We start from the raw sequence: 57,671 nt of genomic DNA, 5'->3' as shown, positions 1-57,671 counted from the left end.
ATCGGCGTGGGCCGTGTCGCACGCGGTCGCATCCGCCCCGGCATGCAGGTGGCGGTGCGTTCGGGCCCGGACGGCGCGATCATCAATCGCAAGATCAATCAGGTGCTGTCATTCCACGGTCTCGAGCGCGTGCAGGTCGAAGAAGCGCAAGCCGGCGATATCGTGCTGATCAACGGTATCGAGGAAATCGGCATCGGCGTGACGATCTGCTCGCCGGACAATCCCGAAGCGCTGCCGATGATCACCGTCGACGAACCCACGCTCACGATGAACTTCCTCGTGAACTCGTCGCCGCTCGCGGGCAAGGAAGGCAAGTTCGTGACGAGCCGCCAGATCCGCGACCGTCTCACCAAGGAACTGAATCACAACGTGGCGCTGCGCGTGAAAGACACCGGCGACGAAACCACGTTCGAAGTGTCGGGCCGTGGCGAACTGCATCTGACGATTCTCGTCGAGAACATGCGGCGTGAAGGCTATGAGCTCGCGGTGTCGCGTCCGCGCGTCGTGCTGCAGGAAATCGACGGCGTGAAGTGCGAGCCGTATGAAAACCTGACGGTCGATATCGAAGACCAGCATCAGGGCGGCGTGATGGAAGAGCTCGGCCGCCGCAAGGGCGAAATGCTCGATATGACGTCGGACGGCCGCGGCCGCACGCGTCTCGAGTACAAGATTTCGGCGCGTGGTCTGATCGGTTTCCAGAGCGAGTTCCTGACGCTCACGCGCGGCACGGGTTTGATGAGCCATACGTTCGATTCGTACGCGCCGGTGAAGGAAGGCTCGGTCGGCGAGCGTCGCAACGGCGTGCTGATTTCGCAGGACGACGGCGCCGCCGTGGCGTATGCGCTGTGGAAATTGCAGGATCGCGGCCGCATGTTCGTGTCGCCGGGCGATGCACTCTATGAAGGCATGATCATCGGCATTCACAGCCGTGACAACGACCTCGTCGTGAATCCGATCAAGGGCAAGCAGTTGACCAACGTGCGCGCGTCGGGCACCGACGAAGCCGTGCGTCTCGTGCCGCCAATCCAGCTCTCGCTGGAATACGCGGTCGAGTTCATCGACGACGACGAACTCGTCGAAGTCACGCCGCAATCGATCCGCCTGCGCAAGCGTCATCTGAAGGAGCATGAACGCCGCCGCGCGAGCCGCGAGGCGAACGCCGAGTAAGCGTCGGGCGCGGTTTGCATCGACGGAGCAAAAGCCGCCTTTTGGGCGGCTTTTGCTTTTTTCGACGGCGTGCAAGAGACCCTTGCGTATCTCATGAAAGCCCGCACATGCTTGTTGCGTAAAGGACGACGGTGCCGCGCAGATGCGGCGATCGGTCATATGACGATTGCTTCTGTGCTATGCTTCCGAGATTAGCTGTCGCTTTTTAGGTCCTTCCAAGCAGACTTGATTCGCGCAATCCGCTAAACGGTCAGGCCGTGGCGCGGAAGGTTTCGTAACCCGCACTTCCTCGAGAAACTCGAAGAAAGGTGAGCGTAAAATGATGAAGCAATTCCAGTCGAACTCCTACTTGTTCGGCGGTAATGCTCCGTACGTCGAAGAGTTGTACGAGCAATATCTCGATAATCCCGCGTCAGTGCCCGAGACCTGGCGAGCCTATTTCGACGCGTTGCAGAACGTGCCCGCTTCAGACGGCACGGCTCACAACGACGTGGCCCACGGCCCCATCGTCGAGTCTTTCGCCCAGCGCGCGAAGGCGAATGCCTTCTTGCCGCGTGAAAGCACCGGCGACCTCACCACCGCGCGCAAGCAAGTCTACGTTCAATCGCTGATCGGGGCATATCGTTTCCTCGGCACGCAATGGGCGAACCTCGATCCGCTCAAGCGCCGCGAGCGTCCCGCCATCCCCGAACTCGAACCCGGCTTCTACGACTTCACCGAAGCCGACATGGATCAGGTGTTCAACGCGAACAACCTGTATTTCGGTTTCGAGCAGGCATCGCTGCGCGACATCGTCAAGGCGCTGCGCGATACCTACTGCGGCACGATCGGCGCCGAATTCATGTACATCAGCGATCCGGAGCAAAAGCGCTGGTGGAAGGAGAAGCTCGAGTCGATCCGCTCGACGCCGAACTTCTCGAATGAAAAGAAAAAGCACATCCTCAATCGCCTGACGGCCGCCGAAGGCCTCGAGCGTTTCCTGCACACCAAGTACGTCGGTCAAAAGCGCTTTTCGCTGGAAGGCGGCGAGAGCTTCATCGCGTCGATGGACGAAGTCGTTCGTCACGCGGGCAAGAGCGGCGTGCAGGAAATCGTCATCGGCATGGCGCATCGTGGGCGTCTGAACGTGCTGGTCAATACGCTCGGCAAGATGCCGGCGGACCTCTTCGCCGAATTCGAAGGCAAGCACGTCGATGACCTGCCGGCCGGCGACGTGAAGTACCACAAGGGCTTCTCGTCGGACGTGTCGACCGAAGGCGGCCCGGTTCACCTGTCGCTTGCGTTCAACCCGTCGCACCTGGAAATCGTGAATCCGGTGGTCGAAGGCTCGGCCAAGGCGCGTATGGACCGTCGCGGCGACGAAGAAGGTCTGCAGGTGCTGCCGGTGCAAGTGCACGGCGACGCGGCCTTCGCGGGCCAGGGCGTCGTGATGGAAACGCTGAACCTCGCGCAGACGCGCGGCTACGGTACGCACGGCACGCTGCACATCGTCATCAACAATCAGATCGGCTTCACCACGTCGGACCCGCGCGATGCGCGCTCGACGCTGTACTGCTCGGACGTCGTGAAGATGATCGAGGCGCCGGTACTGCACGTGAACGGCGACGATCCCGAAGCCGTCGTGCTCGCCACGCAGCTCGCGATCGACTTCCGCATGAAGTTCCACAAGGACGTGGTCGTCGACATCATCTGCTTCCGCAAGCTCGGCCACAACGAGCAGGACACGCCGGCGGTCACGCAGCCGCTGATGTACAAGACCATCGCGAAGCATCCGGGCACGCGCGCCGTCTACGCTGAAAAGCTCGTGCAGCAAGGCGTGATCACGGCCGAGGACGCGGACAAGTACGTCAAGGAATATCGTCAGGCGATGGACGAAGGCCATCATACGATCGATCCGGTGCTCTCGAACTACAAGAGCAAGTACGCGGTCGACTGGGTGCCGTTCCTGAACCGCAAGTGGACCGACGCGGCTGACACCGCCGTGCCGCTCGCCGAACTGAAGCGTCTCGCCGAGCGCATCACGACGATCCCCGAGAACTTCAAGGTTCACCCGCTCGTCGAGCGCGTGATCAACGATCGCCGCGCGATGGGTCTCGGCGAAGCCAAGCTCGACTGGGGCATGGGCGAGCATCTCGCGTTCGCGTCGCTGGTCGCATCGGGCTACGCCGTGCGTCTGACGGGCCAGGACTCGGGCCGCGGCACGTTCACGCACCGTCACGCCGTGCTGCACGATCAGAACCGCGAGCGCTGGAACGACGGCACGTACATTCCGCTGCAGAACATCGCGGAAGGCCAGGCCAAGTTCACGGTGATCGATTCCGTGCTGTCCGAAGAAGCGGTGCTCGGTTTCGAGTACGGCTATTCGACGGCCGAGCCGAACACGTTCGTCGCGTGGGAAGCGCAGTTCGGCGACTTCGTGAACGGCGCGCAGGTCGTGATCGACCAGTTCATCTCGTCGGGCGAAGTGAAGTGGGGCCGCGTCTCCGGTCTCACGATGATGCTGCCGCACGGCTACGAAGGTCAGGGTCCGGAACACTCGTCGGCGCGTATCGAGCGCTTCCTGCAACTGTGCGCGGACCACAACATGCAAGTGGTCCAGCCGACGACGCCGGCGCAGGTCTTCCACCTGCTGCGCCGTCAGATGATCCGCCTGTTCCGCAAGCCGCTCATCATCTTCACGCCGAAGTCGCTGCTGCGTCACAAGGAAGCCGTGTCGGATCTGGCGGAACTGTCGAAGGGCTCGTTCCAGCCGGTCATCGGTGAAGTCGAAGAGGGGATCGAGCCGAAGAAGGTCAAGCGTGTGATCGTGTGCTCGGGCCGCGTGTACTACGACCTCGTCGCGCATCGCCGCGAAGCGAAGAGCAACGATGTCGCCATCGTGCGTATCGAGCAGCTGTATCCGTTCGCGCACAAGCAGTTCGACGCGGAACTCAAGAAATACGAGAACGCGACCGAAGTGGTCTGGGTGCAGGACGAGCCGCAGAACCAGGGTGCCTGGTTCTACGTCGAGCACCATCTGCGCGAAGGCATGCGCGAAGGCATGAAGCTGGCCTACAGCGGCCGTCCGGCTTCGGCGTCGCCGGCGGTCGGTTACTACGCGAAGCACTACGAGCAGCAGAAGGCGCTCGTGGAAGGCGCGTTCGGCCGCCTGAAGGGCGCGCAGGTCATCGCGAAGTAAGCAACGCTCGAGAGACCGGGCGCGCACGCCGCAGCCCGGTCCCGACGCTCGAACACACAGACACGCATTAGGACAATACAGAAATGGCTATCGTAGAAGTCAAGGTTCCCCAGCTTTCCGAGTCGGTTTCGGAAGCGACCATGCTGCAATGGAAGAAAAAGCCGGGCGAGGCTGTCGCCCAGGACGAGATCCTCATCGAAATCGAGACCGACAAGGTCGTGCTCGAAGTGCCCGCGCCGTCGGCTGGCGTGCTCGCGCAAGTGATCAAGCATGACGGCGATATAGTCACCGCCGACGAAATCATCGCGAAGATCGACACCGAAGCGAAAGCGGGCGAAGCAGTCGCCGCTGCCGGCGACTCGGAAGTGAAGCCCGCGCCCGTATCTGAACCGGCTACCGCTGCTGCGGCTCCCGTGGCCGCGCAGGCATCGGCGGGCGCGACGGGTGGCGCTGCGTCGCCCTCCGCGACGAAGATCCTGGCCGAGAAGGGCGTGTCGGCGGATCAGGTTTCGGGCTCGGGCCGCGACGGCCGCATCACGAAGGGCGACGCGCTCGCCGCTTCGGCCTCCGCACCGGCCGCCAAGGCTGCCGCACCGGCTCCGGCCGCCGCGCCCGCGCGCGCCGCCAAGCCCTCGCTGCCGCAAGTCTCCGCGCCGGCATCGACCGATCAGTGGCTCAAGGACCGTCCGGAACAGCGCGTGCCGATGTCGCGTCTGCGCGCGCGCATTGCCGAGCGTCTGCTCGAATCGCAGCAAACCAACGCCATCCTGACGACGTTCAACGAAGTCAACATGGCGCCGGTCATGGATCTGCGCAACAAGTACAAGGATCGCTTTGAGAAGGAACACGGCGTGAAGCTCGGCTTCATGTCGTTCTTCGTGAAGGCCGCCGTGCATGCGCTGAAGAAGTTCCCGCTCGTGAACGCATCGATCGACGGTAACGACATCGTCTATCACGGCTACTTCGACATCGGTATCGCGGTCGGTTCGCCGCGCGGTCTGGTGGTGCCGATCCTGCGCAACGCAGATCAAATGAGCCTCGCCGACATCGAGAAGAAGATCGCCGAATTCGGCCAGAAGGCGAAGGACGGCAAGCTGTCGATCGAAGAAATGACGGGCGGCACGTTCTCCATCTCGAACGGCGGCGTGTTCGGCTCCATGCTGTCGACGCCGATCATCAACCCGCCGCAGTCCGCGATTCTCGGCGTGCACGCGACGAAGGAACGCGCGGTCGTCGAGAACGGCCAGATCGTGATCCGTCCGATGAACTACCTCGCGCTGTCGTACGACCACCGCATCATCGACGGCCGCGAAGCCGTGCTGTCACTGGTCGCGATGAAGGACGCGCTGGAAGATCCGGCCCGTCTGCTGCTGGACCTGTAAGAATCAGTGCCTTCGGTGCGCGCGATAGGCTCGCGCGCATCGCTTCGAAGGCGTCTGCGCAAGAGCGCAGTCATAGAAAAGGAAAGTCATGTCCAAGGAATTTGATGTCGTCGTGATCGGCGCGGGCCCTGGCGGCTATATCGCGGCGATTCGCGCAGCGCAGCTCGGCAAGACGGTTGCGTGTATCGAGAAGTGGAAGAACCCGGCCGGCGCGTTGAAGCTCGGCGGCACGTGCCTGAACGTGGGCTGCATTCCGTCGAAGGCGCTGCTCGCGTCGTCGGAAGAATTCGAGAATGCGTCGAAGCATCTGGCCGATCACGGCATCAGCGTGTCGGATGTGAAGCTCGATGTGTCGAAGATGCTCGCTCGCAAGGACGGCATCGTCGAGAAGATGACGAAGGGCATCGAGTTCCTGTTCCGCAAGAACAAGATCACGTGGCTCAAGGGCCACGGCAAGTTCACCGGCAAGAACGACGCCGGCGTGCAGATAGAAGTGTCGGGCGAAGGCGAAACCGAAACTGTCACGGCGAAGAACGTGATCATCGCGACGGGTTCGAAGGCGCGTCATCTGCCGAACATTCCGGTCGATAACAAGATCGTCGCCGACAACGAAGGCGCGCTGTCGTTCGACGCCGTGCCGAAGAAGCTCGCGGTCATCGGCGCGGGCGTGATCGGGCTGGAGCTCGGTTCGGTGTGGCGGCGTCTCGGCGCGGACGTGACCGTGCTCGAAGCGCTGCCGCAATTCCTGGGCGCGGCGGACGAATCGCTTGCCAAGGAAGCCGCGAAGCAGTTCAAGAAGCAGGGCCTCGACATTCACCTCGGCGTGAAGATCGGCGAAGTGAAGACGACCGGTAACGGCGTATCGATCGCTTACACGGATAACGCGGGCAACGCGCAGACGCTGGAAGCGGATCGCCTGATCGTGTCGATCGGCCGCGTGCCGAACACGGATAACCTCGGTCTGGAAGCAATCGGCCTGAAGGCGAACGAGCGCGGTTTCATCGACGTCGACGATCATTGCGCGACGAGCGTGCCGAACGTGTACGCCATTGGCGACGTCGTGCGCGGCCCGATGCTCGCGCACAAGGCGGAAGACGAAGGCGTGGCGGTGGCGGAAATCATCGACGGCCAGAAGCCGCACATCGACTACAACTGCGTGCCGTGGGTCATCTACACGGAACCGGAAATCGCGTGGGTCGGCAAGACCGAACAGCAGCTCAAGGCCGAAGGCCGCGAGATCAAGACCGGCCAGTTCCCGATGATGGCCAATGGCCGCGCATTGGGCATCGGCCGTGCGGAAGGCTTCGTCAAGATGATCGCCGACGCGAAGACCGACGAGATTCTCGGTGTGCACGTGATCGCCGCGGACGCATCGGATCTGATCGCGGAAGCCGTTGTCGCGATGGAATTCAAGGCGGCGTCGGAAGACATCGGCCGCATTTGCCATCCGCATCCGTCGCTGTCGGAAGTGATGCGTGAAGCGGCGCTCGCCGTCGACAAGCGCGCGTTGAATATGTAACTCGGCTCGGCTTCGGGCAGTCAGGCATCGCACACGAAGGCGAGCGGATCAAACCGCTCGCCTTCGTCACTTCAAACGGCAGAAGATGAACGTCACCGAATACTACGAAAAAGAACTGCGCACGCGAGGTTATCAATCGGACGAGGCGCAGCTCGCGGCGGTCGCGCGTCTGCAGCGCTGCTACGAGGAGTGGGTCGCGTACAAGGCCCGGCGCTCCAACGCGATCAAGAAGTTTCTCGTGCATCCGGACTTGCCGCGCGGTGTCTACATGTGGGGCGGCGTCGGGCGCGGCAAGAGCTTTCTGATGGACAGCTTCTATGCCGTCGTGCCGGTGCAGCGCAAGACGCGCCTGCATTTTCACGAGTTCATGCGCGAGGTGCATCGCGAGCTGGAAGACCTGAAAGGGCAGGCCGATCCGCTCGACGAACTCGCGAAACGCATCGCGAAACGCTTCCGGCTGATCTGCTTCGACGAATTCCACGTCTCGGATATCGCCGACGCGATGATTCTCTATCGCCTGCTCGACCGCCTCTTCAAGAACGGCGTGCAGTTCGTGATGACGTCCAATTACCAGCCCGACACGCTGTATCCGGAAGGGCTGCATCGCGATCGTCTGCTGCCCGCGATCGAGCTCATCAAGGAGCATCTCGACGTGCGCAACGTCGATGCGGGCACCGACTATCGCAAGCGCACGCTGTCCCAGGTGAAGGCGTATCACACGCCGCTCGGCGCGGCGGCGAGCGAGGCGTTGCGCGCCGACTACGCGAAGCTCGCGGCCGTGCCCGATGAAAGCCCGATCCTGCATATCGAAAAGCGCGAGATCAAGGCGTTGCGCAAGGCGGACGGCGTCGTGTGGTTCGACTTCGCGACGCTCTGCGGCGGGCCGCGCTCGCAGAACGACTATCTCGAACTGTCGAACCGGTTTCATGCGGTGATCCTGTCGGACGTGCCGCAGATGACGCCGCGCATGGCGTCCGAAGCGCGCCGCTTCACGTGGCTCATCGACGTGTTCTACGACCACAAGGTGAAGCTCTTGATGTCGGCGGCCGTGCCTGCGGAAGAGTTGTATGTCGAAGGACCGATGGCCAACGAGTTCGCCCGCACGGTGTCGCGCATCATCGAGATGCAGTCGAAGGAGTATCTGGAGGCGCCGCGGCGCGTCGCGGATATTTCGCTCACCTAATACGAGTATCAAAAATCTGCGGTTGGCCAATCGGCATAAGGCTTTGGGGACTATTTCAAGATTCGGATCACTCCGATTTGCCGGCTTTCGGGTACTCGGTATCGTCGATATCGGTTATCAGTCAGCAAATTGGAGAAATTACCGTGAAGCCCTACCGCGACATGTCCGACGAAGAATGGCAGATGGTCGCACCGCTGCTTCCCGAACTGCGTCCTCGTTCAGAGCTGCGAGGCCGGCCGCTCGCCAATACCCGCGCCGTGCTCAACGGCGTGCTCTGGGTGATGTACAGCGGCGCGTCGTGGTCCACGCTGCCGCGCAAATATCCGTCGTATCAGACGTGCCATCGGCGTTTCAAGACGTGGCACGAGTCGGGCGTCCTGCTGCACGTGATGACGCAGCTCTTCGGCCCGTCCGGAGAATCGCTCTATGCGTTGATGACATCGCGCATGCGCGTGCCGCCGGAGTTCAAGCTCGAGAGCGTCGCCATGCCCGAAGGCGCGCAAGCGGACGAGGCGCATCAGCGTCACGCCGCATGATCTCGTCGAAGGCAGGCGCGAAATAAGCAAAGCCGGTCGAAGACATCCATCTTCGACCGGCTTTGACTTTATCGATACCTATTGCTGGCGCAGCCAGGTCTGCGAACGCCCCAGCAGCGACACGCCGATATACCCGCGCACGACGAGTTTCTGCCCGCCGTCCTCCATCTTCATCTTGCACTTGTAGAGCTTGCCGTTCTCGGGATCGAGAATCTGGCCGCCGTCCCATGCATCGCCGTTTTGCCGCATGCCGGTGATGATCGTCATCCCTTTGACCGGTTGATCCCGGCGCTCGTCGGTGCAGGCCGTGCAGCGGCGCTCGGGATGATCGAATTCGCCGATGCCGCGCACGACCTTGCCCGACAACTGGCCGCCGCCGTCGTCGACGATCTGGATGATCGCTTTCGGCTTGCCGGTCTGATCGTCGATGGTCTGCCAGGTGCCGACGGGCGTCGCCGCCTGCGCGAACACGCTCGCGGCAAAGGTGGCGCAGAGCGCGCCGAGCATCACGCGCGCGCCGCGCGAACCGATGAGTCGGGTCATGTTGTCTCCTTGTTGTGATCGCCCGAGCATACGAGAAAGCGACCGTTCGCGTCTGCGAGGAAACGTTCTAGCGGCGCGCGTTCACGACTCAGACGCCGCGCTTCAGACCCGCTTCGAGCGTGGCGAACGTGCGCTCGTCGGTGCGATCGAAATGCAGCGGCGTGACGGAGACGCGGCCGGACGCGACCACCGCCGTTTCGCTATCGGGCGAATTCGGGCGCGGGCCGCGCTGAAACCGCAGCCAGTGATAGTCGATGCCGCGCGGATCGACGAGCGGCAGCACATCGATGCCTTCCACGAGGCCGATGCCTTGCCGCGTCACGGTGAGCGGACCGGCGGCGGACGCGTCGCAATCGGGAAAATTGACGTTCAGGCACGTGGGCGCGTCGTGGGAGATCGCGAGCAACTGGCGGATCACGCCCGGCGCGAGCGCGCGCGCCGTATCCCAGCGCACGTTCTCGCGATCGGTGAAGGTCTGGCTGAGCGCGATCGACGGCAGGCCGAGCAGCAGGCCCGTCATCGCGGCGCCGACGGTGCCGGAGAACATGGTCTCGACGCCGAGATTAGCGCCGCGGTTGATGCCGGAAAGCACGAGCGTGGGCGGCGCGTCTTTCATGATATGGCGCGCGCCCATGACGACGCAGTCGCCGGGCGTGCCCTGCACGCCGTAGCGCCGCTCGCCCTGGCGCGACACGCGCAACGGCGAATGCAGGCTGATGGAGTGCGACGTGCCGCTCTGATCGTGTTCCGGCGCGATGACCCAGACTTCGTGCGCGAGTTCGGCGGCTACGGCTTCGAGCACGGCGAGGCCGGGCGCGTCGATGCCGTCGTCGTTGGTGATGAGCACACGCTGCACGATGGGTGAGAGGGCGGACATCGCGAATCACTCCTTGGTCGATGATGAAAAGTATCGACCGATTATTACAGAGTTCGCGTAGTCGGGCGTCCGCGGCCCGGTTCTTCCTGGCGCCTTACTTGACGCCGAGGCCGCGCAGCACGGCGTTGCCGTCCTCGGTCAGACGTACTTTCGGCGCGCCCATGTCCGGCGACACGATCTCGACATAGCCGTATTCCTGCAACGAAGCGACATCGGGCGTCGCGGCCATCGCGTCGATGGGCGCGTGCAGCAGCAACAGCAGCGTGGCGATTTCGTGATGGCTCAGAAGCCTTTTGATGGCTCGCACGGGTGCGGAAGCCGGACGGCGGAGGTTCATGAACGATGTCCTCAAGTTTGCATGACGATGTGCGGCGCTCCCGGCGTGCTGCCTGCGCGGCGGACCTTGATGTCGATGGAGTGCGGGCAGGTTATCGGCCGACTCTTAGGCGAAACTTAAAACCACGCGGCGCGCGGTGCGGCACGTTGTTACATCCGATGTCATGAAGTCGGCGGGCGTTTCATTGGCGCGCCGATCAGAAGCGATAGTCAGGATTTTTCGGGTCGAACGTCAGATCGTCGAAGGGTTTGATTTCGATGCGCTCGAACACGACGCTTTCGAAAATATTGCCGTCGTTGTCGTACGACTCCAGCGTGCGGAAAACCGGCCGCTCGAGATCGAGCCCGAGCACTTCCTTTTTCGCGTAGAACTCGGGCTGTCCTTCGGGCGTTTCATACGTGAGCGCGACGACGCGCAATCCGTCGACGGTCTTCACTTCGATATTCGCCGGCTTTGTGATGCCCGCTTCGGCGAATCTGCGCCCTTCGTCGATGAAGCGCTGCGTGACCGCTTCGATGCCGAGCTCGCGGATCGAATGATTCGATTGCGCGCGGGCGAGGGCGCCGTCCACCGACGTCCACATCGGCACGACGCCCAGAAAGCCGCCGAGATGACCGTAGAGCTCGTCGGGACGTTTGGAATCGTCGTAGATGATTTCCTGGCCAGCATGCGCGCCATCGGGCAGCCATTTCGCGTAGACGCGCAGCGGCTCGCGCGTGACGCGCACGAGCATGTGATCCGCGCGCTTGGGCCACTTTCCCTTGATGCGCTCGCGCCGGCGCATCGTGAACTCGCAGGATTGATACTCCTGCAAGCCTTCCTGCAGGTAACGCGGCAGCGTGCGCGCGTCGAGCGAGCGAAAGAGGGCGATGAGCTGCGCGTCGCCGAGTCTCGCGAGCGCGCCGCTTTCGGCCGAGCGCGAGAGCCATTGCGCCTGCTGCTCGACGCTCATTTCGCCGACGCGCGCGGCGTCTTCGGTTGCATCCGCGCGCGCAACTAAAGACGCGAGCGCGAGCACGAGACACAACAGGCCCGCGCAAGCGAGCCGCAAGTCCGAAGCCCGGCGGCATGGCGCACGCGGCATGAGCATCTCCGAAAAGTCAGTCCTGCGATTGTCGTGCTTTCGATTCGGCTTCGCGCAGTTCGCGCCTGAGCACCTTGCCGATCGTCGTGAGCGGCAGCGTGTCGCGGAACTCGACGTAGGAAGGCACCTTGTAGCCGGTCAGGTGTAAACGGGCGAACTTCACGAGTTCTTCCACCGTGAGCGTATCGTCGCGACGCACGACGAATGCCTTCACGCGCTCGCCCGTCACCGGATCGGGCACGCCGACGGCCGCCACCGCGCGCACTTTCGGATGCGCGGCGAGCACTTCCTCGATCTCGTTCGGATACACGTTGAAGCCCGACACGATCATCATGTCCTTCTTGCGGTCGATGAGCCGGATGATGCCGCGCGCATCCATCACGCCGATGTCGCCGGTCGCGAGCCAGCCGTCGGCGTCGATGGCTTTCGCCGTGTCCTCGGGGCGGTTCCAGTAGGCTTTCATCACTTGCGGGCCTTGCACGCAGAGCTCGCCCGGTTCGTCGACGTTCGCCCAAGCGCCGTCCTCGCGGCGCATGCGCACGAGTGTCGACGGCACCGGCACGCCGATGCTTCCGTCGAAGTCGCTCGCGCCGTGGGCATCGAGCGGCGTCGCGGCGACGAGCGGCGAGCATTCGGTGAGGCCGTAGCCTTCCACGAGCGTCTGGCCCGTCATCGCCCGGAAGCGTTCGGCGATCACGCGCTGGGTCGCCATGCCGCCGGCCATCGCGAGCTTGAGCGCGGAGAAGTCGCGCCGGCGGAAATCGTCGTTGTCCATGAGCGCGCTGTAGAGCGTGTTGAGCGCGGTGATCGCCGTGAAATTCTCGTGACGCAGGGCGCGCATGAGTGCGCCGATATCGCGCGGATTGACGATCAGCACGTTGCGCGCGCCGATCGCGAGAAAGGCGAGCGCGTTCACGGTCAGCGAATAGATGTGATACAGCGGCAGCGGCGTGACGATGATTTCCTCGCCGTCGACGAGCTGTCCGCCCGCCCACGCGAGCGCCTGCAAGAGATTGGCGATGACGTTGCGATGCGTGAGCATCGCGCCTTTCGCGACGCCCGTGGTGCCGCCCGTGTATTGAATGAACGCGATGTCGCCGTGACCGACTCTCACCGGCTCGAACTTCTGCCGCGCGCCGCGTGCGAGCGCTTGCGACAGGCGGACCGCATCGGGCAGCGCGTAAGCGGGCACCTCCTTTTTCACATGACGCAGGAACAGATCGATCGCGCGGCCTTTCACATTGAGGCCGCCGCCGAGCAGATCGCCGAGCCCGCTCACGATAACGTTCCTCACACGCGTGCCCGGCTGCGCGTCCTGCACGGTCTTCGCGAACTTCTCGAATACGACCACCGTCTGCGCGCCGCTGTCCTTGAGTTGATGGCTCAACTCGCGCACCGTGTAGAGCGGATTCACGTTGACGACGATCGCACCTGCGAGCAGCGTGCCGAAAAGCGTGACGGGATAGACCAGCGTGTTGGGCATCATCAGCGCGACGCGATCGCCGGGCTTCACGCCGATACTTTGCAGATACGCAGCGAACGCATGCGCCTTCTCGCCGAGCGTGGCGAACGTCAGCTCGGAGCCGAGACTCACGAACGCGACGCGATCCCGAAACCGCTCGACGCACTCATCGAAGAAATGCGCCAGCGAGCGATAGCGCGAAGGATCGATCTCGCGCGCGACATCGCGCGGATACGACGCGTACCAGATGCCGTCCGTCGCGTGCGGCTTCCAGGCTGCGCGCGGCGCTGTCTGTCCCGGGCTCATGTGGTGTCTCCGTTGGCGCGTTTCGTTTTTCGTCGAAAGGCGCGCCTTATTTTTCGCTTCTGCCGCTTACCGCTCCAGTATCGCGACGACGCCCTGGCCGCCCGCCGCGCAAATCGAGATCAGTCCGCGCAACGGCTTGCCGTCGCTGCGATCGGGCGCCTTCGCGAGCATCTTCGCCAGCGTGCCGACGATACGCCCGCCCGTCGCCGCGAACGGATGTCCGGTCGCAAGCGAGCTGCCGTTCACGTTCAGGTGCGCGCGATCGATCGAGCCGAGCGGTCCGTTCAGGCCCAGCGCGATGCGGCAATATTCGTCGTCCTCCCACGCGGCGAGCGTGCAGAGCACTTGCGCGGCGAACGCTTCGTGGATTTCGTAGAAATCGAAGTCCTGCAACGCGAGCCCGGCGCGCGCGAGCATCGACGGAACCGCGTAGGCGGGCGCCATCAGCAGGCCCTCGCGCTTGTCGAAGAAGTCGACGGCGGCGGTCGCGGAAAACGTGAGGAACGCCTGCACCGGCAGTCCGCGCTCGGCCGCCCATTGCTCGGACGCGAGCAGCACCGCCGATGCGCCATCGGTGAGCGGCGTCGAGTTGCCCGCGGTGAGCGTGCCGGCATCGCGATCGAACACGGGTTTGAGCTGCGCGAGCTGATCGAGCGTCAAATCCGGACGCAGATTGTTGTCGCGCGCGAGCCCTTTGTACGGCGTCATCAGATCGTTGAAGAAACCGCGCCCATAGGCGGCCGCGAGCTTGCGATGACTTTCTTGCGCGAGTGCATCCTGCGATTCGCGCGAGATCTTCCAGCGCTTGGCCATCAGTTCGCAGTGCTCGCCCATCGAGAGGCCCGTGCGCGGCTCCGCGTTGCGCGGCAGGAGCGGCCGGAAGAACATGCCGGGCCGCAGCTTCGCGAGCGCGCCGACGCGTTGGCCCGCCGAGCGTCCGCGATTCGCTTCGAGCAGGATCTTGCGCATGCGCTCGTTCACGGCGATGGGCGCATCCGACGCCGTGTCGACGCCGCCCGCGATGCCCACGTCGATCTGCCCGAGCGCGATCTTGTTGGCAACGAGAATCGCCGTTTCGAGGCCGGTGCCGCAGGCCTGCTGCACGTCGTAGGCGGGCGTTTCCTTCGCGAGCGTGGTCGAGAGCGCCGCTTCGCGCGTCAGATTGAAATCGCGCGAATGCTTGACGACCGCGCCCGCCGCCACTTCGCCGAGACGCATGCCGTGCAAATCGAAGCGATCGACGAGACCTTGCAGCGTGAAGCTCAGCATGTCCTGATTCGACGCGCTCGCGTACGCCGTGTTCGAGCGCGCGAACGGAATCCGGTTGCTGCCGATAATGGCGACCCGCCGAACCTCGCTCATGGCAGCTCCCATTCGAAATGACCACGCAGATGCGGCCGGTCGCCCGCGAGATCGCGCACTTCGAAATCGCGCGCGGTGGGCGAGGACGCGGCGCTCCAGAGCGTCGCGTCGCCGGGCAGATAAAGCGGCGATTTGAAATCGCCGTGCGCATGTCCGGATGCGAGCGGCTTGATCGGATGCAGCGCCGCGAGCGTGCGCGCGAGCGTCCACATGCCATGCGCGATCGCGCGCGGAAAGCCGAACGCTTTCGCACTCAGCATGTGCAGGTGAATCGGATTGAAGTCGCCCGACGCCTTTGCGTAATCGCGGCCCAGCTGCGGCGGAAGCTGCCAGCGCGCTTCGCGTGCGAGCAGCGGCACGCGCGCATCCGAGGCATCGGCCATGTCTATCGAAGGTGCGGCGCTTTCGCTGCGCACGCCGCGCTTCAGATAGACGCTGTCGCCGTCCCACACGGCCTCGCCGCGCCGGTAGATGCGCGTATGCAGCGTGAACGCCTGGCCCTTCCGATGCGGCACGAGCGGACCGCACTCGACTTCGATGCGCAAGCCCTGGCCCGCCGCGAGGGGACGCCGCAGCCGCACGCTGTTCGACAGATGCACGACGCCGAGCGCGGACCACGGAAACGACGGATCGGTGAGTATCATCAGATGCAAGGGGAACGCGAGCACGTGGGGGAACGTGAGCGGCACGCCATGCTCGGGGATGAATCCGCACACGCGCGCATAGCGCCCGACCTGCTCCGCGTCGAGCCTGACGTCGGGGCGCACGAGCCTGAGCGCGGGCAACTCCGGCGAGCGAGCGCGCCGAAAGAGCGCGGGCAGCGCGCGTCCGTAGAGCTGGGCGGGCGGCGGCAAGGTATCGATGACGACGGTGCGGGCGCGCGGCATGGTCGGTGCGTGCATGCGCTCGCTCCTTACGCGCCGATCAGGCTCTGGCCGCACACGCGCACGACGTTGCCCGTGATGCCCGCGCTGCCAGGACTCGCGAGCCACGCGACGGTCTCGGCGACATCGACGGGCAAGCCGCCTTGTCCCATCGAATTGAGCCGTCTGCCGGCTTCGCGCACGCCGAACGGCATGCGCGCGGTCATGTGCGTTTCGATGAAGCCGGGCGCGACCGCGTTGATCGTGATGCCGCGCGCCCGCAGCGACGGCGCCATTGCGTGCACGCGGCCGATCACGCCGGCCTTCGAAGTCGCGTAATTGGTCTGCCCGCGATTGCCCGCGATGCCGCTGATCGACGACACCGCGACGATGCGCCCGTTTTCGCGCAACACGTTCTGCGCGAGCAGGGCGTCGTCGATGCGCGTCTGAGCCAGCAGATTGATGTCGATCACGCTGTCCCACATCTCCGGGCTCATGCGCGCGATGGTCTTGTCGCGCGTGATGCCCGCGTTGTGCACGACGATATCGATTCCGCCCGACGCGGCGAGCGCGGCGGCAATGTCGGCGGGCGCTTCGGGCGCGGCGATGTCCGCGACGAGCGCCGCATGCGCGCCGCCCGAGGGCGATGCGTCTTCGATCGACAGCATCGTCTGATCGAGCGCGTCGCGGGCAGCCTCGACATCGAGCCCGGTGACGATCGCGCCGCGCTCCGCGAGCACCGCCGCGATCGACGCGCCGATGCCGCGCGCCGCGCCCGTCACGATCGCGCGCTTGCCCGCGAGCGGCTTCGCCCAGCTTTCGGGAGCGGGCGCGGGCGCGTCGATGGTCACGACCTGGCCCGAGACATAGGCCGAGCGCGGAGAAAGGAAGAAGCGCAGCGCGGATTCGATATGCGCGCCTTCGGCCACCCGCAGCAGATTCGACGTGATGCCGTTGCGCGCTTCCTTGCCCAGCGAGCGCGTCATGCCTTCGAGCGCATGCTGGGCGGTCGCGGCCGGCACGCTCGCGCTCGTGGCGGGCGGACGCCCGATGACCACGATGCGCCCGTTCTTCGCGAGCGAGCGCAGCGCGTCGTGGAAGAAGGCGTACAGCGAATGCAGTTGAGCGCTTTCGTCGATGCCGGTTGCGTCGAAGATCAGCGCTTCGACCCGATCGCTCGTTGAAGCATCGCGAGCGCGCGGCTCGAAGCGGCCGCTCATCGCGCCGTGGCGCGCGGCGACGGGCAGCCAACCGGACGCGCTCTCGTGCGCGATGCCCGTCATGCCGATGGCGGAGAGCACGGCCATCAGGTCATCGAAGAGCGCGGGCGACGGCCCCGCGCCGATCGCTGCCATGCCGCCGAACTCGGCCCGATCCGCGCGATGGCGGCGCAAGACCTCGGGACGCGGCAGGCCGAGCGAGCGCGCGATGCTCGTGCCGAAGGGCGAGTTGACGAAGTCGAGATAGCGGTCTTTCATCGATTGGCGATCGCTCGTCGGGGCGCGCGCGGCGTGGCCTCGGGCCTGCGTGCTTCAGGCGACGCCTTCATGCGACGTTTTCCGGCCATTGCCGCTCGAGTGCCGCGCTGCGCTTTTGCAATGCTTCGAGGATACCGAAGTCTGCGGAAAAATCATCGACTTTCACCGCTTCGCGCGCATGCGCCGCCCATTCGGCCAGAAGCGCGCGCTCGCTTTCGTCGATGAAGCCGCGCGCCGCAGCCGCTTGCGCCCACGCTTGAACGTCTTGCGGGCTTTGCGGCAGCGGCTCGGATCGGCCCGCTTTGACGGCATCGCGCAGGCGCGCTTCGAGCGCGACGACGGCAGGCGTGAGCGCGAGCAGCTTTTCGCAGCGGGCGATCGGATCGGTTTCGATCGACGAAACGTGCGAGCCCGCGACGAGGCGTTCGCGCGCCGCGCCGGGCGTTTGCATCAGCATCGCGACGTCGTTGCCGAGCGCATCGCTGCTCGCTGCGTGCGGCAGGCCGAAGGGGAAGGCGAGCGCGCGCAGCAGCGCGGCGGCGGCGCGGTTCGGATAATTTGCGAGCAAGCCTTCGAACGCGGCGCTCGCCTGATGCAGCGCGTCTTCCGCGCCCCAGCGCACGAGCGGCAGGTCGCTTTCGGGGCGGCCGTCGTCCTCGAAGCGCTTGAGCGTCGCCGACAGCAGATACAACTGCGAGAGGATGTCGCCGAGCCGCGCCGACAGGCGCTCGCGGCGTTTAAGCTCGCCGCCGAGCGCGAGCATCGACACGTCGGCGAACAAAGCGAAGGCGCTCGACAGGCGCGTGGCGGCGCGGTAGTAGGGCAGAAGCCGCGCATCGGCGCGCACGGGCTTGCGCATGAGCGCGGCGCCGCCGAACGCGTACACGAGGCTGCGCATCGCGTTGGACGCTAGAAAGCTCGCGTGGCCGAAGAACGCGTCGTCGAAATCGCGCAGCGCGCGGTGCGGATCGGCGTCGCGCGTCGCGGCCATTTCCTTGAGCACATAGGGATGACAACGGATCGCGCCTTGCCCGAAGATGATGAGGCAGCGCGTCAGGATGTTCGCGCCTTCGACGGTGATCGAGATTGGCATCTGCTGATACGCGCGCGCCAGAAAGTTCGACGGCCCCATGCAGACGCCCTTGCCGGCGACGACGTCCATGCCGTCGTTGATCACCTTGCGCGCGCGTTCCGTGATGTGATACTTCGCAATCGCCGAAATGACCGACGGCTTCTCGCCGAGATCGACGGCCTGCGCGGACAGGCGGCGCGCCGCGTCCATCACGTACAGATTGCCGCCCATGCGCCCGAGCGCTTCCTGAATGCCTTCGAAACGGCCGATCGACGTGCGGAACTGGCGGCGCGCGGCGGCGTATGCGCCCGTGCCGCGCACCGCGAGCTTCGCCATGCCGACGTTCGATGAGGGCAGCGAAATCGCCCGCCCGGCGGCGAGGCATTCCATCAGCATGCGCCAGCCGTTGTCCACTTGCGCGCGTCCGCCGATGACCCATTCCATCGGGATGAACACGTCCTTGCCCCAGTTCGGGCCGTTCTGGAACACGGCGTTGAGCGGCCAATGCCGCCGTCCGATATTGACGCCGGGATGGTTCGTCGGAATCAGCGCGCAGGTGATGCCGGGCGTTGCGTCATCGCCGAGCAGATGGTCGGGATCGAGCGCGCGAAACGCGAGGCCGAGCACGGTCGCGATCGGCCCGAGCGTGATGTAGCGCTTCTCCCATGTGACGCGAAAGCCGAGCGTCTCGCGGCCCTCGTGCATGCCGCGGCATACGATGCCGACATCCGGAATCGCGGCCGCATCCGATCCCGCGTAGGGACTGGTGAGCGCGAAGCACGGAATTTCGTCGCCGCGCGCGAGACGCGGCAGATAGTGGTTCTTTTGTTCCTCGGTGCCGTAATGGAGCAGCAGTTCGGCGGGGCCGAGCGAATTCGGCACCATCACCGATACGGCCGCCGCCGACGAATGCGTCGCGAGCTTCATGATCACCTGCGAGTGCGCATATGCGGAGAACGCCTTTCCGCCGTAGCGCTTCGGAATGATCATGCCGAGAAAGCCCTGTTCCTTAATGTAGGCCCACGCCTGCGGCGAGAGGTCCTGCCAGATCGCGGTCGTGTCCCAGTCGTTCGACATCTCGCACAGGCGCGCACATTCGATGTCGATAAAGCTTTGCTCTTCCGGCGTCAGCTTCGGTGCGCCGTGTTCCAGCAGGTCGTCCCATCGCGGTCGCCCGGAAAACAGTTCGGCGTCCCACCAGACGGTGCCCGCTTCGATGGCGTCGCGCTCCGTCGACGACATCTCGGGCAGGATCTTGCGGAACGCGGCGAGCACGCGGTGGCTGACGATCGCGCGGCGCAGCGGTTTGATGGCAAGCATGAGCGCTGGAAGTACGAAGACGATCGCGAGCAGCGTGACACCGACCGTGCCCGTCACGCCGACGAGCGGGCCGAGGGCTACCCATATCGCCAGCCCGACGAACCAGACCAGCGCGGGCGCTTGCATAAAGGCGAGCGCGCCGGCGAGGAGGACGAAGGCGATGACATAGAGCGCGGGCATCACGGGTCTCCAGATTTTTCAGAGTGGGAAGCACGCTTCATGCCACTACGCCGAGTTCGCGTCGTCGTGACGAGTCGAAACTAAGCGTTCACTCTAGTCTCGTCCGGATTAGGACGCATCCACTTCAAGCCCACTATCCGGGAGGCTATTCTTTTGCCTCAGTTCAAGACCGACAAAATCGAATGATTTGTTCGAACGACTAAACAACTGAAGGAGAACAGTTGTCGATGCCCCGCCGAAGCGGGGCGTCAAAGGGCGCTGTGGATGAATCTTGCAGGATGAGCCACAGCAGGTCACAACGCCGGGCTCTTGTTGTGACCACCTGCCACGCGCATGGTGGCCGCAGGAGCATATTCATATATGGAGACGCGGGATCACTTAGTCAGGCTAAACATAGGCGCCATACCAGAAGAACTCAATATTTCGGATTGGGTTCTTCTCACGGGCGACCTGCTCTACATGCTGCTCCGTTCCGACGGGAAAGTGAGCTATGTGTACGTTCCGCTGGAGCTGGAGACGGTCATGAGCATATCGAAGTCGAGCGAATGCAATAAATATGGCGTGTATCGAGATATCAGAGGCGAACCGACGCAACTGGCGATGTATCTGGCGCTGGTTTTTCTGGACCGCAATGTGCCCGCGTCGGCCATCAGGCGCGAACTCGGAATGGCCGAAGCAAGGATGGACTGGTTGCTCGGCGTCTGGCATTGCGTGTCCGGAATCATCGATCGAAACAACCGATTGGAAATGATTCGTCTGCTCGCGTCGATGGACATGGATGACGGCTCATGCGATGGATGTCGATCCCCCGCTCGCTAGCGCGGAGCCGGGATCAGTAGGAAATGTCGTGAGCGCGTTGTCGGACCCGCTCGCGACGATCACCGAACTACAGAACTGCTCCTGTAGGCAGCAATCACCTGCCCTGAAATAAGGGCAACAGGAGAATAAGTGTTCCTAAACAAATGTGTTTACCCAGTGGAGCTAAAAATCAACTTGCTGTTTCGGGACGTGGAGGATCGATCAAAGCTACATCTACGACAACATGTCTTACGTGCTCGGCAACGAGGACGACGGCTATGCTTATCGCTCCAGGTTGCTGGACGGGGCAGCGCTCGAGAAGGTGCACAAAGATATTCGCGTGATCGAGGTATCGCCGAACCGCGCCGGCGGACGGATCGAGCCCGAACGCAAGTTTCAGGCGCTGGCGCTGTTGCAGAATGGCGCGTCGGTGGCAGCGGTTCCGCGCGGCCTGGACGTGTCGGCGGCGACCGTTTATCGGTATCGAAAGGGACTGCAAGGCGTCGTTGCGCTGCGCCCGCGGCACACGAACTCCCTGCTGCGGATGCTGGCCTTTCCGGCACCCCCGCGTGACTGATTGCGGCGGCAGTTTCCATCGGGCACGGCTATCCCGTCGCGCCCGCTTCCTGCGCGGAACGCGTCATATCGACGCCTCTTCGCTCGTGACTGAAGAAGATCAGCGCTGCGATCACCACGGCGACGACCCCCGCGACGATCGCCATCGCCATGCCGTAGTTGTTGCCGTGCGACGCAGCGAGCGACGCCTGCATCGTCGCGTTCACCGCCGCGAGCAAGTTGCCGAGTTGATATACGAGGCCGGGGAAGGTCGCGCGAATTTCATCGGGCGAGATTTCGTTCAAATGGACCGGAATCACGCCCCACGCGCCTTGCACCGAGATCTGCATGAGGAACGCGCCGAGCGCGAGCATGACGGGCGTCGTCGAGAACGCCCACAGATACAGCACCGGCAACGCGATCAACGAAGCGATGAAAATCGTCACGCGTCTGCCGATCCTCTCCGACAGCGCCCCAAAGAACAGCCCGCCGACGATCGCGCCGATATTGAGCGTGATCGTGATGAGCGACACGGTATGCGGATCGAAATGATGCTGCTCGCGCAAGAAGGTGGGATAGAGATCCTGCGTCCCGTGCGAGAAGAAGTTGAACGCGGTCATCAGCACGATTGCGTAGACCGAGAGGGTCCAGTTCCGTTTGAGCGTGGCGATGAGGCCGGGGCGCGGGCGCTTTTCCATCGCGCGCCACGCCGGCGATTCGGGCACGTGCGCGCGCACGTACATCACGAGCAGGGCGGGTGCGACGCCGATGAAGAACATCCCGCGCCACCCGACGAGCGGATACACCACGCCAAACGCGATCGACGCAAGCAGATAGCCGCTCGGATAGCCCGCCTGCAAAAGCCCCGACACGACGCCGCGCGCCGCGGTCGGCACGGTTTCCATCGTCAGGGCCGAGCCGACGCCCCATTCGCCGCCCATCGCGATGCCGAAAAGTGCGCGCAGGATGAGCAGCGTCGTGAGATTCGGAGAAAGACCGGAAAGCAGCTCGAGCAGCGAATAGCACGCGATGTTGATCATCAGCGTGGGACGGCGGCCGAATTTGTCGGCGAGCCGGCCGAAGATCAGGGCGCCCAGCGGACGCATCGCCAGCGTGAGCGTGATCGCGAACGCGACGTCGGGGATTTTCGTATTGAATTCGGCGGCGATATCCTTCAATACGAAGACCATCAGAAAGAAATCGAATGCGTCGAGTGTCCAGCCCAGATAGGCGGCAATCGTCACGTTTCTCTGTTCGCGCGTCCAACTCATTGCCGGAATCTCCGATTTTGTTTAATCGACTGGCGAGCGTTGCTCAGGCAAGTCAGCAATTACCGAACCGGCCGCAGGCGCGCGCGGGGCGGGCGTGCGCGGGTCCGGTCGCACGAGTGTACGCCGCGGATTAATCGGCTGCTTAAGTGAGCGTGGGAAAGTTGAACCGGAGAATACGGATCGGATTCATTTCCAATTCGACGTGCAGATAATCGAATAAAAAATGAAAGATAATCGAATCGAAAATGAAGGCGAAAAACAAAAATCCCACGACGATGCGTGGGATTTTGCATGCGATGCGCTTAGAGAAGCGTCTCGCGAAAGAGGGACCTTGGTGCCCAGGAGAGGACTCGAACCTCCACGGTGTTGCCACCGCTAGGACCTGAACCTAGTGCGTCTACCAATTCCGCCACCTGGGCAGGGTGCGTGTTACTGCAATTCGCTGCAATCCGTTATTGCGTCAGCAGCAGAGAACGCAATTATAGCGCCCCAGACACGCCTGTCAAGCATTTCGATGCGATAGGCGTCACGACGCGCCAGCCGCGCCGTATCGGCTTGGCAGCCCCATAGGGCTTAAAGGACGGGTGTTAGAATGGCCCGCAACGATGTCCGCATTATTTGGTTGCAAAGCACCGCAAAAGTCCCGTCCAACGAGAAAAATCACGACTACGCCCTTGAGCAAATATCCGTATCCGATTCCGAGCCGCGAAGAAATTCTCGGCGTGTTGCGCACGAGCGAGACACCGCATGCCGCGAACGACATCGCCGAGGCGCTGTCGATCAAGCGCCAGGAGCGCGAAGGATTTTTCAAGCGACTGGCGGCAATGGAACGCGACGGGCAAATCCGCCTGGACAAGCGCGGTCACTATCAACTTACGCATCCGTCGAATTTCGTGGCGGGGCGCGTGCAGGGACATCGCGACGGCTTCGGCTTCCTGATCCGCGACGACGGTCAAGACGATCTCTTCCTGCCCAACGGCGAAATGCAGAAGGTCATGCACAACGATCGCGTGCTCGCGCGCATCGTCGGTTATGACCGGCGCGGGCGGCCGGAAGGGCATATCGTCGAGGTCACGGATCGCGCCAACAAACGCATCATCGGCCGCCTCGTCAACGAGAACGGCGCGCTCATTCTCGTGCCGGAAGACAAGCGCATCGGTCACGACATCCTCATCACGCAGAATCCGAAGAAGGCGAAGGTCGGCCAGGTGGTGTCCGTCGATCTGACGGATTTCCCGAGCCGTCATTCGCAACCGCTCGGGCGCGTGGCCGAAGTGATCGGCGATATCGACGATCCCGGCATGGAGATCGAGATCGCGGTGCGCAAATACGGCGTGCCGCACGAGTTCAGCGACGCCGCGCTGAGCTCGGCCGCCAAGCTGCCCGACGAAGTGCGTCCGGTGGATATCCGCCATCGCGTCGATCTGCGCGACGTGCCGCTCGTCACGATCGACGGCGAGGATGCGCGCGACTTCGACGACGCCGTCTATTGCGAGCCGGTCGCGGTTGGACGCGGTCAAGGCTTTCGCCTGCTGGTCGCGATCGCGGACGTGTCGCATTATGTGCGGCCCGGCGAGCCGCTCGATGTCGATGCGCTCGATCGCAGCACGTCGGTGTACTTTCCGCGCCGCGTGATTCCGATGCTGCCGGAAAAGCTGTCGAACGGTCTGTGTTCGCTGAATCCGGATGTCGACCGCTGCGTGCTCGTGTGCGACATGGTCATCACGGCGCGCGGCGAAATCAAGGCGTATCAGTTCTATCCGGGCGTGATGCATTCGGCGGCGCGTCTCACGTACACCGAAGTCGCGGCCGTGCTCACCAACACGAAGGGCCCGGAAGCGGCGAAGCGCGCCGATATCCTGCCGCAGTTGCAGGACCTCTACGGCGTGTACAAGTCGCTGCATGCCGCGCGTCAGAAACGCGGTGCGATCGATTTCGATACGACCGAGACTTATATCGTCGTGAACTCGCAGGGCAAGATCGAGCAGATCGTGCCGCGTCATCGCAACGACGCGCATCGGCTGATCGAGGAATGCATGCTGGCCGCGAACGTCTGCGCGGCGGACTTCTTGAAGCGCAACAAGCATCCGGGTCTGTATCGCGTGCATGCGGGTCCGACCGAAGAGAAGCTCGAGAATCTGCGCACGTTCCTGCGCGGCGTCGGCCTGACGCTCACGGGCGGCGCGAAGCCGCACGCGAGCGATTACGCCGCGCTGATCGCGCAGATCCGCGACCGGCCCGATGCGCAGATGCTGCAATCGATGGTGCTGCGCTCGATGCAGCAAGCCGTATACAGCCCGGACAACATCGGCCATTTCGGACTCGCGTACGAGGCGTACGCGCACTTCACGAGCCCGATTCGACGCTATCCCGACCTGCTCACGCATCGCGCGATTTACGCGATTCTGCAGGGCAAGAAGTATCTGCCGGACATCGGTCACGATGTGTCGCTGAGTACGGGCCTCACCAAAGCCGCGCGCGAGCTGCAAAAAGCCGACGACACCGCTCGGGGCCGCGCGCGCAACAGCGTCGCGATCTGGGAAGAGCTGGGCCTGCATTGTTCGTCGAACGAACGCCGCGCCGATGAAGCCTCGCGCGACGTCGAAGCGTGGCTCAAGTGCTACTTCATGCGCGACAAGCTCGGCGAGGAATACGGCGGCATGGTGAACGGCGTGACGTCGTTCGGCATCTTCGTGCAGCTGGATTCGCTTTTCATCGAAGGTCTCGTGCACGTGACCGAGCTCGGCTCGGATTATTTCCAGTACGACGAAATCAAGAACGAACTGCGCGGCGAGCGTACGGGCATCCGCTACCGGATGTCGGATCGCGTGCGCGTGCAGGTGAGCCGCGTCGATCTCGATGCGCGCAAGATCGATTTCCGGCTCGTCCGCGATACGCCGGTGAAGCCGCCGTCGCCGCGTCCGTCGACGGGTACGGCCGATACGGCGAGCGCCGGCAATGGCGCGGCGGGACCGCGTATCCGCGCGTTCAGCGACGACGACGCGCCGAACACGCGCGCCCGCGGCGGCACGAAGAAGGGCCCGCCGCCATCGGCAAATCCGCGCGGCGGGGCGGCGAAGAAACGCGGGGCGGCGTCGAAGTCGGCGCCGCAGGGGCGGCCGGCGCGCAAGAAGCGTTAAGGCAGCACGGTAACACTGCCGCCATCGAATACGCGCGGTCCGAAGCTTCGTGCATCGGACCGCGTCGTGCTTTTCAAGATTTCAAAGGTTCGAATCAGTCATGTCACGTCTCAAGGTTCTATACGGATTTCACGCAGTGACCGCACGATTGCGCGCGGATGCATCCTCGATCGAGGAGGTGCTGTACGACCCCACTCGCAAGGATCGGCGCATGCAGGACTTTCTGCGGACCGCGAAGGAAGCGGGTGTGCGACTGATCGCGGCGGACGAATCGCGCCTGTGGGGGCTCGCGGGGAACATTCAGCATCAGGGCATCGTCGCGCGCGCGAACGATCTGCCGCTCGCGCAGAACCTGGCCGAACTGCTCGATGGCATCTCGGGCACGCCGTTACTGCTGGTGCTCGACGGCGTCACCGATCCGCATAACCTCGGCGCGTGCCTGCGCGTCGCGGATGCGGCCGGCGCGCATGCGGTGATCGCGCCGCGCGATCGCTCCGCCGGGTTGAATGCAACGGCGGCGAAGGTGGCGAGCGGGGCGGCGGAGAGCGTGCCGTATATCACCGTGACGAATCTGGCGCGGGCGCTGCGCGAACTCAAGGATGCGGGCGTGTGGGTTATCGGAACGGCAGGCGAGGCCACGGCTTCTCTCTATGAGACGAAGCTGGATGGTCCGGTGGCTATCGTCGTCGGCGCGGAAGGCGAGGGCATGCGCAGGCTCACGCGCGAGACGTGCGACGAGGTGATGAATATCCCGATGGCGGGGACGGTCGAGAGTTTGAATGTGTCGGTGGCGAGCGGGGTTTGTTTGTTCGAGGCGGTTAGGCAGAGGGGGGTGAAGAAGTAACCGTAATCGGCATCGAACAACATTTATGGCGTTGAATCGACTTAGCGATCTGCTCGTCGCCGAGAGTGTGTACACGCGCGAGCAGCTAAAAGATGTCCTCCAAACTCAGGACGCGACGATCAATACGGGCGTATTCCGTCCCGCGGGTTTCGATTCGGTCCTGTTGTTCGTGACGGAGACGAAAACGCCGGACCGCGTTCAGTATGTCGATAAGCTCGAAGGCGACATCCTGCACTGGCAGGGGCAGAACGCTGGTCGTACCGACTCGTTGATCGTCGAACATCGGGCGCGTGGATTAGAACTTTTGCTGTTCTATCGCACGAAAAAGTATGAGCACCCGGGCGCCGGATTCAAGTACGAAGGTCCGTTCGAATACGTCTCGCATCGAGGCTCGTTGCCTGCGAGCTACACGTTGCGGCGAGCAGGAGAGACGTTCGCCCAGGTCGAACTCAGGGCCGAATCCGAGGCTGAAGCGCAAGTCGAAGCAAGCGGCGCGTTCGATCCTTCGAATATCGAAGATGCGCGCAAGAAGACATTCGCCGCGATCGTCATGCGTCAAGGCCAACCCGCCTTCCGCAAAAAACTGCTAAACGCGTACGAGCGTCGTTGCGCCCTCACGAACTGTGCGGTCGAAGCCGTTCTCGAAGCCGCACACATATGCGGCTACATGGGCCCGGACACCAACGACGTCCGAAACGGACTTCTGCTGCGCGCCGACCTGCACACGCTCTACGACCGCATGTTGATCACGATCGATCCGGCGACTCACGAAGTGTCGGTCGCTCCAGAACTGCGAGACAGCGAATACGCTTCGCTCGAAGGACGTTCGCTCCGCTTGCCGAGGCGTCCTGAGCAACAACCAAGTCGCGAAGCGCTGCAGATTCACTGGATGCACGTGCGATCGATCCGGGAAAAGCAATCGTGATGGGCATGAGAAAAGCGCTCGGCCTGGCCGCATCGATAGCGGTGTGCATCCTCACCGCCTGCACCACGACCCAAATCGATCGCGGCACCTACATCGCCGACACGCGACACCACGCCAAAAACGCCGACTCCCGCATCCGTTTCCTCGTGATGCACTACACGGAGATCGACGAGGCCGGATCGCTCGCGGTGCTCACCGGCGATCAGGTCAGCGTGCACTACGTGGTCCCGGACGCTCCGCGCATCGAAAACGGCGAGCCTGTCATCTATCAACTCGTGCCCGAGAACAAGCGCGCCTGGCACGCGGGCACGAGCTCATGGCAAGGCGCGACGGAGTTGAACGCGTCCTCGATCGGCATCGAGAACGTAAACCTCGGGCCTATCGGTGAACAAAGCGGCGAAGGCGGCGAGAATAAATGGCAACCCTATCCGCCCGCCCAAATCGACGCCCTCATCAAACTCTCGCGCGATATCGTCGCGCGCTACGACATCCCGCCGACGCGCGTCGTCGGCCACAGCGACATCGCGCCGCAACGCAAGATCGACCCGGGCCCGCTTTTCCCGTGGCACGCGCTGTACGATGCCGGCGTGGGCGCATGGCCCGACGACGCGACCGTCGCCGCACATCTCGTCGGACGCGATCCCAAAGCCTCGAGCGACGTGCGCGCGCTGCAGGAAAAGCTGAGGCGCTACGGTTACGACATCGCGACCGACGGCGTGCTGGATGACAAAACGCGCCGCGTCTTCAGCGCGTTCCAGATGCACTTCCGCCCGTCGGACTACGCGGGCAACGCGGACGCCGAAAGCGACGCCATCGCCCAGGCCTTGCTCGACAAGTACTTCGCCAACTGAAAAGGAGCGCACGATGGGCGATTATTTTCTGCCGCTGCGCGCGGTCCACATGACCTGCGCGGGGCTGTCCATCGCCGGCTTCGTGCTGCGCTGGATCTGGATGCTGACGAATTCGCGGCTTCTGACCGCGCGCACGACGAAAATCCTGCCGCATATCGTCGATACGCTGTTGCTCGCGAGCGCCATCGGGCTGGTCGCGATCATCGGCTTCTCCGCGAACGCCGCGTGGCTCGGCGCGAAAATCGCGGGCCTCGTCGTCTATATCGTGCTCGGCACGTTCGCGCTGAAGCGCGGCCGCACGAAGGGCGCGCGGACCGTTTTCGGCGTGCTGGCGATCGTCGTGTTCGCGTTCATCGCGTCGGTCGCGCGCACGCACGATCCGCTCGGCTTCCTGCACGGGATTGCATGATCGGCGGATGCGCCTCGCGCGCTCCGATAAAATCTCAATTTTCTCCGATAAGCAGCACCGCTCCCATGACTCAAGACGAACTCAAGCAACTCGTCGGCCAGGCCGCCGCCGACTACGTGAATGCGAACGTGCCGGAAGGCGCGATCATCGGCGTCGGCACCGGATCGACGGCGAACTGTTTCATCGACGCCATCGCGAAGTCCAAGGTGCGTTATCGCGGCGCGGTGTCGAGTTCACTCGCGACCACCGCGCGGCTCGAATCGCACGGCTTCGAAGTCTTCGATCTGAACGACATCGAGACGCTCTCGATCTACGTCGACGGCGCCGACGAAATCGATGCGAGCGGCGCGATGATCAAAGGCGGCGGCGGCGCGCTCACGCGCGAGAAAATCGTCGCGTCGGTGGCGGACGTGTTCGTGTGCATCGCCGATGCGAGCAAGCGCGTGCCGGTGATGGGCACGTTCCCGCTGCCCGTCGAAGTCGTGCCGATGGCGCGCACCGCGATCGGCCGCAAGCTCGCGGCGCTCGGCGGCGTGCCGATCGTGCGCGTGACGAAGGACGGCTCGCCTTACATCACCGACAACGGCAACGAAATCATCGACGTGAAGGGTCTCTTCATCACCGATCCGCGCGCGCTCGAAGCGCAGATCAACGCGTGGCCGGGCGTCGTCACGGTCGGGTTGTTCGCGGCGCGCGGCGCGAATATCTGTTTGCTCGGCACAGAAAAGGGCGTAGAACGGATCGACTACAAGTAAAAAACAAAGCCCGGCGATGCGAGTGCGTCACCGGGCTTTCGATCAATACGCGTTGCGTCCGATGAATCCCTTGAACATAGTCATCGCGACGATCTTGATGTCGAACCAGAACGACCAGTTGTGGATGTAGAACAGGTCGAACTTTACGCGGCTCTGCATCTTCTCCACTTTTTCCGTGGCGCCGCGATAGCCGTTCACCTGCGCCCAGCCCGTGATGCCCGGCTTGATGCGATAGCGGAACATATAGCCGTAGACGAGATCCTTGTAGAGATCGTCGTGCTCTAGCGCATGCGGGCGCGGGCCCACGACCGACATATGCCCGAACAGCACGTTCAGGAATTGCGGCAATTCGTCGAGACTCGTGCGCCGCAGAAACGCGCCGACCTTCGTCACGCGCGGATCGTTGCGCGTCGCCTGCGTTACGTGGCCGGTGTTCTCCCGGTGCACGCCCATCGAACGGAATTTGTAGATGCGAAACGGCCGTCCGTCCGCGCCTTTGCGATGTTGCGTGAAAAACACCGGACCCTTCGACGTCGTCTTCACGGCGATCGCGATCGCGATCAGCAACGGCGATAGCGCGAGCAGCGCGGTCGCCGCGAACAGGCGGTCGAAGAGCAGCTTAGGCCACATCTGCAAGCTGCCGACCGGGGACGTCGTCAGGTTGATGGTCGCGAGCCCGGCGACATCGGTCATCGAGTGATTGAAGAGCGAGATGCTGCGCGTGTCGGGAATCAGCCGCAGATTCACGAAGTCGTGCCGCAGCGCATGCACGAGGCGGTAGATCGTGTGCTCCTGCGATAGCGGCAGCGCGAGCCACACTTCGTTGATGCCTTCGGCGCGCACTTTGTCGACGAGATCGTCGAAGTCGGTCAGCACGGGCAAACGATTGCCGCCGTTGCCGATTGCCGTCGTCGGGGCGCTGACGCCGCCGCCGCTCGCTTGGAGTTCCGCGTCGCCGGTCGTGTCGAGCACGCACACGGGCGTGAAGCCTTGCTCGGGCGTGCTGCCCAGATGGGCGAGCAAGGTTCGCGAGAACCCCTGTGCGCCGACGATCGCCACGGTGCGCTGGTTCAGGCCTCGTCCGCGCATCAGGCGCAAGGCCGAATACGCCAGCAGTTTCGCCGCGATGATGAGCGCGCCGGAAATGAGCGTGGAATAAGCGAACCATAGCCGAGACACGGCATCCATGCGATGCAGCGTGAATGCGAGCAGCAGGCCCGCCGCGACCACCGCCATCCACGCAAGCGTGACGCGCGCCAGCATCATGGCGAACGGCTTGCCACGCCAGGTGTCGTACACGCCGAACGCAGGGAAGAGCAGAAGCGCAAGCGCGGAGTTGAACGCGATCAGAAGCCTTTCGATATCGCTGAAATCGAGCGAGGAAAAGCGTACGTCATGCGCGATCAATCCGCCCGCAATGATGAGAAGGACATCCAGACAACGTGCCAGCCATGCAAACAAGTCGTGATTTTTTTCTTGCATTAATCCAAGCCGTTAAACGCTAGAGGCCGATGCCGCCTCGGTTGCACGAAGACGCGGGAGCAGACGGTCGAACTCGCGCTTGACGAGCCCGTAGCACTCGCAGGCGCGGGCTTCGAGTCCTTCGCGATCCACGACCTTGATGCAGCCGCGGCTGTGATGAATGAGACCCGCGTCGTGAAGTTTGCCCGCCGCTTCGGTCACGCCTTCGCGGCGCACACCGAGCATGTCGGCGATCAGTTGCTGCGTGACTTGCAGCTCGTTTGACGCGGTGCGATCGATTTCGATCAGCAGCCAGCGGCAAAGTTGCTTGTTCAACGAGTGATGCCGGTTGCACGCTGCCGTCTGCGCGACCTGCGTAAGCAGCGCTTGCATGTAGAGCAACATGAGGCGGCGCAGGAAGTCCGAGCGGCCGAACTGCTCGCGCAGCGCTTGCGCGCTCATGCGATAGGCGAAGCCCGGGCACTGCACTTGCACGCGCGTCGGCATCGTTTCGCCGCCGGTCAGCACGGGCACGCCCGTCATGCCTTCGCGTCCCACGGCGGCGATCTCGACCGAGCCGCCGTCTTCCATCGTGTGCAGGAGCGAGATGATTGCGGTGGTCGGAAAATACACGTGATGAATGCGTTGGCCCGAATCGCAGAGCAGTTGTTCGGTGCGCAGTTGTACGAGTTCGAGATGCGGTGTGAGCGCCTGCCATTCGTGCGCCGGAAGTGCGCCCAGAAGATGATTGCCGTGGAGGTCGGACTGGAGGGTCAGCATGATTTGTTCTCTCTCGTGACTCGCGCGTTGCGCTTCAATTTTTATTTACTGGCATGAGCGTTTTCGATTTGTCGCGTCGCGACCGTCGATGAAGCATCCCACCAGCCCCGTAGCCGCCCGTTTCACGCGTGAATTGATTTTCTTGTTTGCGCTGATTCGGGTTGCGCGTTTCTATTAGCGAGGACCGTGCCAATCCGAGCAATCGCAATGCTGGCGGGGCCTCACAACGCATGCGCTTTTCGTGATGCAGCGCAGCGCGGCATTTTTGTTTCAGTCTTGAACATCGGTGGTCTTAGGAATGCGCGCGGGCACCATGAGTTTCATCAGCGCAATCCCCTCGAATGGCGGTTCAGGCTTCATCGACCACCGTGCGACAGGCCTCACACGTCGACATCCCTTCGACAGCACACCTGCTTTCGTAGGGACAATAAAAAATGATTCATCCGTGTTCCATGAGCTTCGTGGTCAATCGAACGCGCGTTAATTTCGTTAGCGCTTGATTCCCCGCGAAGCCATTCCACATAAGGCTTCGCGGGCAGGCGGAAAAGTCTGCCGTGAGAGGTTGCGAGAAGCGGAAACATTGCGCCGATCGCACGGCATCGAAATTCGGCGTGCTATCGCTCGCGCTTCGGCGCGCGAGAAGCGCTTATCCAGGCGTGGAATAGCCCACAGAAGGCTTGCAGCGAGCCGTACGACACAGTGAGCAATGGCCGTTCGCCGTAAATCGTTTGCGCGTGTTTCATCGGACCAGTGCTTTCGGATACATCTGTACGGAACTGAACGAGGTGCCCCGAAATGTTTCATTGGGGACATTTTCATGCGGAACCGATTTAGGCGCGCGAAATGACCGTCGCCGCAATTGCAGCGAATACATAACGCGGTCACGCGATGGTGATAACCGAACGTAAGCGAATGAAAAACCCCTTGAATCAGCGGCTCAAGTATGTTTTTCCGGCGCGCGTTTGCTTATACAAATCGACGCGTATTCGGTGCTGATCGATCAGCACACGATATTCGCAAGAGGAGGAATGACGCGTTCATACGCGTCTTCGATGGCGTCGAACGATGCATCGCAAGAGTCGTGACGCCCACGCGAAAGCGCACGCGCGAGGCGGCATTGCATGACCATCGTTTCGCTCGCGATCTTGCGCGCGCCCGCATGCGTCTGAACGGGAATATCGAAGCCTTGCTCGCGCATCCATTGCAGATAATGCGCGAGCAGTTCGAAGTTCGCGCCGAGCTGCCTCATCACGTTGAACGCATAGAGACGCGCATACGATTCGCCGCGCGCGATCATCGTATCGACATGCTCGGGAAAAGCCGCGCGCCAACGCGTGATGGGGTTATGCATCGGGCGGCGCAACAGATGCGCGCACAGCGCATCGGCCGACACTTCGGCGAGCGGCGTGCCCGACACCGCATCCCGCACACGCTTGACGAATTCGACGTGCGGAAAGAGCGCCGGCTGCGGCGTGACGTGCGCACATAAAACGCCGTCGTAATCGTCGCCGTCGAGAAGGTGATAACCCGTGTGATGAAAGTAGCCGAGACGCCGCGCATCGGGATCGATCACATCGATCCCGATGGTCGTCTTCGCGTGCTCGCGGTGATATGAAACCGAGCGCATGTCGGGCAGAAAGAACGCATCCACTTCGACGAGCACGATGTTCGCGCGGCGCGTCTGCACGAGCGCGCGCTCTTCGAGCGAATCGAACACGGAAAGCTCTTGCACTTGCAGGCCGTAAAGCTTTTCGATGTCGTCGAGCGGCAGTTTGCCGAGCGTGAACTGATCGGCTTCGAAGTCCTGAGCGACGGTGAACGCGAGCGCGGCGCGCGGTTCGAGCCCATTGCCGTGCAGGATTTCAATCCATAGATCGACGGGCGCGACAGCTTCGCGCCAGATGCGCTCGCCGCGATGCAGCGCATGCGCATGATGACGCCGCGCGCGCATGCGCAAAGGATCGAGCGACACGACGCGGGAACGACTTGCGCCTGAATCCGTCACACCGCTCGTATGGAACGCGCTCATGCTGAAACCTCGGGCCGGGAGGGCCGGCGTTCGATACCGCGTGCGCGTGCGAGCGAGTGTCCTTTTCGTTGTGCGTCTCTGTCGCGTTCGATGGCGGTATGCATTGTGATTTTCCCATGAAGGTGCCGTATTACGCGAGCGCTATCGACGTCATGCGTACGCGCGCGGCGGCCCCCATCGAAGGGCTGTCGCGTGGTCGTTTCGGTCGTCGGGCAGGCGTCTTTTCCCCGGGACGCCTTCTTGCGTGTGGTCGAGCTTATTTGAAAGGCGCGCGAGGCCTGGGTCGGTGCGATGGCGCACTGATTTCAGGCGGGTCGGCACGTAACGTTCAATCGTCGCAACGCCGGTTATTGCCGGTAAAGCATGGAGATAATCGATGAACTGGAAAACCCTGGATTTCGAACAACTCACTGCGCGTGAGCTTTATTTGATTTTGCGCGCGCGCAGTGCGGTGTTCGTCGTCGAACAGTCGCACGTCCATCTCGATCCGGATGGCCGCGACGAAACCGGCATCCATGTGTTCGCCGCCGAAGACATGAGCCGTTCGATGCCCGTGCTCGCCTATGCACGCATTCACGAAGGCGATGCGGAAGATCCGGAGGTCGTGGTGGACAAGATCTTGACGAGCCCGCTGCGCCGCGGCGACGGCACCGCGCACGCGCTGATCGAACGCGTGCTCGCGGTGACCGCCGAGCGCTGGCCCGGCCGCGGGGTGCGCCTGAGCGCGCCCGTCAGCCTGCGCGGCTTTTATGAGGCGTTCGGCTTTCGCAAGACCGAAGGCCCGTTTCTCGAGCATGGCATGCCCTTCATCGGTCTGACGAGAAAGAGCCGGCCGCCGCGCGAGCCGCAGTTCGTGCCAAGTGATAACGCCACCACGTACGAATTGCTATAAGCGCTTCCAGAAGCGCGCTGCATGCGCGATACAGCAATCAGCGACACGGAGGAATGGACCGTCGGGGCATCGAGGCAAGAACGACGCAAGAACGACGCAATAACGAAGCGCGTCCTCGAACAATAAGATCGACGCCGCCGGCACGTACCGGCGAGCGTAAAAGAACAAGCCTATCTCATGCGAATAGTCCATCTCGCCAACCACGCGCAGACGATCGGCAACGGCAGCGTCAACATGATGGTCGATCTCGCCTGCATGCAGGCGCGCCTGGGTCAGGACGTCGTGGTCGCATCGTCCGGCGGCGGATTCGAGCCGCTCTTGCGCCGTCACGGCATCCTGCATATTCCCTTGCAGCAATCGCGGCAGCCGTGGCGCGTGCCTTCTATGATCGCGGGCTTCAATCGTCTCATCGATCGTTTCGATCCCGACGTCGTTCACGCGCACATGATGACCGGCGCGCTCATTTCGCGTTTCGGCAGCATGCGGCGCCGTTTCGCGCTCGTGACCACGGTTCATCATGAACTGCAGAAAAGCGCATCGCTCGTGCGCGCGGGCGATCGCATGGTGGCCGTGAGCCGCGCGCTCGCACTGGATCTGGAGGCGCGCGGCATCGATCCCGCGCGCATGTCGGTCGTGCTCAACGGCGCCGTCGGCGCGCCGCGGCTCGTCACCCGGCCCGCCGCGAGGCCGGTGAGGCTGAGGCATCCGAACATCGTATGCGTGGCGGGCATGTATCGGAGGAAAGGCATCGCGGACCTTCTGCAGGCGTTCGCGCGCGTGCGCGAGCAGTCCGCGAGCGAGCGGGAGTTCATGGCCGAGCCGCATCTGTATCTCGTCGGCGATGGCCCCGATCGCGCGTCGATGGAAGCGCTCGCGGCCGAACTCGGCATTGCGGAGCTCACGCACTTCGCCGGCTTCGTCGCAGATGCGCGGCCGTATCTCGCGGGCGCGGATATCTTCGCGCTGCTGTCGCGCGAGGATCCGGCGCCGCTCGTGATCGCCGAGGCGCGCGAGGCCGGCTGCGCGATCGTCGCGACGCGCGTGGGCGGCATTCCCGAACTGCTCGACGACGGCGCGGCGGGCGTGCTCGTGCCCGCGGGCGATATCGAACAGGCGGCGGCGAAACTGCGCTGGCTCCTGCTCGACCGGCAGGCACGCGGCCAACTCGCGGCGCGCGCGAGGCAGAACTTGCAGCAACACTCGGTCGAAAGAGTGTGTAGTGAGTACATGGCGATCTATCAGCACACGTTCGCGGAGCGTGAAGCGATGACCCGCCGGCAGATCGCGCTCCATGCGCGACGGCCCCGGACGACAGATGGCGCGATTTAAGCATAGCGCTGACAAATCCCCGCGCTTGCGCCGTGCCACGGTACTTTCGTCCATACCGTCCGATCATACAAAAGGACCATGCCAGCGGCCTTCCGTTCGCGTTCGCACAGAACGCCTACGAGATGCTTGCTCAAATGAGTGCATGATCGGTCCGAGGAGAAAAGGGCCGAAAAAAACGCACACACCGCGCTGCGACGCCGCCATTCTTCAGTTTCCCTGATGAATGCCTGCGCGCGCGCGGCGCGAGCGCAGCAGACGCACGCGAAAGCGGAAGAAAGAAAAAAACGAAATATCGATATCGAGGTCAGAGGGATTACCCTGTCAGGAATTTCCCAACTGGCATTCGAAGCAACGAAGACGCAACGTATCTAGCACGACGAATGGACCTGTCGGGAACTCGTCGTGCCTTTCGCAGCCCGGGAACGGCGAAAGCGATGCGCTCATACATACGGCTACGGAACAGGCGAGAAGGGGAGAAGCGAGATGGATGACAACAAAGAGCGATCGCTGGTGGCGAAGGTCATGGACGGACTGGTCTCCGGCATCGTCGAGCAAAAATATGGCGCGATACTGCCACCGCAGGACATCCTCTCGAAGGAGTTCGACGTGAGCCGCACCGTCATGCGCGAGGCGCTCTCGATGCTGCTCGCGCGCCACATGCTGGACGTGCGGCCGAAAACGGGCACACGTATTCGTCCGATGAGCGACTGGCGTCTCATCGACGAGGACGTGGTGAGCTGGAGATTTCGCGCCAAGCCGGATCAGACTTTTCTTCGCGATGTAATCGAATTCCGCATGCTCATCGAGCCGCGCGCGGCAGCGCTGGCCGCGGTGCGCGCGACGCCCGACGAGATCGCCGGCATCCGCGACGCGTTCGACGCGCTCTCGCGCCTGCAAGTCGGCGAGCCGGAGTACCAGGCGGCCGACGAGGTGCTGCACACGCGCATCGTCGCGGCGAGCGGCAACCAGTTCTTTCGCCAGATGACGGCGATCGTGCGCGGCGCGCTGGTGACGGTCAATCCGATCGTCGACGGCATCGAATCCGTGCGCGAGGCGACGCTCGCGGCGCAGAAGAGCGTCGTCGAGGCGATCGAGGCGAAGGATTCCGCCGCCGCCGAATCCGCGACGCGCGCGCTCGTCGATCTGGCCGCGGAAGAAGTGGGCCGCGCGTTCTCGCTGGAACGCGTGAACAGCCAGCCCGCCGCGCCGAACGTGAACGCGTCCGCGGGAGTGTGACGTCTTCGGAAGCGCGTTAGTCGACGATTATCGAGCCTCAAGCACGGAGCCGGGACATGTCCCGGCTTTTTGCCGTCTGCGCGCCCCGCGCGAATTCGCCATCCGACGCAATCAGGCACAATGCGTCGCACGACGAACATGGCGCATGGAGGCAGGATTGACCGACACGAACATCGACGCAACAACGATACGCTGGGGCACCGTCGGCGCGGGACGCATCGCGCGGCGCTTCGCCGACAGCCTCACGCATGTGAAGGACGCGCGGCTCGCGGGCGTCTGGTCGCGCCGTCCCGAACCGGCGCGCTCGCTCGCTGACGCATTCGATGCGCGCGCCTTCGACGACTTCGACGCAATGCTCGAACACGTCGATGCGCTCTACATCGCGACCTTGCAGGACAGCCATCCGGATTACGCGTTGCGCGCTTTCGCGGCGGGCAAGCCCGTGCTGTGCGAAAAACCCGCCGCCGTGAACGCGCGCGATCTGCAGCGCATGATCGACGCGGCGCGCGCGGCGAAGCTGCTTTTCATGGAAGCGATGAAGCCGCCGTTTTATCCGCTGTATCGCCGCATTCGCGAGCATCTGGAGCGCGATCCGATCGGCGAAATCGGGCTCGTGCGCGCGGGTTGCTCGATGGCGAACGTGCCGCTCGATCATCCGTCGTTCTCGCTCGAAGCGGGCGGCGGCGCGCTGCTCGACATCGGCATCTACGAGGCGTTTCTGGCGGTCGACTGGCTAGGCGAGGCGCTCGACGTGCAGACGATCGGGCGGATCGGGGCGACCGGCGTAGACGTGTTCGCGAGCCTGAACGTGCGGCACGAACGCGGCATCGCGCAATTGTTCTGCGGGCTCGATCTGCAAGGCCGCGGCGATGCGCTCATCGGCGGCACGCTCGGCACGGTGACCATCCACGAGAATTGGTGGAATCCGGCGCGCGCGACGATCGCTTACACGGACGGACGCAAGGTCGAGCTCGACGAGCCTTTCGCCGGCGGCGGCCTGAACTACGAAACCGCGCATTTTTGCGAGCTATTGCGCGCGGGCGAAACCGAAAGCCCGGTGATGCCGCACGCGATGTCCATGCGCATGATCGCGATCATCGACGCCGCGCGCCGCGATCTGAAGCTGCGCTTTCCCTTCGAGACGGACTGATACGAAAAAGCCGCTTTTCAGCGGCTTTTTCTTAATGTCGTCCCGGCAGCGCGAGACGCCGCTCGAAAATCCGCTGCACGAATTCGAGCACGCTGCACAGAATCCAGTAGACGAACGCCGCCGCGAGATAGAGCGGCAGCGGCTGATAGGTCGCCGCGATCACTTCCTGCGCGCTGCGCAGCAACTCGGTGACGGTGATCACCGAGACGAGCGACGTGTCCTTGATCAGACTGATGAGACTGTTCGACAAGCTGGGCACCGCGATGCGCAGCGCCTGCGGCCCGATCACGTAGCGCAGCGTCTGCGCGCGCGAGAGCCCGAGGCTATAGGCCGCGAGCCACTGTCCGGCGTGGATGCCGAGAATCGCGCCGCGCATGCTTTCCGAGAGATACGCCGCGACGTTCGCCGACAGCGCGATCACGCCCGCGGGCGTCGGTTCGAGCGAGATGCCGAGACTCGGCAGGCCATAGTAGATGACGAAAATCTGCACGAGCAGCGGCGTGCCGCGCATTACGCTCACGTAGACGCGCCCGATCGCGACGAGTGCGCGATTCTGGCTAATGCCCATCAACGCCAGCACGACGGCCGCGATGAGGCCGAAGAACATCGAGTAGAGCGCGAACTTGATCGTCAGTAGCGCGCCTTGCGCCAAAACGGGCGCCGATTGAACGAGCAGGGATGTCGTGGACATGGACGGGGGAGCGTGAAAGTGCCGGCGTGGCGAATCGAAAAATTCGGCACATCATAAACCGGCGAGAAAAAAGCGAAGGGCGGCACCGTCGAACGATGCCGCCCTGAAGCGCTGAAAGCGCTGACTTACTTCGCGGGCTTCGTCACGTCGATGCCAAACCACTTGTCCGAAATCTTCGTGAAGGTGCCGTCCGCTTCGAGCTGGGTCATCGCGTCGTCGATCGCCTTCGCGAATTTCGGATTGCCCTTCTTGAACGGAATGCCCGACGGATTGCCCGCGCCGACGTTCGCGCCCGTGCGCAGCGGCAACTGCGAATTCTTCAGCAGATACGCGAGCATCAGGCGGTCGTTGAGCGCCGCGTCGAGACGGCCGGCGGCGAGGTCGCGCAGATACTCCGGCGCGCCCGGATACGTCTTCACGTCGATGCCCGGCACCGACTTCGCCATGTCCATGTAGTTCGTGCCGAGACCGACGCCGAGCTTCTTGCCCTTCAGTTCGTCGAGCGTCTTGAACTCGCGCTTGTCGTCCGAACGCTGGATCAGCTGCGCGTTCGAATACGTGTATGCCGGCGAAAAATCGAGCGTGGCCTTGCGCGCATCGGTGATGCCGACCTGGTTCACGATCACGTCGAACTTGCCCGCTTGCAGGCCCGCGATGATGCCGCTCCATTCGGTCGTGACGAACTCGGGCTTCACGCCGAGCTTGGCTGCGACGGCCTTGGCGATATCGACGTCGAAGCCGACCAGTTCGCCGTTCGGCGCTTTCGAGTTGAACGGCGGGAACGTGCCTTCCAGGCCGACGCGCAGCGTGCCGCGCTGCTTGACCTGATCGAGCAGATCGTCGGCGTGCGCGGCGGTGGTGACGGCGGTGAATGCCGCGCCGATCAGGCTGACGGCGACGAGCTTCTTTAGCGTGGACAGTTTCATCGTGTTGTTTTCCTCTTGATGGGCACAGCGTCTTTTTTAGATGCGGCGATCATAGTGAGAATGCAATCGGCGCGTAATATCGTTTGCTCATGTCTATATGCGGGATCGGCTCAGTCACGCGAGCGCTTCGACGCATTCCCGGACGAGCGCCGGACCGCGATAAATCAGCCCCGTATAGATCTGCACGAGCGACGCGCCCGCCGCGAGCTTCGCGCGCGCGTCCTCGCCCGAGAAAATCCCGCCCACGCCGATGATCGGGACATCCGTTCCGACTTCCGCGCGCAGCTTGCGGATCACCTCGTTCGATGCGTCGAAGACCGGCCGACCCGAGAGGCCGCCGGCTTCGTCGCCGTGCTTCATGCCCGTTACGGCGGTGCGCGAGAGCGTCGTGTTCGTCGCGATCACGCCGTCGATCTTGTGCGCGAGCAACGTGCCGGCGATCGACTTGATTTGCTCGTCGTCGAGATCGGGTGCGATCTTTAGCGCGAGCGGCACCAGCTTGCCGTGCAGGTCGGACAGGCGCGCCTGCTTCTCCTTCAGCGCGCCCAGCAGCGAATCGAGCTCACCCGCGCCCTGCAACTGCCGCAGATTCTTCGTGTTCGGCGACGAAATGTTGATCGTCACGTAGCTCGCGAACGGATAGACACGCTCCAGGCAGTAGAGGTAGTCCTCGGCGGCGCGCTCGATCGGCGTATCGGCGTTCTTGCCGATGTTCAGCCCCAGCACGCCGCGATAATGCGCCGCCTTCACGTTGGCGACGAACTGATCGACGCCGCGGTTGTTGAAGCCCATCCGGTTGATGAGCGCGTTCGCCTCCGGCAGCCGGAAGATGCGCGGACGCGGATTGCCCGGCTGCGCGCGCGGCGTCACGGTGCCCACTTCGATGAAGCCGAAGCCGAGCGCGGCGAGCCCGTCGATGCACGCGCCGTCCTTGTCCAGCCCCGCCGCGAGGCCGACCGGATTGCGGAACGTGATGCCCATGACGGTGCGGGGCGAATCGGGGCCGCGTTTGGCGAGCATGCCGGCGAGTCCGGTGCGGCCGGCGGCGCCCAGCATGCGCAGCGTCAGGTGATGAGCGTCTTCCGCGTCCATCTTGAAGAGATGCGAACGCGCGATCGGGTAGAGGGAACTGAACACGAAATGAAAGCCGGCGACGGCGGATTTTTTTAAGACCGCTATTTTAGCGGCTTTGGACGGCGCGCCGGTCGGGCTGTGCCGGGGCTGCTTCGGCGGCTACTTCGGCCGCTACTTCGGCTGGCCCGGAGCGTGGATGCGCCCGGGCATCGGCAGCGTGCCGGCGGACTGCGTGGTCGCGGGATCGAGCAGCGTCCAGCGTCCATCGATCAGGCCTTCCAGCGGCCGGAAATTCGCCTTATAGGCCATCTTCTCGCTTTGGCGAATCCAGTAGCCGAGATAGACGTGCGGCAGGTCGAGGCTCTTCGCCTGCTCGATCTGCCAGAGAATGTTGAAGGTGCCGTAGCTCGTCTTCGGCATGTCCGGCTCGAAGAACGTGTAGACCGACGACAACCCGTCGCCGAGGATGTCGATCATGCTGATCATGCGCAGCACGCCGGGCGTGTCCGCTTGCGCGGGATCGACGGGCTCGCGGAACTCGACGAGACGCGAATTGATCCTGCTCTGCAGCAGGAACTGCTCGTACTGGTCGCGGCTGTCGCGATCCATGCCGCCGCCCGCATGCCGCGCCGACTGATAGCGCATGTAGAGCGCGTAATGTTCTTCGTCGTAATGCAGCGGCGCGACGCTCGCCACCAGATTGCCGTGCTGCTTCCACACCCGCCGCTGCGAGCGGTTCGGCACGAAACGCGCGACCGGCACGCGCACCGGCACGCAGGCGCGGCAGCCGTCGCAATACGGACGATAGGTGAAGACGCCCGAACGCCGGAAACCGGCCTTGACGAGTTCGGTGTAGACGTCGGAGTTGATCAGATGGCTCGGCGTGGCGACCTGCGAGCGCGCGACGCGCCCTTCCAGATAACTGCAAGGGTAGGGCGCTGTTGCATAGAATTGCAGCGCTGAAAGCGGTGACAGCGGCAGCTCGTTCGGATGTGTCACGTTGGCGGCTCTCGCAGGCGTCGTCTCGTCGTTGCCGACCGGCGCGGATTGCACTTATTGCGCGCGCGGCGGCTGCAGTTCGTATGTCGCTCGGGGCGTCGCGCGAAGCGTTCAGCCTGCCAGCACGTCGAGAAGGACGGATTTGTCGAAGCGCCAGCCGATCGCCGGTTCCGCCGTGGCCCGCCGGAGATGCGCCACGAACGCGCGGCGTGCGATCTCACGGCCGCCCAGCGACGCCAGATGCGACGTGTTCTGCTGGCAGTCTATCATCTCAATTTGATTGCGGCGCAAGTGTCCGACGAGCGCCGCGAGCGCGATTTTCGACGCATCGGTCTTGTGGGCGAACATCGATTCGCCGAAGAACATGCGCCCGAACGACACGCCGTAAAGCCCGCCGACGCGCACGCCGTCGTACCACGTCTCGACGCTGTGCGCGCTGCCTGCGCGATGCAAGGTGGTGTACGCATCCACGATGTCCGTGGTGATCCACGTGCCGCGCTGGCCGTCGCGCGGGGTGTCGGCGCAGGCGCGCATCACGGCGGAAAAATCGTCGTCGACGCGGATTTCCCACACCGGATCGCGCACGACGCGCTTCAAGGTCTTGCGCAGCGAATCCGACACCTTGAACTCGGCCGGAAAGAGCACCATGCGCGGGTCGGGACTCCACCACAGCACGGGCTGACCGTCCGAATACCACGGGAAGATGCCGCGCCCGTAGGCGTCGATGAGCCGTGACGGCAAGAGATCCGCGCTCGCGGCGAGCAGGCCCGGCGCGTCGCTCGCCGCGCCGAGCGCGCGCTCGACGGGCGGGAAGGGATCGTCGTCGGCGAGCCAGGGAACCATGTTCTCGGGTGAGCAGCGTCTTGTGTAATCGAAAAGCGTTGCGATCAGCCGTCGCGCAGCGTACGGAAGATGTCGCCCGTGTGCAGCGTGAAGTTGCCGGCGGCGCGATCGGCGAAGAAAAAGCGCAGCGTCTGGCCGACCGTCGGGAACGCGATCTCGTCCCACGGAATCTCGCTTTCCTCGAAGAGCTTCACTTCCAGACTTTCCTCGCCGGGATCGACTTCGATATCGAGCAGCCGCGCGAGGTAGAAGAGATGCACCTGATGCACGTGCGGCACGTTGAGCAGCGTGAAGAGGCTCTGAATCTCGACGCGCGCGCCCGCTTCCTCGAGCGTTTCACGCGCGGCGCCTTCGCTCGTCGTCTCCTGCATTTCCATGAAGCCCGCGGGCAACGTCCAGTAGCCGTAGCGAGGCTCGATCGCGCGGCGGCACAGCAGCACCTTGTCGTCCCACACCGGCACGGTGCCCACGACGTTGCGCGGGTTCTGGTAGTGAACGGTGCCGCAGTTGTTGCAGACAAAGCGCTCGCGGTTGTCGCCGGGCGGAATGGCGAGGCCGACCTCGTGGCCGCAGACGGAACAGAATTTCATGGAAATGGACGTGGGAAGTGTGCTGCGAGTGTATCACCGCGTCGCGGCCGCTTTGGGGCGCTGCTCTTACGCTCGAACGGTTCGCGGCATCGGTCCCGCCGCATGATTGGCTCGCCTTGTGCCGAAAGTGCGACGCCTGCCTTCTCGCTACAATAGTTGACCAGAATTGCAGTGTCCTCTTTCACGATCGGGGCGCCTCGCGCGCCCGAAGCGAACTCCATGTCATCCACGCCAGCCGCTTCCAGCCGTCCTCCGATGCTCGCCACTGCCGACGCGCTCGGCCGTTTGCTCGACGCCGTCCGTCAGGTGGAGGGCCGCGAGCGCGTCGACACGCTCGACGCGCTGAACCGCGTGCTCGCCGCCGACGTGACTTCGCCGCTCGACGTACCGCCGATGCACACCAGCTCGATGGACGGCTACGCGGTCCGCGCCGCCGATCTCGCCGGTGCGAGCGAAGGCGCGCCCGTCGCATTGCCGGTGTCGCAGCGCATCCCGGCGGGCCACGCGGCCGAACCGCTCGCGGCGGGCACGGCCGCGCGCATCTTCACCGGCGCGACGGTGCCGCCCGGCGCGGATGCCGTCGTGATGCAGGAAATGGCGCGCGTGGCGGAAGATGGGGACGACGGGCGCGTCGCGTTCGCGCAGACGCCCGCCGCGGGCGAGTGGATCACGCGACAAGGCGCGGATATCCAACGCGATTCGGTGATTCTGCCCGCGGGCACGCGCCTCACGCCGCAAGCGCTCGGGCTGGCGGCATCGGTGGGTTGCGCGCAACTCGATGTCGTGCGGCGCGTGCGCGTCGCGATTTTCTTCACCGGCGACGAACTGCGCATGCCCGGCGAGCCGCTCGAACCCGGCGCGATCTACAACTCGAACCGCTTCACGCTGCGTGCGCTGCTCGCGAAGCTCGGCTGCGAAGTGACGGATCTCGGCATCGTACCGGACCGGCTCGACGCGACGCGCGAGGCATTGCGGCGCGCGGCGACCGATCACGATCTAATACTCACGTGCGGCGGCGTGTCGGTCGGCGAGGAAGATCACGTGAAGCCGGCGGTTGCGGCCGAAGGGCGCATTTCGATGTGGCAGATCGCGATGAAGCCGGGCAAGCCGCTCGCGTTCGGCGCGGTGCGGCGTGGCGATGAAGGAAGCGAGGCTTTTTTCATCGGCTTGCCGGGCAATCCGGTGTCGAGTTTCTGCACGTTCTTGCTCTTCGTGCGGCCGTTCCTGCTGCGTCTTGCGGGCGTGAAGAACGTCGCGCCGCGCGTCTACTCGATGCGCGCCGACTTCAGCCAGAAAAAAGGCGATCGCCGCAACGAATTCCTTCGCGCGCGCGTGAACGAGTCGGGCGGGCTCGATCTCTTCGGGAATCAAAGCTCGGCCGTGCTGACATCGACGGTCTGGGGCGACGGTCTCATCGACAATCCGCCGGATCATGCAATCAGCGCCGGGGAAATCGTGCGCTTCATCCCATTTTCAGAACTGATATGAAAGTCGAACTGAGGTTTTTCGCGAGCGTGCGCGAGGCGCTGGGCGTCGCGAACGAGACGGTCAGCGTGCCTGACACGGTAGTCAATGTCGGCGACGTGCGCGCCTGGCTGCGCATGCGCGGCGGCGTATGGGAAGAGGCGCTCGCCGAGGGCCGCGCGTTGCGCATGGCGTGCAATCACGTAATGACGAACCCGTCGCAGCGCATCACCGAGGGCTGCGAGGTCGCGTTTTTCCCGCCGGTCACGGGTGGCTGACATGTCGACGCATTCCAAAATCCGCGTGCAGGAAGCCGATTTCGACATCGGCGCGGAAGTCGCCGCGCTGCGCGCCGACAATCCGAAGGTCGGGGCGGTCGCGTGTTTCGTCGGCACGGTGCGCGATCTGAACGAGGGCAGCGCCGTCGAAACCATGGAGTTGGAGCATTACCCCGGCATGACGGAAAAATCGCTCGAAGCGATCGCCGATCAGGCGCGAGAGCGCTGGCGCGGCTCGGACGTGCTGATCGTGCATCGCGTGGGGAAGCTCAAGCCGCTCGATCAGATCGTGCTCGTCGCGACGACGGCGATGCATCGCGCGCAGGCGTTCGAATCGTGCGCGTTCGTGATGGACTATCTCAAGACGCAAGCGCCGTTCTGGAAGAAGGAAAAGACCGAGGCGGGCGAACGCTGGGTCGACGCGCGCGAATCCGACGATGCGGCCGTCGCACGCTGGCAGGGCGATCGGTCCTGATCCGCGTTACTTGTCGTCGGCGGATGTGCCGATGAATTTCGCCGGAAACGGCTCCGCGTCCGGACGCTCTGGAAAGCGTGGTTCGGGCGCGCCGCCCGTGCGCTGGCGCTTGAGCGCCGCAAGCAAATCCTGCTGCTCGGCGGGGATTTGATAATCCCAGCCAAACTTGCTGAGTTGCAGGCTCTGCGCGATACGCAGCGCCGGTTCCATGAACTGCACGGCGGCGGCCGGTTCGTAGCGCGACTCGACGGTGTTCAGAAACAGCGACAGCCAGCGCGCGAAGTGGCGCGGCTCGATATCGTCGATCGGACGATGGGCTTCCTGAACATTCCCCCTGTATTGCTTCGACCCGAGCACGAGGCTCGACCAGAAGGTCGTCATCTTGGCGAGATGCTCGTCCCAGCGTCCCGCGAGCGCGCGCGAGAAGATCGGGCCGAGCAGCGGATCGTCGTCGACACGGCGATAAAAGGCTTCGACCAGTGCGCGGACGTTGGCTTCGCTGGGTTCGCGCTCGCGCGGCGCGTCGGTGGCGGGGTGTTCGGTGTTCATCGTCGATCTGCGAAACAAAGGGAGAGTAGATCAGATATTTTGCTGACGAAGCATATCAAGATGACGCAGAATGGTGCTTTCCTGCTCGGGCGGCAGTCGTGTGCCCTGAGTTGTCCGAATCGCATGAGCGTTCGGTCGCGGCGCCCCAACAGCGCCGATGCACGTCAGCCCCGTCGATCCGGGACATCGTTCCTGTTCTTGCGCGGATTGTTTGACGCGACGCGCGTTCCGTCAAATCACCGATGCGCCTTTGCATCCAACTCTATTCGCGCGACATCATGCGACTCACCGATTACACCGATTACTCGCTGCGGGTTCTGCTGTATCTCTGCGTTCGACCTTCGGGCCTGTCGACGATTCAGGAAATTTCGGATGCATACGGCATCTCGAAGAATCACTTGATGAAGGTCGTCCAGCAGTTGGGCGAGCTCGGCTGGGTCGAGACCGTGCGCGGCCGTAATGGCGGGCTGCGGCTCTCGTCGCAATCGCGCGATCTCACGATCGGCGACATCGTGCGCAAGACGGAGAGTGATTTCGCGCTCGTCGGTTGCTTCGCGGACCAGGACGACGCCACGCGCCGGCCATGCGTGATCCAGCCGAATTGCCGCCTGCGCGGCGTGCTCGCGGCGGCGCGCGATGCCTTTCTCGCCGAACTCGACAAGCATACGGTCGGCGATCTCGCGCATCCGGCGAACGAACTCGCGCGGCTGCTCGGTATCGTCAGCGTCGTGCCGGTTCCGGCGGGCGCCTTCGTGCCGCAGCGCGCGTCGTCCTGATTCGCCGACGCGTCACACGCTGAACGAAACCCGAACGCCGCAGTCAATTGTGAGCTTGGTGACGGCCGAGGCCGTCATTGTCGAAAAACAAAAAACGCACTTATTGAGCGAAAGCGTGCTTGAAAGTGACAAAAAGCGCCTCATTTTGGTCGTATTCAGAATTGGAGCTTTCAAAAAATGAGAATCGACAAACTCACCACCAAATTTCAGGAAGCGCTGTCCGACGCTCAAAGCCTGGCGGTCGGTCGCGACAATCAGTACATCGAGCCGGTGCATCTGCTCGCGGCGCTCATCGCGCAGCAGGACGGCTCCGCGCGCTCGTTGCTGTCGCATGCGGGCGTGCAGGTTCAGGCGCTGCAGACATCGCTGAACGAAGCGATCAACCGTCTGCCGCAAGTTCAGGGCACGGACGGCAACGTGCAAGTGAGCCGCGAGCTCGCGGGCCTGCTCAATGCCGCCGACAAGGAAGCGCAGAAGCTCAACGACACGTACATCGCGAGCGAGATGTTCCTGATCGCCGTCGCGGACGACCGCGGCGAAGCGGGCCGTCTCGCGAAGCAGCACGGCCTGTCGCGCAAGGCGCTCGAAGCGGCGATCAACGCGGTGCGCGGCGGCGCGCAGGTCAATAGCCAGGACGCGGAAAGCCAGCGCGAGGCGCTCAAGAAATACACCGTCGATCTGACCGAGCGCGCCCGCGCGGGCAAGCTCGATCCGGTGATCGGCCGTGACGACGAGATTCGCCGCTCGATCCAGATCCTGCAACGCCGCACGAAGAACAATCCGGTGCTGATCGGCGAGCCGGGCGTGGGCAAGACGGCGATCGTCGAAGGGCTCGCGCAGCGTATCGTCAACGGCGAAGTGCCGGAAACGCTCAAGGGCAAGCGTGTGCTGTCGCTCGACATGGCCGCGCTGCTCGCAGGCGCGAAGTATCGCGGCGAGTTCGAGGAGCGCCTGAAAGCGGTGCTGCACGACATCGCGAAGGACGAAGGCCAGACGATCGTCTTCATCGACGAAATTCATACGATGGTCGGTGCGGGCAAGGCCGAAGGCGCGATGGACGCGGGCAACATGTTGAAGCCGGCGCTCTCGCGCGGCGAGCTGCACTGCATCGGCGCGACCACGCTCGACGAATATCGCAAGTACATCGAGAAGGACGCGGCGCTGGAGCGTCGTTTCCAGAAAGTGCTCGTCGATGAACCCTCGGTGGAAGCGACCATCGCGATCCTGCGCGGCTTGCAGGAAAAGTACGAGCTGCACCACGGCGTCGAGATCACCGATCCGGCGATCGTCGCGGCGGCGGAGTTGTCGCATCGCTATATCACGGACCGCTTCCTGCCGGACAAGGCCATCGATCTGATCGATGAAGCCGCGTCGCGCATCAAGATGGAAATCGATTCGAAGCCCGAAGAGATGGACAAGCTGGACCGCCGTCTCATTCAGTTGAAGATCGAGCGCGAAGCCGTGAAGAAGGAGAAGGACGAAGCGTCGCAGAAGCGGCTGCAACTGATCGAAGAGGAAATCGACCGGTTGAACCGCGAGTATTCCGATCTCGAGGAAATCTGGACTGCCGAAAAAGCCGCCGTGCAGGGCAGCGCGCAATTGAAGGAAGAAATCGAGAAGGTGCGCGCGGACATCACGCGTTTGCAGCGCGAAGGCAAGCTCGAGAAAGTCGCCGAGTTGCAGTACGGCAAGCTGCCCGAGCTCGAAGCGCGTCTGAAGCAGGTGACGCAGGCCGAATCGCAGGAGCAGAACAATCCGACGCGTCCGCGCCTTTTGCGCACGCAGGTCGGCGCGGAGGAAATCGCGGAAGTGGTGTCGCGTTCCACCGGCATCCCCGTGTCGCGGATGATGCAGGGCGAGCGCGAGAAGCTGTTGCAGATCGAAGCGAAGCTGCATGAGCGCGTGATCGGCCAGGACGAGGCGATCGGCGCGGTGGCGGACGCGATTCGCCGTTCGCGCGCGGGGCTGTCCGATCCGAATCGCCCGTATGGCTCGTTCCTGTTCCTGGGTCCGACGGGCGTCGGCAAGACCGAACTGTGCAAGGCGCTCGCCTCCTTCCTGTTCGATTCGGAAGATCATCTCATCCGCATCGACATGAGCGAGTTCATGGAGAAGCATAGCGTCGCGCGTCTGATCGGGGCACCGCCGGGATACGTCGGCTATGAAGAAGGCGGTTATCTGACCGAAGCCGTGCGCCGCAAGCCGTACAGCGTGATCCTGCTCGACGAAATCGAGAAGGCGCACCCGGACGTGTTCAACGTGCTCTTGCAAGTGCTCGACGATGGCCGCATGACTGACGGCCAAGGTCGCACCGTCGACTTCAAGAACACGGTGATCGTGATGACGTCGAACCTCGGTTCGCAAGTCATTCAGGGCATGGTCGGTGAGCCACAGGAGCAGGTGAAGGACGCCGTCTGGGAAGAAGTGAAGCTGCACTTCCGGCCGGAATTCCTGAACCGTATCGACGATGTCGTCGTGTTCCATGCGCTCGATCGCACGAACATCGAGTCGATCGCGAAGATTCAGCTGGAGCGTCTGCGTGAACGTCTCGCAAAGCTCGACATGCAGCTCGAAGTGTCGGATGCGGCGCTCGGTCAGATCGGCAAGGTCGGCTACGATCCGCTGTTCGGCGCGCGGCCGTTGAAGCGTGCGATTCAGCAGGAGATCGAGAATCCGGTCGCCAAGCTAATACTCGCCGGGCGTTTCGGGCCGAAGGACGTCATTCCGGTCGATGTGCGGGAAGGGAATTTCGTGTTCGATCGCGTCGTGCATTAAGGCGCGAAGGGTCGTCGCGGATGCGGGACGACCGTTCATACGAAAGGGCAACGAAGCGATTCGTTGCCCTTTTTTTCGTTCGCTCGAAACGCGATCCCAAAAGCAAAAGCCCCGCACGGCGGGGACTCCTGCGGGGCTTTCGATGCAAACCGGATAAGCGCGCTTAACCCTGCTTCGGCTCTTCGCTCTTGCCGAAGAGACCCGCGAGGCCGCCGAGCGAGCCGAGCACGCCGGTCAGATCGAGCTGGCCTTCGGGCGGCACTTCGCCATTGGGCGTCGCACGATCGACGATATGCGGCAGCACCGCGGCCAGCATGCCCGAGAGCTGATCGCCCGACACGCCGGCCTTTTGCGCGAGCGCGCCGACATTGTCCTGGCCGAGCACGTTGGTGAGCGTGTCGGGGCTGATGGGTTTGTTCTCGCCGGTGCCGATCCACGACTGGACGACATCGCCCGCGCCGTGCTGCTGAAAGCGCTGGATCAGGCCCATGATGCCGCCCGGCTGGCTGTTGACGAATGCGAGCGCCGCCGCGATCAGCGCGGCCTGGCCCGACTGGCCTTGCTGGCCGCCGGGTTGTTGCGACGAATTGCCGAGGGAGGAGGCGAGGATATCGATTAGGCTCATGGCAGTCTCACTACGAGAGGTTGCGGGGTGGGTTCGCCGACACCGCCGCGTCCGGCTCGGAACCGGGCGTGGCGGCGCGGGCATCGGCCGCGAGCGGCCGTTTCAACGATGGTCATACGAAGGCATTACGAAGGCAGTTTCCCTTCGACAAGGTTCCCAGAAGAATCACTGACTGGCAGCCGCGGCGCTGGCGGCCTTGTCTTTCTTGCTGCGTTTCGATTTGGCGGGCTTCGCGTCGCTCGCTGCGGACGGGCCCGATGCGCTCGCCGCCGCTGCTGCCGCGCTTTCCTTCTTCGATTTCTTCGACGCTTTCGTGCTCGGTGCGCTTGCCGCAGGTGCCGTGGCAGGCGTCTGCGCCGTGGTGGCCGCTGGCGACGTAGCGCCCGTGGCCGCCGTCGACGACTTCACCGTCGAGTTCGGCGCGGCGCTGCCGCCTTGCGTCGACGTGGTCGTGGGCTTCGACGTCTTGCCCGTCGGCGGCAGCGACGAGCCGCCGATCGTCAGACCGTTCTGCTCCAGCGTCGCCACCGACTTGGTGCCGAGTCCCTTGACGCGCGTCGCGAGATCGTCGGCGTCCTTGAAGGGGCCGTTCTTCGTGCGCTCGTCGACGATCGCCTTCGACTTCACCGGCCCCAGACCCTTCACCGCTTCGAGGGCGGCTTGATCGGCGGTATTCACATCGACCGCGGCGAAGGCCGCACCCATCGACAGCATCAACGCTATGCACAGCATCAGCAGCTTTTTCAGCATGACGGCACTCCAGCTTGAGAGAGAAAGGATGAATCGATAAGTTCGGGCCGATTGAGAAGATGCCGTTAAGGATAGGGCAAAAACCCAGTCCGAACGGAAACGGTTCGCATTGTGCACGACCCCGCCGCGCGCACCGCGCATCCGCACAATCTTTAACGTTGCGAAACGCCGGTTGGATGACGTCGCGGTTTTTTGCCGACGATATTCATCAATTCGACGCGGCCGACGCCGTTTTCGCGAAGGCGCCGCGCACCTCGAAACCGACCTTATCGACGACTTCGCCTTTTGCATCGATGAGTTCGAGCACGTGACGGCCAGGCCAAGGCAGCCACGACGCGCGGGCGTCGTGGCCGTAGGGCTTGCCGTCGAGCCGCCACGCGAGGCGCGCGCCGCTGTCCGCGCGTTGGAACCACACGCGCTGGCGCGCGGGCGGAATGTCCGGGTCGAGCGCGAAGATCGTGCCGTCCGTGGGGGCGCCAATGCGTGTGGCGCGTGCATCCGCATTCGCGGCGCGCGCGGTCTGCGACGCATTCGCCGTGAGGCCGATGGCGCTCATCTGCGTGCCGCGCACGAACCATTCGCTGCGCGCGGGTTCGATATCGTTCTGATACGTGACCTGGGTCTTCGCGACGCCCGGCGGCGCTTGCGGCGCACGGCTATCCGACCGCCGGTTCAGATAGTTGACGATGGCGTTCCACGCGGGCGCCGCGCCCGTCACGCCCGACACGTCCCACATCGGCGCGCCGTCCGCGTTGCCGACCCACACGCCCACGCTGTATCGCGAAGTGAAACCGACCGCCCAGTTGTCGCGCATGTCCTTGCTGGTGCCGGTCTTGACCGCGCTGAAGGTGCGCGTCGCGAGCACGCTGTCGAAGCCGAACGTGCGTGTGCGCGCATTGTTGTCGGCGAGGATATCGGTGACGATGAAGCTCGCTTCGGGGCTGAAGACGCGCGTTGCGGCGGACGTCGGCCGATGTTCGGCGAGATCGAAGAAGGGGCGCGCGACGCCGCCGTTCGCGAGCGCGCGATAAGCGTTGGCGAGCGACGCCAGAGTGACGTCGGCGCTGCCGAGCGCGAGGCTGAAACCGTAGTAATCGCCCGCCTGCGACAAGGGAATGCCGAGCGCGACCAGCGTCTTCGCGAAACGATGCGGCGTGACCATCACGAGCGTGCGTACCGCCGGCACGTTCAGCGACGAGCCGAGCGCGGTGCGCACGCTCACCCAGCCTTTGAAATCGTGATCGTAGTTTTGCGGGATGTAGAGGCCGCCGCCGGTTGCGAGATCGAGCGGCGCGTCGTCGAGCAGCGTGGCGGCGGTGACGCGCTTCTCGTCGAACGCCTGCGCATAAAGGAAGGGCTTCAGCGTCGAGCCGGCCTGACGCGGGGCGAGCACGGCATCGACCTCCGGCGCGTTCGACAAACCGCCCGCCGAGCCGATCCACGCGAGCACGTCGCCCGAACGGTTGTCGATCACGATGGCCGCCGCATCGTGCACGTTGCGCGGATGCGCGCGCGCGTTCAGTTCGGCGAGCGTTCGTGCGAGCGTGTCGCGGGCGAAGCGTTGCAGACGTGAATCGAGCGTGGAGCGCACGCGCGCGCCCGGTGCCGGATGCACCTCGCTCGCGATGCTCCGCGCGAGATGCGGCGCGAGGGCGTCGTCGCCTTGTGCATAGGCGGGCGCGGCGGCCGTGCGCGTGAGCGCGAGCTGAACGTAGCTGTCGAGATTGACGCATGGATTGACGCTTCGGCCGACGCCGTGCAGCGTCTGCATGTCGCGCAGGATCACGCAACTGCGCGCGGCGACTTTCGCATAGGGCGCGTTCGGCGCGCGCACGAGCGCGGCAGCGAGCGCGGCCTCGCGTTCGTCGAGCCCGGACGGCGCCTTGCCGAACAAAGTCTGCGACAACGCCGACAACCCGACGACCTCGCCGCGAAACGGCACGAGATTCAGATACGCCTCGAGAATCTGATCCTTGCGCCAGGTTCGTTCGAGCCACAGCGCGCCGATCGTCTGTTGGGCCTTTTCGCCGATCGAGCGCCGGCCCGCCGATTTATCGGCGTCGATGAGGCCGGTGAGCTGCATCGTCACCGTCGATGCGCCGCGCGTGCGTGTATTCCACAGATTGCCCCACGCGGCCGCCGCCGCGCCGCGCCAGTCGACGCCCGCGTGTTCGTAGAAGCGCTTGTCCTCCGATACGACGATCGCTTCGCGCAACGCCGGCGATACATCCGCGAGCGCGACCCAGTCGCCGCGCCGCGCGCTTTTATCGACGCGCGTGCGGGCGAGCGGCTCGCCGTCGCGGGCGAGCAGCACCCAGTCGGAGCTGCGCCAGTTCGCGCGCACGTCGTCGAAGCTCGGCGACGCGTGCGCCGCCGCCGAAAGAACGCACGCGATGACGAGGCCGGCGGCGCGTTTCATGACATCACTTCGCGGCGAGCGGCTTCACGACCACCGGCGCATTCGGCAACGCGCCGAACGACGAAGGTGCGTAAAGCGCTTCGACGCGCGTCGGCGGCAAACCGAAGGTGCCGGGATTGTTCAGCCGCATCGTGTATTCGACCGTCAGCTTGCCCTTCGGCAGATAGTCGTAGTACGCGCGATAGCCATCGAAGCCACGTTCGACGAACGTGGGCCACGCACCGCGATCCTGCTTCTCGCCCTGGGTCGCCGCTTCGGAGTCGCGGCCGAGGCCGGAGCCGAGGATCGTCGCGCCCGCGGGAATCGGATCGTTGACGACGACCCAGGTCATGTCGCTTTGCGCGTCGATATCGAGATGCACGCGCACGATGTCGCCGCGCGAGAGCACGCCCTTCACGGCGGGATCGACCGGCGTGACGGTCTTCGCGATTCGATAGCCCGCCGCGAACGGCGCCTTCAGCGCGACGGCCGCGAGACTCTCGATCGTCGCCCACGGCTTGCCGGTGCCGTCTTGCGTCAGCGTGAGCGAACCGCTGTTCCACGGCAGCACGACACTGCGCACGCTGGCGGTCTTCGTGACCGGCGTCGCCGATGCGGGCGCGCTCGAGGCCGGCGCGCCCCAGTTCACGCTTTGCGTCGAACCGCCCAGTTCGATCGCCGTACGACCCGTCACCGGCGTGCTTTCGAAAAGCCGCGAGAATCTGCCGACGGCGAGCGCGCCCCACAGATTGGCGGTCGTCGTCTGCCACGCGCCGTTGTTTTGCAGTGCGAGCAAGCCCGCCACGACACGCGGCATCTCGTCCTTCCAGCCGGGCGCGTCCGCGAAAATGAGCGCCGTACGCGCGGCGTTGGTCTCGGTGCCGGTCATGAGCCACCAGAGATCGTCTTCGTGCTCGGTCGAGAAGGTGAGGCGCGTGCCCTGATACGTCAGGCGCGCACGGATGACCTGCTCGGCCTGCGCACGCTTCTCGTCGCGATTCGGAATGCCGTCGACGCGCGACAGGATCGCGTAGTAATCGAGCACCGCCGATGTCGGCCACTGATCCGGCGCGGCCGCGATCGAGCCGAGCATGCGCGGCTGCGCGAGCCCATAGCGCGACAAGGCCTCGATGGCCGCGAGCTTCTCGAAGTCGAGATCGTTACGCGGCGCCCAGAACTTGCGCTCGATCTTGCCGTCGACGAAATTCGCGAGGCCCGCCGCCATCTGGTTGCGCACATCGGCGGGCAGGGCGAAGCGGCGGTCCTGCTTCGCGGCTTCATCGGTGACGGCGAGCAGATACGCGGTGAGGGCGGGGCTGCCCGCCGGGCGCGCGTCGTCGGCGGGCGGGAAGTAGTTCGCGAGGCCGTCGCGGTCCAGATACGACGGCATCTTCGCGAGCACGCCTTGCCATTGCGCGGCATCCATCAGGCCGAGCGCGCGCGAGGTCTGCTGTTCGAGGCAGTTGTACGGATAGCGCTCGAACCAGCGGCGCACGCCGGGCAGGCCGTCCGCGAGCTTCGGCTGCAAGGACACCGCGATACCGCCGCGCACGGCGCCGTCGCTCGACTTGCTTGCATCGGCGGGCGGCGCGACGGGCAGGGCGAACGTGCCGTCCACTTGCGTGATGGTCGCCTGCTGCACGGTGACCGGGATCGCCGCGACGACTTTTTGCGTGAGCTTCACGGCATCGCTCGCTTTCGGTCCGGCTTGTTCCGACGCGCTCACCTGCCAGTCGAGACTCGCCGACGATACCGCGCCGAGCACATCGGGCGTCGTCACGTCCCAGGCCACTTCCTGCGACGATTCCGGCGCGAGCTCCACCGTGCGCGCGTCGAGCGTGAGCGTGCCGGCGCGCGGTGTGACGACGACGCGCATCGTTCGCGCCGTCGTGTTGCGCAGCGTGAACTGCGCGCGGAACGCATCGCCGACGCGCACGAGCGGCGGCAATCCCGAAATCAGTTGAAGATCCTGCGTGCTTTGAATCGACGCGCTGCCGGTGCCGAACTGCCCCGCGTCGACCGCGGCGACCGCGACGATCCGAAAGCGCGTGAGCGCGTCGTTCAGCGGAACATCGACGGTGGCTTCGCCTTTCGCGTCGAGCGTGACGCGCGGATTCCACAACAAGAGCGTGTCGAACAGCTCGCGCGTCGTGCTGTGTCCGCCTCCGCCGCCCGCGGGCACCGCCTTGCGTCCGAAGTGTCGCCGTCCGATGATTTCCATTTGCGCGGTCGCCGTCTCGACGCCATACGCGCGCTGCTGGAGCATCGCGTCGAGCACGTCCCAGCTTTGGTTCGGCATGAGTTCGAGCAATGCTTCGTCGACGGCCGCAACGGCGATCTGCGTGCCCGCGGGGGCGGGCTTGCCATCGGGCAGCGCGACTTTCAGCTTCACATGCGCACGGCTTCGTACGGCGTACGACTTCGCATCCGTGCTCACGCTCACCGCAAGCCTGTGCGACGCCGTGCCGACCTTGATCGACGCGAGCCCGTAACGGAACGCGGGCTTCGACAGATCGACGAGCGGCGTCGGCGCCTGATACTGCCGGCCTTCGTACCAGAACGCGCGCGCCCATTCGACCGGCGCCTTCCATCCCCACGTGAAGAACGAATACCACGGCACTTCGCGGATGCGCCCGCGCAACGCGAGCACCGACACGTAGACGTTCGGCCCCCACGCGTCCTCGACCTTCAGCTCGACGGTCGGATCCTTGCCGTTCAGCTCGACGACCCGCGTCTCGACGATGCCTTCACGTTCGACCGCGACGAGCGCCGTCGCCGAACGGAAGGGCATGCGCACCTGAAAGCGCGCGGTCTCGCCGGGCTCGTAGCTCGTTTTCTCGGGCAGCACGTCGATGCGATCGGTGTTCTCGCCGCCGAACCACAACTCGTCCTCGCGCGTGACCCAGACCGATGTGCTCGCGTTGGCCACGCGATCGTCGCCGTCTTTCGCGACCGCGATCAAATCGACGTTGCCCGGCTCCTTGATCTTCGCGTCGCACGAGACGATGCCGTGATCGTCGCTCTTGCCGGTGCACAGCGTGCCGAGATCCTTGATCTCGGTGTGGTTGTCGTACGCGTAGAAGCCGCCCACCATGCGCTTGCGCGAGCTCGACATCACGCGTGCGACGGCCTTGATATCGACCGACACGCCCGCGCGCGGCTTGCCCTGCAAATCGAGCGCGAGCGCCTGCACCGGCAGCGCGCCGCCGACCGACACCCAATGTCCCGCCTTCACGCCGACGGCCACCGCGGCCGGCCAGAGCGTGGCGCCGCCGCTGACCGTCTGAATCTCGCCGTTCGGATCGGCGAAGCTCGCTTCGAGCGCGAGACGCTTCGGCGAGTCGACCGCGGGCAGCGGCTTCACCGTGACCTTGCCCGCGCCGTCGCGATCGAGCGTGACACGCAGCTTGTCCGCGATGAGCTTCGTCGTCGCGTTGTCCTGCTGCTCGCTGTCTTCGTCCTCGGCGGGCGCGCTGGCACCGTCGTCCGCGGGCTTGCGATACGGCGCGAAACTGAACGACTCGTACTGCGAAGCGAAGGGCGGCGCCGTATCGCGCACGAGCGCGGACACCTGCACCGGCAGATTCGAAGCCGGTCCGCCCTGCACATATTCGAGCCGCACCGCGACCGGCGCTTCCTGCGCCGCGACGAGCCCGGGCGACTTGGCGTCGCCCGCGGTGATCGAGCCTTTGAACACCGGCAGGCGGAATTCCTCGACGCGGAAGCTGCCCGATTCGTACGACTGCGTGACGGCGCTGTCATTGTCGTCATTTCCGGAAGCCGCGCCGTTGTCGAGCGTCACGCTGTATTCGCCGAGCTTCGCCGCGACGGGCACGGTGAAGCTCGAGTCGGCGCTATGGTCCGCGGCCCACGTGAGCGGCAAATGCCAGGTCTGCCCACTGCCGACGTGCCGGATCGTCACGCGGCCCGGATAGCTCGACGGATATGCGAAGCCGCGGAGCGTTTCGACGCGCAGCAGATGCTTCATCGACACGGTTTCGCCCGCGCGCAGGAGCGTCCGGTCGAACACGGTATGCGCGCGAGTCGTGCGCGTCGCGCTCATGTCCGTCGGCACGTTGAAGCGCCACGATTCGATGCCGCGATTCCAGTCCGAGGTCACGAAGGCCATGTCCGGACCGGTGACGGGATCGTTCACGCGCGCCGACACGAAGAAGCCGCCCCAC

The 57,671-nt window shown here is 64.1% G+C and carries 47 protein-coding genes and 1 tRNA gene (2 of these 48 cut by a window edge); 23 read left to right on the top strand and 25 right to left on the bottom strand.

Annotated elements, in window-relative coordinates; all coding sequences use genetic code 11:
• The 6 genes from typA to NCS28_RS08100 all read left to right on the top strand — a co-directional run.
• Positions 1–1,167, top strand: partial view of a translational GTPase TypA gene (gene typA, locus NCS28_RS08125; RefSeq protein ID WP_250513342.1) — the 3' portion only. It extends 660 nt beyond the left edge of the window; only the last 1,167 of its 1,827 coding nucleotides appear in the window; its start codon lies off the left edge, out of view; the stop codon is at positions 1,165–1,167.
• Between the two features lie 319 nt (positions 1,168–1,486).
• A complete protein-coding gene (locus NCS28_RS08120) occupies positions 1,487–4,345 on the top strand; it encodes a 2-oxoglutarate dehydrogenase E1 component (protein ID WP_250513341.1) in 2,859 nt (952 codons plus the stop codon).
• An 83-nt stretch (positions 4,346–4,428) separates the two neighbouring features.
• A complete protein-coding gene (gene odhB, locus NCS28_RS08115; protein WP_250513340.1) occupies positions 4,429–5,727 on the top strand; it encodes a 2-oxoglutarate dehydrogenase complex dihydrolipoyllysine-residue succinyltransferase in 1,299 nt (432 codons plus the stop codon).
• Positions 5,728–5,815: 88 nt separating this feature from the next.
• A complete protein-coding gene (gene lpdA, locus NCS28_RS08110) occupies positions 5,816–7,246 on the top strand; it encodes a dihydrolipoyl dehydrogenase (RefSeq protein ID WP_250513339.1) in 1,431 nt (476 codons plus the stop codon).
• 85 nt (positions 7,247–7,331) lie between these two features.
• On the top strand, positions 7,332–8,429 hold the full coding sequence (gene zapE / locus NCS28_RS08105; protein WP_250513338.1) for a cell division protein ZapE: 1,098 nt from the start codon (positions 7,332–7,334) through the stop codon (positions 8,427–8,429).
• Between the two features lie 143 nt (positions 8,430–8,572).
• Positions 8,573–8,965 (top strand): transposase, encoded by a 393-nt coding sequence (locus NCS28_RS08100; protein WP_250513337.1) that lies wholly within the window; start codon positions 8,573–8,575, stop codon positions 8,963–8,965.
• A gap of 78 nt (positions 8,966–9,043) precedes the next feature.
• Here NCS28_RS08100 and NCS28_RS08095 read toward each other — a convergent pair whose 3' ends face one another.
• From NCS28_RS08095 to NCS28_RS08055, 9 genes are all read right to left on the bottom strand, one after another.
• Positions 9,044–9,508 carry a DUF2147 domain-containing protein gene (locus NCS28_RS08095; RefSeq protein WP_250513336.1) on the bottom strand — a complete coding sequence of 155 codons (465 nt, stop codon included), beginning with the start codon at positions 9,506–9,508 and terminating at the stop codon, positions 9,044–9,046.
• 88 nt (positions 9,509–9,596) lie between these two features.
• Positions 9,597–10,385, bottom strand: a complete 789-nt coding sequence (surE, locus tag NCS28_RS08090) for a 5'/3'-nucleotidase SurE (protein ID WP_250513335.1) — start codon at positions 10,383–10,385, stop codon at positions 9,597–9,599.
• Between the two features lie 94 nt (positions 10,386–10,479).
• On the bottom strand, positions 10,480–10,722 hold the full coding sequence (locus tag NCS28_RS08085; RefSeq protein ID WP_250513334.1) for a hypothetical protein: 243 nt from the start codon (positions 10,720–10,722) through the stop codon (positions 10,480–10,482).
• A gap of 196 nt (positions 10,723–10,918) precedes the next feature.
• Complete coding sequence (locus NCS28_RS08080; protein ID WP_250513333.1) at positions 10,919–11,806, bottom strand: DUF1571 domain-containing protein; 888 nt, start codon at positions 11,804–11,806, stop codon at positions 10,919–10,921.
• A gap of 16 nt (positions 11,807–11,822) precedes the next feature.
• The gene (locus NCS28_RS08075) at positions 11,823–13,574 is read right to left on the bottom strand and encodes an AMP-binding protein (protein WP_250513332.1); all 1,752 of its coding nucleotides are present in this window, start codon (positions 13,572–13,574) and stop codon (positions 11,823–11,825) included.
• A gap of 66 nt (positions 13,575–13,640) precedes the next feature.
• Positions 13,641–14,936 carry an acetyl-CoA C-acetyltransferase gene (locus tag NCS28_RS08070; protein ID WP_250513331.1) on the bottom strand — a complete coding sequence of 432 codons (1,296 nt, stop codon included), beginning with the start codon at positions 14,934–14,936 and terminating at the stop codon, positions 13,641–13,643.
• Positions 14,933–15,838 (bottom strand): MaoC family dehydratase, encoded by a 906-nt coding sequence (locus tag NCS28_RS08065; protein ID WP_250513330.1) that lies wholly within the window; start codon positions 15,836–15,838, stop codon positions 14,933–14,935. The genes NCS28_RS08070 and NCS28_RS08065 overlap by 4 nt, the downstream gene beginning before the upstream one ends.
• An 11-nt stretch (positions 15,839–15,849) precedes the next feature.
• The gene (locus NCS28_RS08060; protein WP_250513329.1) at positions 15,850–17,277 is read right to left on the bottom strand and encodes a 3-oxoacyl-ACP reductase; all 1,428 of its coding nucleotides are present in this window, start codon (positions 17,275–17,277) and stop codon (positions 15,850–15,852) included.
• Between the two features lie 67 nt (positions 17,278–17,344).
• Positions 17,345–19,849, bottom strand: a complete 2,505-nt coding sequence (locus NCS28_RS08055; protein ID WP_250513328.1) for an acyl-CoA dehydrogenase — start codon at positions 19,847–19,849, stop codon at positions 17,345–17,347.
• 360 nt (positions 19,850–20,209) lie between these two features.
• On the opposite strand from NCS28_RS08055, the gene NCS28_RS08050 reads away from it, so the two are divergent.
• Together NCS28_RS08050 and NCS28_RS08045 are read left to right on the top strand one after the other, a co-directional pair.
• Positions 20,210–20,668 carry a hypothetical protein gene (locus tag NCS28_RS08050; RefSeq protein WP_250513327.1) on the top strand — a complete coding sequence of 153 codons (459 nt, stop codon included), beginning with the start codon at positions 20,210–20,212 and terminating at the stop codon, positions 20,666–20,668.
• 223 nt (positions 20,669–20,891) lie between these two features.
• Positions 20,892–21,224, top strand: a complete 333-nt coding sequence (locus NCS28_RS08045) for a helix-turn-helix domain-containing protein (protein WP_250513326.1) — start codon at positions 20,892–20,894, stop codon at positions 21,222–21,224.
• A 28-nt stretch (positions 21,225–21,252) separates the two neighbouring features.
• Here NCS28_RS08045 and NCS28_RS08040 read toward each other — a convergent pair whose 3' ends face one another.
• Positions 21,253–22,473 carry an MFS transporter gene (locus tag NCS28_RS08040; RefSeq protein ID WP_250513325.1) on the bottom strand — a complete coding sequence of 407 codons (1,221 nt, stop codon included), beginning with the start codon at positions 22,471–22,473 and terminating at the stop codon, positions 21,253–21,255.
• Positions 22,474–22,805: 332 nt separating this feature from the next.
• Positions 22,806–22,892, bottom strand: a tRNA-Leu gene (locus NCS28_RS08035).
• Positions 22,893–23,078: 186 nt separating this feature from the next.
• On the opposite strand from NCS28_RS08035, the gene rnr reads away from it, so the two are divergent.
• The 6 genes from rnr to rpiA all read left to right on the top strand — a co-directional run bounded on the left by rnr (position 23,079) and on the right by rpiA (position 29,397).
• Entirely contained in the window at positions 23,079–25,613 is a 2,535-nt protein-coding gene (rnr, locus tag NCS28_RS08030; protein WP_502801168.1) for a ribonuclease R, read from the top strand.
• Positions 25,614–25,713: 100 nt separating this feature from the next.
• On the top strand, positions 25,714–26,457 hold the full coding sequence (gene rlmB, locus NCS28_RS08025) for a 23S rRNA (guanosine(2251)-2'-O)-methyltransferase RlmB (RefSeq protein WP_250513323.1): 744 nt from the start codon (positions 25,714–25,716) through the stop codon (positions 26,455–26,457).
• A gap of 25 nt (positions 26,458–26,482) precedes the next feature.
• Positions 26,483–27,382, top strand: a complete 900-nt coding sequence (locus NCS28_RS08020) for an HNH endonuclease (protein ID WP_250513322.1) — start codon at positions 26,483–26,485, stop codon at positions 27,380–27,382.
• Positions 27,383–27,387: 5 nt separating this feature from the next.
• The gene (locus NCS28_RS08015; protein WP_250513321.1) at positions 27,388–28,233 is read left to right on the top strand and encodes an N-acetylmuramoyl-L-alanine amidase; all 846 of its coding nucleotides are present in this window, start codon (positions 27,388–27,390) and stop codon (positions 28,231–28,233) included.
• Between the two features lie 13 nt (positions 28,234–28,246).
• A complete protein-coding gene (locus tag NCS28_RS08010; RefSeq protein WP_250513320.1) occupies positions 28,247–28,642 on the top strand; it encodes a SirB2 family protein in 396 nt (131 codons plus the stop codon).
• Positions 28,643–28,707: 65 nt separating this feature from the next.
• Entirely contained in the window at positions 28,708–29,397 is a 690-nt protein-coding gene (gene rpiA, locus NCS28_RS08005; protein WP_250513319.1) for a ribose-5-phosphate isomerase RpiA, read from the top strand.
• A 42-nt stretch (positions 29,398–29,439) separates the two neighbouring features.
• Here rpiA and NCS28_RS08000 read toward each other — a convergent pair whose 3' ends face one another.
• The 3 genes from NCS28_RS08000 to NCS28_RS07990 form a co-directional block, all read right to left on the bottom strand.
• The gene (locus NCS28_RS08000; protein WP_250513391.1) at positions 29,440–30,858 is read right to left on the bottom strand and encodes an undecaprenyl-phosphate glucose phosphotransferase; all 1,419 of its coding nucleotides are present in this window, start codon (positions 30,856–30,858) and stop codon (positions 29,440–29,442) included.
• 33 nt (positions 30,859–30,891) lie between these two features.
• Entirely contained in the window at positions 30,892–31,638 is a 747-nt protein-coding gene (locus tag NCS28_RS07995) for a Crp/Fnr family transcriptional regulator (RefSeq protein ID WP_014191659.1), read from the bottom strand.
• 1,000 nt (positions 31,639–32,638) lie between these two features.
• The gene (locus NCS28_RS07990; protein ID WP_250513318.1) at positions 32,639–33,667 is read right to left on the bottom strand and encodes a DUF1839 family protein; all 1,029 of its coding nucleotides are present in this window, start codon (positions 33,665–33,667) and stop codon (positions 32,639–32,641) included.
• Positions 33,668–34,043: 376 nt separating this feature from the next.
• Between NCS28_RS07990 and NCS28_RS07985 the strand changes: the two genes are divergently transcribed.
• From NCS28_RS07985 to NCS28_RS07970, 4 genes are all read left to right on the top strand, one after another.
• Positions 34,044–34,559, top strand: coding sequence for a GNAT family N-acetyltransferase (locus NCS28_RS07985; protein ID WP_250513317.1), 516 nt, complete (start codon positions 34,044–34,046; stop codon positions 34,557–34,559).
• A gap of 177 nt (positions 34,560–34,736) precedes the next feature.
• Complete coding sequence (locus tag NCS28_RS07980) at positions 34,737–35,888, top strand: glycosyltransferase family 4 protein (protein ID WP_250513316.1); 1,152 nt, start codon at positions 34,737–34,739, stop codon at positions 35,886–35,888.
• A gap of 483 nt (positions 35,889–36,371) precedes the next feature.
• Positions 36,372–37,124, top strand: coding sequence for a FadR/GntR family transcriptional regulator (locus NCS28_RS07975; RefSeq protein ID WP_250513315.1), 753 nt, complete (start codon positions 36,372–36,374; stop codon positions 37,122–37,124).
• Positions 37,125–37,269: 145 nt separating this feature from the next.
• Complete coding sequence (locus tag NCS28_RS07970; RefSeq protein ID WP_250513314.1) at positions 37,270–38,274, top strand: Gfo/Idh/MocA family protein; 1,005 nt, start codon at positions 37,270–37,272, stop codon at positions 38,272–38,274.
• A gap of 31 nt (positions 38,275–38,305) precedes the next feature.
• Here the strand turns inward: NCS28_RS07970 and NCS28_RS07965 are convergent, their stop codons facing one another.
• From NCS28_RS07965 to NCS28_RS07940, 6 genes are all read right to left on the bottom strand, one after another.
• Complete coding sequence (locus tag NCS28_RS07965; RefSeq protein WP_250513313.1) at positions 38,306–38,965, bottom strand: amino acid ABC transporter permease; 660 nt, start codon at positions 38,963–38,965, stop codon at positions 38,306–38,308.
• Positions 38,966–39,090: 125 nt separating this feature from the next.
• Positions 39,091–39,891: a cystine ABC transporter substrate-binding protein gene (locus NCS28_RS07960; RefSeq protein WP_250513312.1), complete on the bottom strand. Its 801-nt coding sequence runs from the start codon at positions 39,889–39,891 to the stop codon at positions 39,091–39,093.
• A 114-nt stretch (positions 39,892–40,005) separates the two neighbouring features.
• Positions 40,006–41,028 (bottom strand): quinone-dependent dihydroorotate dehydrogenase, encoded by a 1,023-nt coding sequence (locus tag NCS28_RS07955; RefSeq protein ID WP_250513311.1) that lies wholly within the window; start codon positions 41,026–41,028, stop codon positions 40,006–40,008.
• A 108-nt stretch (positions 41,029–41,136) separates the two neighbouring features.
• Positions 41,137–41,964, bottom strand: coding sequence for an arginyltransferase (locus NCS28_RS07950; RefSeq protein ID WP_250513390.1), 828 nt, complete (start codon positions 41,962–41,964; stop codon positions 41,137–41,139).
• 111 nt (positions 41,965–42,075) lie between these two features.
• A complete protein-coding gene (gene aat / locus NCS28_RS07945; RefSeq protein ID WP_250513310.1) occupies positions 42,076–42,807 on the bottom strand; it encodes a leucyl/phenylalanyl-tRNA--protein transferase in 732 nt (243 codons plus the stop codon).
• A 44-nt stretch (positions 42,808–42,851) separates the two neighbouring features.
• Positions 42,852–43,397 (bottom strand): NUDIX hydrolase, encoded by a 546-nt coding sequence (locus NCS28_RS07940; RefSeq protein ID WP_035501055.1) that lies wholly within the window; start codon positions 43,395–43,397, stop codon positions 42,852–42,854.
• Between the two features lie 255 nt (positions 43,398–43,652).
• Between NCS28_RS07940 and NCS28_RS07935 the strand changes: the two genes are divergently transcribed.
• From NCS28_RS07935 to moaE, 3 genes are read left to right on the top strand one after another with little or no spacing between them, the layout of a single operon-like run.
• Positions 43,653–44,885 carry a molybdopterin molybdotransferase MoeA gene (locus NCS28_RS07935; protein ID WP_350029780.1) on the top strand — a complete coding sequence of 411 codons (1,233 nt, stop codon included), beginning with the start codon at positions 43,653–43,655 and terminating at the stop codon, positions 44,883–44,885.
• Positions 44,882–45,139 carry a molybdopterin converting factor subunit 1 gene (gene moaD, locus NCS28_RS07930; RefSeq protein WP_062262081.1) on the top strand — a complete coding sequence of 86 codons (258 nt, stop codon included), beginning with the start codon at positions 44,882–44,884 and terminating at the stop codon, positions 45,137–45,139. The genes NCS28_RS07935 and moaD overlap by 4 nt, the downstream gene beginning before the upstream one ends.
• Before the next feature lies 1 nt (position 45,140).
• A complete protein-coding gene (moaE, locus tag NCS28_RS07925; protein WP_250513308.1) occupies positions 45,141–45,614 on the top strand; it encodes a molybdopterin synthase catalytic subunit MoaE in 474 nt (157 codons plus the stop codon).
• A 6-nt stretch (positions 45,615–45,620) separates the two neighbouring features.
• On the opposite strand, the gene NCS28_RS07920 is transcribed toward moaE, so the two are convergent.
• Entirely contained in the window at positions 45,621–46,163 is a 543-nt protein-coding gene (locus NCS28_RS07920) for a group III truncated hemoglobin (protein ID WP_250513307.1), read from the bottom strand.
• A 278-nt stretch (positions 46,164–46,441) separates the two neighbouring features.
• Between NCS28_RS07920 and NCS28_RS07915 the strand changes: the two genes are divergently transcribed.
• Both NCS28_RS07915 and clpB read left to right on the top strand, forming a co-directional pair.
• Positions 46,442–46,939: an Rrf2 family transcriptional regulator gene (locus NCS28_RS07915; RefSeq protein ID WP_250513306.1), complete on the top strand. Its 498-nt coding sequence runs from the start codon at positions 46,442–46,444 to the stop codon at positions 46,937–46,939.
• Positions 46,940–47,116: 177 nt separating this feature from the next.
• The gene (gene clpB / locus NCS28_RS07910; protein WP_250513305.1) at positions 47,117–49,714 is read left to right on the top strand and encodes an ATP-dependent chaperone ClpB; all 2,598 of its coding nucleotides are present in this window, start codon (positions 47,117–47,119) and stop codon (positions 49,712–49,714) included.
• A gap of 163 nt (positions 49,715–49,877) precedes the next feature.
• Here the strand turns inward: clpB and NCS28_RS07905 are convergent, their stop codons facing one another.
• From NCS28_RS07905 to NCS28_RS07890, 4 genes are all read right to left on the bottom strand, one after another.
• The gene (locus NCS28_RS07905; protein WP_502801167.1) at positions 49,878–50,423 is read right to left on the bottom strand and encodes a YidB family protein; all 546 of its coding nucleotides are present in this window, start codon (positions 50,421–50,423) and stop codon (positions 49,878–49,880) included.
• Between the two features lie 81 nt (positions 50,424–50,504).
• Positions 50,505–51,089: a ComEA family DNA-binding protein gene (locus NCS28_RS07900; protein ID WP_250513303.1), complete on the bottom strand. Its 585-nt coding sequence runs from the start codon at positions 51,087–51,089 to the stop codon at positions 50,505–50,507.
• Positions 51,090–51,297: 208 nt separating this feature from the next.
• Positions 51,298–53,508, bottom strand: a complete 2,211-nt coding sequence (pbpC, locus tag NCS28_RS07895) for a penicillin-binding protein 1C (protein ID WP_250513302.1) — start codon at positions 53,506–53,508, stop codon at positions 51,298–51,300.
• Between the two features lie 4 nt (positions 53,509–53,512).
• A protein-coding gene (locus tag NCS28_RS07890) for an Ig-like domain-containing alpha-2-macroglobulin family protein (RefSeq protein ID WP_250513301.1) crosses the window boundary here: on the bottom strand, positions 53,513–57,671 show its 3' portion. The gene runs 1,835 nt beyond the window's last position; 4,159 of the gene's 5,994 nt are visible here — the last part of the coding sequence; its start codon lies beyond the right edge, outside the window; it ends in the stop codon at positions 53,513–53,515.

It is taken from the genome of Caballeronia sp. INDeC2 (genome assembly GCF_023631325.1).
GTDB lineage: Bacteria > Pseudomonadota > Gammaproteobacteria > Burkholderiales > Burkholderiaceae > Caballeronia.
Note: the sequence above shows the minus strand (reverse complement) of the source record. Positions and strands in the feature narration are given on the sequence as shown.

Excerpts from the sequence above, each read along its gene's own strand:
- NCS28_RS08120 (WP_250513341.1), top strand. The coding sequence starts at position 1,487 with ATGATGAAGCAATTCCAGTCGAACTCCTACTTGTTCGGCGGTAATGCT.
- odhB (WP_250513340.1), top strand. The coding sequence starts at position 4,429 with ATGGCTATCGTAGAAGTCAAGGTTCCCCAGCTTTCCGAGTCGGTTTCG.
- lpdA (WP_250513339.1), top strand. The coding sequence starts at position 5,816 with ATGTCCAAGGAATTTGATGTCGTCGTGATCGGCGCGGGCCCTGGCGGC.
- zapE (WP_250513338.1), top strand. The coding sequence starts at position 7,332 with ATGAACGTCACCGAATACTACGAAAAAGAACTGCGCACGCGAGGTTAT.
- NCS28_RS08095 (WP_250513336.1), bottom strand. The coding sequence starts at position 9,508 with ATGACCCGACTCATCGGTTCGCGCGGCGCGCGCGTGATGCTCGGCGCG.
- surE (WP_250513335.1), bottom strand. The coding sequence starts at position 10,385 with ATGTCCGCCCTCTCACCCATCGTGCAGCGTGTGCTCATCACCAACGAC.
- NCS28_RS08085 (WP_250513334.1), bottom strand. The coding sequence starts at position 10,722 with ATGAACCTCCGCCGTCCGGCTTCCGCACCCGTGCGAGCCATCAAAAGG.
- NCS28_RS08080 (WP_250513333.1), bottom strand. The coding sequence starts at position 11,806 with ATGCCGCGTGCGCCATGCCGCCGGGCTTCGGACTTGCGGCTCGCTTGC.
- NCS28_RS08075 (WP_250513332.1), bottom strand. The coding sequence starts at position 13,574 with ATGAGCCCGGGACAGACAGCGCCGCGCGCAGCCTGGAAGCCGCACGCG.
- NCS28_RS08070 (WP_250513331.1), bottom strand. The coding sequence starts at position 14,936 with ATGAGCGAGGTTCGGCGGGTCGCCATTATCGGCAGCAACCGGATTCCG.
- NCS28_RS08065 (WP_250513330.1), bottom strand. The coding sequence starts at position 15,838 with ATGCACGCACCGACCATGCCGCGCGCCCGCACCGTCGTCATCGATACC.
- NCS28_RS08060 (WP_250513329.1), bottom strand. The coding sequence starts at position 17,277 with ATGAAAGACCGCTATCTCGACTTCGTCAACTCGCCCTTCGGCACGAGC.
- NCS28_RS08055 (WP_250513328.1), bottom strand. The coding sequence starts at position 19,849 with ATGCCCGCGCTCTATGTCATCGCCTTCGTCCTCCTCGCCGGCGCGCTC.
- NCS28_RS08050 (WP_250513327.1), top strand. The coding sequence starts at position 20,210 with ATGGAGACGCGGGATCACTTAGTCAGGCTAAACATAGGCGCCATACCA.
- NCS28_RS08045 (WP_250513326.1), top strand. The coding sequence starts at position 20,892 with ATGTCTTACGTGCTCGGCAACGAGGACGACGGCTATGCTTATCGCTCC.
- NCS28_RS08040 (WP_250513325.1), bottom strand. The coding sequence starts at position 22,473 with ATGAGTTGGACGCGCGAACAGAGAAACGTGACGATTGCCGCCTATCTG.
- rnr (WP_502801168.1), top strand. The coding sequence starts at position 23,079 with ATGTCCGCATTATTTGGTTGCAAAGCACCGCAAAAGTCCCGTCCAACG.
- rlmB (WP_250513323.1), top strand. The coding sequence starts at position 25,714 with ATGTCACGTCTCAAGGTTCTATACGGATTTCACGCAGTGACCGCACGA.
- NCS28_RS08020 (WP_250513322.1), top strand. The coding sequence starts at position 26,483 with ATGGCGTTGAATCGACTTAGCGATCTGCTCGTCGCCGAGAGTGTGTAC.
- NCS28_RS08015 (WP_250513321.1), top strand. The coding sequence starts at position 27,388 with ATGAGAAAAGCGCTCGGCCTGGCCGCATCGATAGCGGTGTGCATCCTC.
- NCS28_RS08010 (WP_250513320.1), top strand. The coding sequence starts at position 28,247 with ATGGGCGATTATTTTCTGCCGCTGCGCGCGGTCCACATGACCTGCGCG.
- rpiA (WP_250513319.1), top strand. The coding sequence starts at position 28,708 with ATGACTCAAGACGAACTCAAGCAACTCGTCGGCCAGGCCGCCGCCGAC.
- NCS28_RS07995 (WP_014191659.1), bottom strand. The coding sequence starts at position 31,638 with ATGCTGACCCTCCAGTCCGACCTCCACGGCAATCATCTTCTGGGCGCA.
- NCS28_RS07990 (WP_250513318.1), bottom strand. The coding sequence starts at position 33,667 with ATGAGCGCGTTCCATACGAGCGGTGTGACGGATTCAGGCGCAAGTCGT.
- NCS28_RS07985 (WP_250513317.1), top strand. The coding sequence starts at position 34,044 with ATGAACTGGAAAACCCTGGATTTCGAACAACTCACTGCGCGTGAGCTT.
- NCS28_RS07980 (WP_250513316.1), top strand. The coding sequence starts at position 34,737 with ATGCGAATAGTCCATCTCGCCAACCACGCGCAGACGATCGGCAACGGC.
- NCS28_RS07975 (WP_250513315.1), top strand. The coding sequence starts at position 36,372 with ATGGATGACAACAAAGAGCGATCGCTGGTGGCGAAGGTCATGGACGGA.
- NCS28_RS07970 (WP_250513314.1), top strand. The coding sequence starts at position 37,270 with ATGGAGGCAGGATTGACCGACACGAACATCGACGCAACAACGATACGC.
- NCS28_RS07965 (WP_250513313.1), bottom strand. The coding sequence starts at position 38,965 with ATGTCCACGACATCCCTGCTCGTTCAATCGGCGCCCGTTTTGGCGCAA.
- NCS28_RS07960 (WP_250513312.1), bottom strand. The coding sequence starts at position 39,891 with ATGAAACTGTCCACGCTAAAGAAGCTCGTCGCCGTCAGCCTGATCGGC.
- aat (WP_250513310.1), bottom strand. The coding sequence starts at position 42,807 with ATGGTTCCCTGGCTCGCCGACGACGATCCCTTCCCGCCCGTCGAGCGC.
- NCS28_RS07940 (WP_035501055.1), bottom strand. The coding sequence starts at position 43,397 with ATGAAATTCTGTTCCGTCTGCGGCCACGAGGTCGGCCTCGCCATTCCG.
- NCS28_RS07935 (WP_350029780.1), top strand. The coding sequence starts at position 43,653 with ATGCTCGCCACTGCCGACGCGCTCGGCCGTTTGCTCGACGCCGTCCGT.
- moaD (WP_062262081.1), top strand. The coding sequence starts at position 44,882 with ATGAAAGTCGAACTGAGGTTTTTCGCGAGCGTGCGCGAGGCGCTGGGC.
- moaE (WP_250513308.1), top strand. The coding sequence starts at position 45,141 with ATGTCGACGCATTCCAAAATCCGCGTGCAGGAAGCCGATTTCGACATC.
- NCS28_RS07920 (WP_250513307.1), bottom strand. The coding sequence starts at position 46,163 with ATGAACACCGAACACCCCGCCACCGACGCGCCGCGCGAGCGCGAACCC.
- NCS28_RS07915 (WP_250513306.1), top strand. The coding sequence starts at position 46,442 with ATGCGACTCACCGATTACACCGATTACTCGCTGCGGGTTCTGCTGTAT.
- clpB (WP_250513305.1), top strand. The coding sequence starts at position 47,117 with ATGAGAATCGACAAACTCACCACCAAATTTCAGGAAGCGCTGTCCGAC.
- NCS28_RS07905 (WP_502801167.1), bottom strand. The coding sequence starts at position 50,423 with ATGCCCGCGCCGCCACGCCCGGTTCCGAGCCGGACGCGGCGGTGTCGG.
- NCS28_RS07900 (WP_250513303.1), bottom strand. The coding sequence starts at position 51,089 with ATGCTGAAAAAGCTGCTGATGCTGTGCATAGCGTTGATGCTGTCGATG.
- pbpC (WP_250513302.1), bottom strand. The coding sequence starts at position 53,508 with ATGAAACGCGCCGCCGGCCTCGTCATCGCGTGCGTTCTTTCGGCGGCG.